The organism is Micromonospora sp. NPDC085948, assembly GCF_040686315.1.
Classification (GTDB): Bacteria; Actinomycetota; Actinomycetes; order Mycobacteriales; family Micromonosporaceae; genus Micromonospora.
On the sequence record NZ_JBFBJW010000001.1, the window covers coordinates 895,477 to 952,159 of the forward strand.

Here is a 56,683-nt window from a genome sequence, read left to right on the forward strand (position 1 = left end):
CGACATCCAGCAGCTGATCGACTTTGCCAAGGCCATTGAGAAAGAGCTGAACGAGCATTTCAAGCCCAGCTTCGAGAACGGTGTACGCCCCATGCTCACCGTGCAGGCGCCGTTCGGCGCGGGTGGGATGAAGGAGGGCGCGTTCTTCCGTGTCCGGCACGACGACAGTCGCGTGGCGGTGGGGAAGATGCTCGGTGACGCGATGAAGGGTCTGGTGTCGCTGCAGATGGCTGCCATGTCAATCGCCAGCGAATACCGCACCGGAGACGCGTTGGCCCAGGCCGACACGGACGACATCTACAACGCCTTCACCGCCGTCGATGGTCAGAAGACGCTCGACGACCTCTGGCGGCAGGGCGACGACAAGAAGACCTCGGACCCGGCGAAGGCGATCCCGCCGGAGGTCCTGGATCCGGAGGCTTACTTCGCCCCGGAAGCCAATAACAGTCAGGATCCGGAGGCGACGCCGGAAATCGACAAGTCGGAGACCATCGGCGAGGGCACCGGCGCCTATACGGTCCAGGGCGACAACGAGCAGATGTACGGCGACCAGGTGGCCCGCCCGGACCTGCGGTCCTGATGGTGGGCGGGGAACGGGACGCGGAGGAGCGGGGATGAGCGACAAATACTACGGATGGACGCCGAGCTACACCCCGGGTTACACCGGCGTCCCGGACGACTATGCCGCGGATCGGGCCGCCGGGGCCGCACCGTACGAACCCACAGCCTGGGACGGGCTCACGATCGAGACCATGTGGGAGCAGGCCCGCAAGGAGAGCGACGAGCGCACCGTCGCCCTGGCCGAGACCTGGCGGCGGACAAGCGTTCTGTTGCAGACGACACGGGAAAACCTCAAGCGGCACGCCGACTCGCTGGACGCCAAGTGGCGGTCACCGGCGGGCCGGGTCTTCATGGGCAAGGTCGGCGCTGCCCTCCACTCGCTTGACGAGTGGAAGGACGTCGCCGACAAGACGGCCAGCGGTCTGGAGCAGATCGCCAGCAAGATCCAGACGACGCAGACCGAGATGCGCAAGCTCTGGCTGGAATACAAGGCAGAGCAGGAGAACCAAGCCCGGCAGCGTAAGGAGGATGCCGAAAGCACCTCGCTGGGCGACATCTTTGGATTGAACAACCCCAAAACGGTCTCCGATGTGCAGAAAGAATTCCACGAGCGGGCGAAGAACATCGTCAAGCCGCTCGCGGACCTCTACATCGACGTCTACATCTCGAACATCTCCCGCGGCGGCACCTACAAGGGGCCGACGAACGCAGTCGTCATCAACCCGTCCCAGATCCCGCGTCCGTCTCGCCCGAAAGGACCGGTCGGGCCGGGCCCGGCGGCAGTCAACATGACCGCTGACGGGCGGATCCGCCAGGACCCGCCCAACCGGCCCGACGCGCCCAACCGGCCCGACGCGCCGAACCGGCCCGACGTGACAGCCCTGCCCACCCCAACGCCTCCGCCGGACGGCCTGCCCGACGGTGTGGGGCTCGCCGGCACCATTACCGCCCCTCCCCCGCCGCCGGGGCCGCCGCCCGTGGCGCCGCCGGTCACCGGCACGCCAGGAGTTCCGCCCCCTCCGACGCCGGTGCTGCCGGGCGGCCTGGGCGGTCCGCGTCCGAACGCGCCGAACACCGGCGGTCGGCCCGGCACCCCCCGCACCACGCTGCCGGGAGCCGGCGGTCCCACCCCGGGCACCCGTGGCCCGGCACCGAGCCGACCCACCCTGCCCGGCGCGAGCAACCCCGGCGGAAGCCCGCCCAGGCGCGGTGCCGCGCCTGGGCGGCCCACCCTGCCCGGCGGTGGTGGCAGCCCGGGCGGGAGCCCGGGGAAGGGCGCCGCGCCGAACCGACCCACCCTGCCTGGCAACACCGGTGCCGGCCGGCCGGGCGGATCCCGTCCCGGCGCGCCGGGGCTCGGTAACCGGTCGGCCCCGCCGGCCAGTCCGCGCCTGCCGGGCAGCACCGCCGGTCCCCAGCGCACAGGAGGCACTCCGGGCCGACCGGCGTCGCCACCGCCGAGCCTCGGCGGCCAGCGCGGCGGCTCTCCGGGTGCGGCTCGTCCGGCCACGCCGAGCACCGGCGGCACTCGTGCCGGTGGTGGCCCGCTCACCCCCGGCAAGGGCGCCCGTCCGGATCTCACCGGTCGCGGCGCGGCGCGTCCGGCTCCCACCACCGGGCCGGCGCCGTCGCTCGGCGGTCGCCGGGGCGGCCCGGCTGTCCCCGGCCCCCGCCCCGGAGCGCGCCGGGCGGAGGACGAGCAGGAGACCTGGGAGTACGGCGAGGGCGACGACGAGCTCTGGACCACCGACTCGGCCGCGGTTGGCACCATCGAGGCACCAACGGAGCACCGACCGCAGCAGCAGGGTAAGGCGCTCGGTCAGGGTTGACACACGGACGGGCCGGTCACCACACCATGGGTGGCCGGCCCGTACCATGCGGTGACCGTCCAACCGGCCGCTCGACGGCCCACAGAGGAAGGTACGCGCAGATGCGCCTCGTTCCCCGTCCGGCGTCCGCAGTGGCCGCACTGACGCTGAGCGTCCTGGCTGCCCTGGTCGTCCCGGTCGCGCCGGCACACGCCATCGACCGCAAGGACGCCTGGTACATCGACGCCCTTGAGCTGACCGAGATGCACAAGATCACCCAGGGTGAGGGCATCACGGTCGCCGTCGTCGACACCGGTGTGGACGCCAGCCACCCGGACCTGAAGAACAACGTGCTTCCCGGCGTGGACTTCTACGACGACAAGAGCAAGGGACATGAGGACCGGCACGGGCACGGCACCGCGATGGCGTCCCTGATCGCCGGGCACGGGCACGGCTCGGGTGGCAGCGAAGGCGTGCTCGGCGTCGCACCGAAGGCCAAGATCCTGCCGGTGACCGTGCAGGGTCGCGAGGGTGTGTCGATCATCGAGCCGGTCGCGATCGCAGCCGGGATCGACTGGGCGGTGGATCACGGCGCCGACGTCATCAACGTCTCGCTGAGCAGCTCCAACAACGTCGACCTCGACAGAGCGGTCAAGCGGGCGTACCAGAAGAGGGTGATCGTCGTCGCCGGCGTCGGCAACGAGAAGGACGTGATCATCGGCAGCCCGGCCAACCACCCCGGCGCGATCGCGGTGACCGGCACCGACCGCAACGGGCAACTGAGCAAAATCGCCCACATCCCGGCCGAGGAGACCGACCTCGCCGCGCCCGCTGACGACCTGTACGCCGCGGAGCGCAACGGGGGGTACAAGATGGCCGGCGGGAGCAGTTCCGCCACCGCGCTCGTCTCCGGCGCGGTCGCCCTGGTCAAGGCGAAGTACCCGGACCTCAAGTCGTACGACCTGTTCAAGCGGATGATGGAGACAAGCAAGGACGCCGGCAAGCCGGGTCATGACCCCGACTACGGTTGGGGGCTGCTCAACCTGCGCCAGGCGCTGACCGGTGAGCCGGACGGCCGTAACAGTCGTAGCCAGGCGGCCGAGGAGCCCGAGGCCGACCCGGACCTGGCCCGCGCGCGCGAGCAGAACTCAGGCGAACGGGACAACGAAGTCCTCACCTGGGTGCTCTCGTTCGCATTCATATTCGTCGTCCTCGCCCTCGTGGCGACGCCGGTCGTGCTGATCCTGCGACGGCGACGCCGCAAGCGGACCGCGGCATCCTCGGCGGAGGTTCCCACGCCGGTCGGGGCACCGACCGCGGCCGGAACGCCGTACCCGCCCGCACCGCACCTGCCATCCAGCGGAACGCCGTACCCGCCCCCGCCGCACCTGCCATCCAGCGGGACGCCGTACCCGCCCGCACCACAGCCCCCGGCACCAGCCCCGGGCGTGCCGCCGCAGGGCGGGCAACCGACCCACCCGACGGAGCCGACCGGCGAGGCCGGCTGGCGTCGGCCGGGCACCTGACGACGGACGGAGACGAGATGTCGACCCTCCCCCCCGGTGCCGTGCCGCCTCCCGGTGCCGTGCCGCCTCCCGGTGCCGTGCCGCCTCCCGGTGCTGTGCCGCCTCCCACCCCCGTACCGCCGCCGCAGTTGGGGGCCGTACCCCCGCCTGCCGGACCGTCCGGTGTGCCGGTGCCGGCGGCCGGGCGGCGGCCGGCGGCGGTGATCGCGGCGATCCTGCTGATGGTCCCCGTGGCCGTCACCTGGCTCGTCGCGGGCATCGCCTTCTTCGTGGCGATGATGAGGGCCGAGGGCGACGGCGTGTTCTTGATCATCATCCTCGGCGTGGTGGTCCTCGCGCTCTGCCTGCTGCTGGTGTTCATGACGGTGGTGGGGATGGTCTTCACCTGGCGCGGGCTGGGTCCCGAGGGTCTGCGGGTGCCGGCCAGTTTCACTTTCGGGCTCTTCGCCGTCTTCCTGGTCGGCCTACTCGTGACGGGCAAACTCGACTTCCAGCCGACGATGGTCACGCCCCTGGTCGTGGGTGGGCTCGCCGGGGTGGCGCTCGTCCTGCTGAAGAGTCGGCAGGCCAAGGACTGGTTCGCCGGCAATCGACGCTGACAACCAGCGTGGGAGCCGCTCCGCGGTCAGGTCGGCAGCCAGCGCCCGGTGGCCGCGTCGAAGCGGGCCAGCAACTCGTCCCGGCCGTCGTGGTGGAGGCAGTGCAGGCCCGTCCCGTCCGGCACGACAAGCGACTCCATTCGCGGCTGGCCGCGCCCCCAGTCCTCGGGCGTGTCCTGGTTGGGCTCCCACCGCAGCACGGCCGTCCACTCGTCGGACTCCGCGAACGGCGAGCCCTCGCCGAGCAGGCCGAGGCGCCGGTAGAGCCGGGCGGGGGTGTCCCGGCCCGGGCCGGCCCAGGCGTGCACCAGCCCGGCGGCCCGCTGGTAACCGTCGTCAAGGTAGGACGGCAGGTACCGGTGCGGGATCACCAGTTGCAGCCGGATCGGCAGGTCCGGGTCCGGATCGGGCTCGTCGTCCTCGTCCGGCGGCGTCCGCTGCGCCGGTACGCCCACCGTGGCCGGCTCGGCGTACGCGGCCGTCTCCAGGTGCTGGCGCTCCCCCTCGGCGGCGTCGGTGACCACCCGCCGTAGCTGACCAAGCCAGTCCCGGAGGGTTCGGACGGCCTCGCCGGGCAGCGTCGCCGCCAGCGGGGTGTCGGGGTTGAGCAGGAGCTGCCACGACGGGTCCGGCCACTGCTCGGCCAGGTGGAGGCTGCTGACCGCGACCAGGTCGAGGTCGCCGAGGGCCTGTCGCAGCCGCACCTCGGCGGTGAAGACCGGCAGGCAGGGCTGCCCCTGCTCGTCGGGGAGGCACAGCCACGGAAAGTCCGGATCGGACAGGTCCCTCGACTCGGACCCCCCGGGCCGCAGCGGCACCAGCAGCTCCGTGCGGAGCAGCGCCGCCATCAGGGCGTCCGGTTCCTGCCCGGCGATCGCGTCGCGCAGGTCTCGCTCGGCCTCGAGAGCGGGACCGGCGATCACGTGCAGCTCACCGGCGGTGACCTGCACGCCGATCGGCAGCCCGGCGTCGACCGCGAGCAGCCAGTCGTCGTCCGGCCAGCCGCTTGCCAGGTCCTGGACGCTGAGGGCGCGGTAGCTGACCGACTGGCCGGGCAGGCAGGCGGCGATCGCCTCGGGTGAGGTGAACGCGATGACGTGGGTCCGCCCGTCGTGCCGGCCCGTCGGCCAGGCCATCGGCGCGCGACCGGCCGCCGCCTCCGGTGACACCGGCAGCAGCAGCGGAGCGCCGGCCAGCGTCGCCAGGAGCGTGTCCCGGTCCGCGGCCTCGGCGGCGGCCAGCAGCGCACCCTCCGTCGGCGTCGCCGGCCGCCAGTCGATCACCACGTGCCGTCCTGGCGTACCCGGCGGGGTTGCCGGCCCAGCACCAGCGCGGTGATCGCCTCGTCGACGTGCTCGCCGAGGAACCAGTCACCGCCGTGGTCCAGCACGAACACCCGACCCTGATCGTCGATCGCGAGGATGCCGGTGCCGTCGCCCTCCTCGCCGATCGGTGTGAGCGGCGCCCCGATTGCCGCGGCGAGCGCGGCGAGGGTGTCCACCGACTGGCCTACCAGGAACGGATCCAGGTGGAAGGGGCTGGGCGCGATCTGTTCGCCGTCGCCCTGCGGGCGCACCAGCAGGCCGCCGAACTCGGCGTACGTCTCCACCGCGGCCCGGACGACGGTGTGCTGCCGTCCGTCCGGCGCGGCGCTGGCCGCCAGCCGCAGCGCCCACTGTCGCGCCCGGTCGTCGTCGCGGCGGCCCGGAACCCAGCCGGCAACCTCAAGCGTCTCGGCCACCAGGGATGGGAAGCGGTCGTTCATCCCAGCGCCTCCACGCCACACCAGTCCAGCAGCGCCGCGCACGAGCGGCAGGGCGGCTGCACCTCACCGTGGCGGGGGTCGCCCTCCTCCCGGACCCGGGTCACCCGCACCTTCGCCCCCCACAACAGCGCGCGGGCCCGGGCCGAGCTGATCGGCCCGCCGTCGGCCTCGGCCGCGTAGAGGCGGTCGGAGAGCAGCACGACCTCGGCGCACCAGCCGGCGAACCGCTCCCGCTGCCCGGTCGGCAGTTCGTGCAGGAACCGCCGGATCACCGGGTGCAGGTCGGGTGCCAGGTCACCGCGGACCGACGTGTGCGTGTGGACGGTTCCGTCGACCAGCAACGCACCCGCGGCGAGCGGCAACATCCGGGTTTCCGCCATCCGTCCTCCCGCTCCTGGTTCCGGCACTGCGTGTGAACCCGAGCCTAACGGCCCACCGCCGCATCGATCGGCCCCGCCATCGTGCACGATCGCCGGTCGCGACCACGGGGGCTCCCCCCGTGTCGACCGCCTGGGATATCGTCGGCCTAACCCTTCCGCTGCCGTATGAAGCCGGAGCCATGACGCGCACCCTTCTCGTCTCCCCGGACCAGCCCGGCGCGTACCCCACCATCGGTGACGCGCTCACGGTGGCGGACGACGACGCCGTCGTCTCGGTCAACCCCGGCACCTACTACGAGGCGTTGTTCGTCAACGACCGCGCGATAACCATCGTCGCCGCACAGGGCGCCGGCACCGTCACCATCGACGCCTCGTCCGGGGCGTACCCCACGGTGTCCTGCAACTCGGGCCGCCTGGAGCTGCGTGATCTGGTCCTCAAGGCCGGCGACGCACCTGTCGTGGCCGTGGACCGGGCGACGCTCAGCATGACCGGGTGCGAGCTGAGCGCCGGCTTCGGCCCGGCCGTCTCGGTGGCCAGCCGGTCTGAGTTCACGTTGACCCGCTGCCGGGTCACCGGCGCCCGCTACGGGCTCGTCGTCGAGGATTCCGACGGCACCGTGGACGGGTGCGAGTTCAGCGACCTCAGCGAGGACGGCATCATCCTCCGGATCGGCGCCGCCCCGACGATCCGCACCAGCACGATCACCCGTTGCGGCAGCCGGGGCATCTACATCTACCAGTACGCTCGGCCCACCATCGAGGCCTGCGACATCTCCCATACCGGGCACGCTGGCGTCGCGGTGGTGCAGCAGAGCGCCCCGGTGCTGCGTCGGTGCCGGATCCGCGACACCCGCGGCCCGGCCGTCTCCTTTGCCCGTGGCTGCCACGGCACGGTCGAGGAGTGCACCACCGAGAACACCGCGCAGCCGGCGATCGACGTGGCCGAGGGCGCCACACCGACCATCGTGGAGGGCACCACCAGCCGGCGGGCCACCTTCGGGGCCGAGGCGGCCCAGGCCAGCACCCAGCAGGACACCAAACGCACCGAGAAGCTGCTCGCCGACCTTGCGGCCATGGTCGGCCTCGAGTCGGTGAAGGAGGAGGTGCGTGGGGTCATCGACGAGATCCAGGTGAACGAGTGGCGGCGCAGCGCCGGCCTGCCGGTCGGCACGGTCAGCCATCACCTGATCTTCGCGGGTGCCCCCGGCACCGGTAAGACCACAGTGGCCCGCATCTACGGCGAGCTGCTCGCGGCGCTCGGTGCGCTGCCCGGCGGGGCCTTCCGGGAGGTGTCCCGGCGCGACCTCGTCGGCCAGTATCTCGGCCACACGGCGGAGAAGACGGCCGCGGCGTTCGACACGGCCCGAGGTGGGGTGCTCTTCATCGACGAGGCGTACACCCTCTCCCGCTCCTTCGGCAGTGGCGGCGACTTCGGCCAGGAGGCCATCGACACGCTTGTCAAGCTGATGGAGGACCATCGCGACGAGATCGCGGTCATCGCCGCCGGCTACACCGGGGAGATGCTCCAGTTCCTCGACGCGAACCCGGGTCTCGCCTCCCGCTTCGCCAAGACCATCGAGTTCGGCAACTACAGCCCCGAGCAGCTGGTCATCATCGTGGAGCGGATGGCCGGCGGCGACGAGTACCTGCTCGGCGACGGGGTCTCCGATCTGCTTCAGGCGCATTTCGCCACCATCGAACGGGACCAGAACTTCGGCAACGCCCGTGAGGCCCGCAAGCTCTTCGAGGGTGTACGTAAGGCGCAGGCGCAGCGGCTGCGCCAGTCCGGTCAGCGCCCCAGCCTCGACGAGCTGCGGACCGTGACGGCGGCCGACATCCGTGCCGCGATCGGTCGCTGAGCGGTGCCGGCCCAGGTGAGGAGGGACGTGCGGTGACGCATCCGGGTGCGGCACGGCCGGGTGAACCGGGTTGGCAGCACCATCCGGGTGCCCCACCGGCGCAGCAGATGCCACCCGGGCAACGGGTGGCAGCACCGCAGCAGACCGGCGTACCAGCGCCCCCGCCGACGGTGAGCTGGGCGGGCGGCGGCCCGGGGCAGACCCAGGCTGCGCAGCGCGGGCAGGGCCGGGCGGCGAGCGGGACCACGTACACCACTCAGGTGGCCGCCGGCGCACGGGCCGCGACGGCCGCGCAGACGACGAGCGTCGCGCCGGCCGCGAGGACTGCCGCGGCTCCCTCCGCCGCCGCTGACGTCCCGGCCACCGCCGCGGGCGAAGCCACGGCCGAAGCCGCAGCCACCCGGAGGGTGCGACCGTTCCAGCGCGGGCTCCGGGTCGGTGGCGTGAACGTCGCCCAACTGCTGTCGTGGCAGGTGGGGGCGGCGGCGGTGCTCACCGCCACCCCGCACGGCGTGCCGCTCACCGCCGCGGTGGCCGTCGTGGCGGTGCTGCTGCTCGCTCCGACGGTGATCCGGTTCCGGGGCCGGTGGCTGCACGAGTGGATTCCGATCTGGTGGGGCTTCCGGGGGCGGCGCCGGCAGCTCACCGGCACCGACGCGGAGCCGGCCCTGCGCCTGTTGACCCACCTGGAGCGTGGTGTCGAGTTGGAGATCGTCGAGATCGACGACCAGCCGGCCGTGCTGCTGACCCACGGGGGTGGGCTGAGCGCGATCTTCGAGGTCGACCCGACCGAGGGTGCCCTGCTGATGAGCGCTCCGCAGGCGCTGCCGTCTCCCGCGGCACTCCTACCGGCGGTCGACGAGAAGGCACCGCCGGTGGTGGTGCAGTTGCTGATCCAGGTGACGCCGGCACCACGTGCCCGCTCCGGCGCGGCGGCGGTCAACCGGGCGTACCGGGAACTGACGAACGGTGAGGTGCCCGCCAGCCGGCAGGCGTGGGTGGTGCTCCAGGCCGCGCGGACCCCCGATTTCCACGCCGACCACGACCTGCGCCCGACGCTCCTCGCGGTGATCCGGCGGACCCGGCGGCAGTTGCGGCAGGAGCGGGTGGCCGCGCGGATGCTGAACCGGGACGAGGTGCTCGTCGCCGTCACCACCCTCACCCACCTGACCGGTGGGGCGACCGGCGGGACGGGTGACCAGATGCTGGCCCGGGAGACCTGGCGGGCCTGGTCGACCCGGGGCGCGCAGCAGAGCTGCCACCGACTGCTGGACTGGCCCCGCGAGCCGTGGGAGGTCGATTCCTTGCTGCGGGGGCTCCCCGCCGCCGCCAGCGTGGTGTCGATCGCCGCCACCCGGCCCGACGGCGACGACCTCGCCGTGGAGGTGGCCTTCCGCCTGCTGGGCGCCGATCCGGCCGCACTGGCCGCCGCCGACCAGGCCCTGCACGAGGCGATCCGCCGCCATGGCGGCCGTCTGCAACGACTTGATGGCGAGCACGCGCACGGCGTGGCCGCCACGCTACCGCTCGGAGGTTTCCTGCGGTGAAGAGCGTCGCCTTCCCCGGCAGCCGGATGGGGTTGCACCGCACGGACACCGCCTCGGTCGGTGGCCTGCACGTGGTCGCCGGGGGCGGCGGCCTCGTCGTCGGTCGCAACCGGCAGCAGGAGCCGGTGGGGCTGCGTCTGTTCCGCGCCGAACCGACGCGGTTGATGCTGACCGGCGGCGTACGCTGCGCCGAGCTGCTCGCCTTCCGTGCCCTCGGGATCGGCGCCCGGCTGTTCATCCAGACCGCCCGCGAGCAGGAGTGGGACGCCTTCCTGCGGCGCTGCGTCATCGGCCGGGAGATCGCCTCGTTCCTTCCGCCGGGGGTCCCTCCGCCGACCGCGGCCACGCCGACCGAGCCGCAGCTCGTCGTGATCGACACCGGCCCGGTGACCGCCACCGACACGGGCCTCAGCGCGCCGTGGCGGGCCACCCTGGTGGTGCGCGACGATCTGAGTGGCTACGACGTCGATGTGCTGGTCCGCAGTGACATCGTGGTGCTCCAGCGGCTGACGGGGGCGGAGGCAGCGACGGCGGCGAACGCGTTGGGGCTGGTGAGTGTGCAGAGCTGGTTCACCCAGCTGCACCCGGAGATGATCGGCCTGATCACCAAGGGCAAGGTGCAGTGGGTCATGCTCAGCATGACTCCCACCGAACACCAGTTGATCGGTCCCGTCGCCCGCACCGGCTGATCGTCCGGCCGCCACCCTCAGCCGTCGGCCGGCCCCTGGTGTCGTTCCCGCAGCGGTCGGGCCGCCCACTCGGCGGCCAGTTTCTGCGGGTCACCGGTACGGAACAGCGGTGGCTCGTGCAGCAGGAAGTCGCGGTGGCTGATGTTCCAGGCGTACGCCCCGGCCATGGCGAAGGCCAACACGTCACCCACGCCGATCGGCCCGGCGGTGGCCGACCGGGACAGCACGTCCTTCGGGGTGCAGAGCTGCCCGACCACGGTGACCGGTCCTCCGTCGGTGCGCGGGCCGTCGAGGCCGTGCCGCGAGTGCACGGTGAAGGGCTGCGAGTGCCCCTTCGCCGCCGGTGTCCGCAGGTGGTGGGTGCCCCCGGCCACCACCACGAACCACTCGCCGTAGGAGCGCTTCACGTCGATGACCTCGGTGAGGTACGCCCCGCAGTACGCGGTGACCGACCGGCCCGGCTCGATGCGCAACCGCACCCCCGGGTACGCGTCGAGGACGTCGGTCAGTGCCCGGCCGTAACCCACCCAGTCGAATCGCGTCGCCGGGTCGGTGTAGTCGACGGCCATGCCCCCGCCGACGTCGACCTCGGCGGCACCGACCTCGGTGACCGCCCACTCGACCACGGCGGCGGCGACCGCACCGGCGAGGGACGCGTCCAACCCGCTGGCCAGGTGGGCGTGGATCCCGCGTACGTCGATGCCGGCGGGCGGGTGGCGGGCGCACTCGACCGCGTCGGCCGGGTCCATGCCGAACGGGCTGGGTCCGCCGCCCATCACCAGGCTCGCGCCGGGCGCGTCGACCGGCAGGTTCACCCGCAGCAGCACCGGGGCCGTGGTGCCCGAGGCGGTGGCCAGCGCGCCGAGTCGCCGAAGCTCGGCGGGCGATTCGACGTGGATGCGGTGCACCCCGGCGGCGAGGGCGGCGACCAGGTCCGCGTCGGTCTTGCCCGGCCCGGCGTACGCGGCGGGCGCCCGTCCCGGCAGCACCTCGGCCAGTCTGCGCAGCTCGCCGCGGCTCGCGGCCTCGAACCCGTCGACGACCGGGGCGAGGGTACGCAGCACACCGGGGTCCGGGTTGGCCTTGACCGCGTAGAGCAGCTCCACCGGCCGGGGCAGCGCCGCCCGGATGGCCCGGGCCTGCGTGGCCAGCGCGTCGAGGTCGTGGACGTAGACGGGTCGGGTCACCGTGGCCCGCCCAGCGGGTTGGGCACCGGCACGAACGGCGCGGCCCGGTCCGCGTCGCGCCGCCACCGGACCAGCAGGTTCGCCTTGGCCAGCAGCGGCTCACCGTTCAGCAGCGCGCGCAGTTCGGGTGGATCGTCGAGGTCGGCGGCGACGGCCTCGACGACGGCCCGCAGCTCCTGCCACAGCCGCCGTTCGATGCCCGGTCGCGCGTCGGCGAGCGCCCCGCAGATGCCACCGAGGTGATTGACGAACAGGCAGTAGACGATCCGTCGGCGGGCGTCCACCCGACCGTAGCGGACCTGCGCGGGAACGCCGTCCGGCCAGGTCGCCCACCGGTCGGCGTCGAGTTTCACCCCCTCCAGGTCGCGCAGCAGCATGCGTACCGGGTGGCGGTCGCGGTCGAGCACGACGACCACGTTCTGCAGGTGTGCCTCGTGCACGACGCCGTGGTTGAGCCAGCAGCGCAGCACCGCCGGCACCAACAGCCCGAGGTACGCCCGCCACCAGGCCACCGGATCGGGTGTCACCAGTGGCGTGGCGGCCAGCGCCGCCGCCAGCACCGGGGTGTCCCCCGGACGCAGGTGCGGGCGCAGGCCGGTGCGCAGGATCGTCCCGTACGCCTCGTCCGGACCGGGTACGTCGACCGTGCGGTAGGCGGGTTCGGTGAGCAGCCCCACCCCGTCCGGCATCGGCACCCGCGCCAGCAGGTCGGTCAGGGCCACCGCGCCGGTGAGTTCGTAGCGGGCGTTCTTGCGCAGGCAGTTGGTAATCCGTACGTGCAGGCTGGTCTTGACGAACAGGTCGGCCGCCGGGGCGTAGAGGGTTCGCACGCTCGCCGTCGGCCGCACCGGCACGCCGGCCTCGCCCAGGTCGCGCAGCCGTGGGTGGGTCGGCGGGAGCAGTGCGAGCTGCCAGGGATGCACCGGCAGGACGCGGTGCCCGCGCGGGGGTCGGGGCGGGTCGAGGGCGGCCACGAGCGCGTCGAACGGCCCGGCGCCGACGGCCAAATCATCCGGTACGGCGAGCCAGTGCAGCCGGAACGAGGTGCGCAGCTCCGGGGCGTACGCCCGCCAGCTCTCCGGGTCACCGCTGCGCCACTTCGGGGTGGGATGGTGCGGGTGGCCGAAGACCAGTGACTGTTCGGAGTCGACGTACGCGTCGATGGCCGGGTCGCCGGTCGGCGTGGGGTTCTCGGCCGGGCGGTCGGCCAGCAGCCGGGCCACGGTGTCCCGGCTGGCCTGGACCTGCTCGACGAACTCGTCGTTGGTCAGGCCGGTGCGGGTGGTGAGTTCGGCGGCGACCAGGCTGGCGAGCCCGTCCGCGTCCAGGTCGACCCACCGTCCGCTGTCGGTGCGCCGCTGCACCGGACCGGCGTAGCGGTGCGCCCCGAGCGGCGAGTGTCGCGCGACCCCGCAGCGCAGCGTGACGTCGAGGTGCCGCAGCAGCTGATGCGCGGCACCGTCGACAATTGTCGGGCCACCGTCCGGCGTGGCGAGTTCGCGGACCAGACAACCGAAGACGGCATGGGCGGTGGCCAGGTCGGCGAGCTGACCGGTCTCGGTGGCCGGGCGGGAGCGCAACTGGGCGCTCGTCATCGTGTCTCCCGGAGGTAGTTCGGGCCGGTACGCCGGTAGTACTTGTTGATGTCGGCGCAGCCCAGCCGCTGTTTGGGCAGCAGGGTGCCGGCGGTCAGCATCGCCTTGATGGGCAGGTGGGCGGCCCGCAGGACCCGGTCGGTGAAGGTTCGCGCCGCTGGTCCGTCACCCCACCGGTCGCGGGCGGCGGCGAGCCGGGGTGCCAGCGCCTCGGCGGGTGACGGCACGGGCAGCCCGCGCGCGGCCAGCGCGAGCAGGGGTGCGGCGGCGGCCAGGTGCAGGGTGATGGTGATGAACACGTCCGCCAGTTCCTGCGGGTCGCGCGCCCACATCCGGTCGTCGTCGAGGGTCAGCCCACCCGGGCCGCCGTGCCGCGCGTCGAGGCGGGCACCGTCGTTGTCCTTGTAGAGCAGGCCGACCGTGCCGTCGGGGTGCACCAGCAGGTGGATGTTCTGCGGGTGCGCCTCCAGCGCGATTCCGTGCCGGAGCCAGAGGAAGACGTGCCAGTCGAGCAGCAGGTCCAGGTAGGACTCCAGCAGTGCCCCGGGCCGATCGGGGCTGATCCGTTCGAGGACCGTGCCCGCGCTCGGGTCGGGTGCGGCGAGGGCCGCGACCGGCACCACGTAGACGCCGGCCAGGTCACCCGGGAATCTGCGGAGCAGGAAGCTGCGCCGCTCGTCGCCCCCGACGTGCGCCCAGGTGCTCTCGTCGACGTGCCGGATCCGTCCGGCGAAGGTGGGTTCGGCGTTGGCGATCCGGCCGAGTAACGCGGCGACGGCCGCGCCGTCGGCGAGTGAGTCCGGGCGCAGCGTACGGCGGTTGCGGGCGCCGAGGCTCGCGGTCGGCAGCGGCAGCTTGAGGTGCAGGTACGGGTCGAGGTCGAGCGCCACCGTCCGCATGGAGAGGGTGGGCCGTACGGTGATCGCCGGCAGGTCCGTGACCGGTAACGCGTCGCGTTCCGCGGTGATCGGGTGCGCCGGCAGCAACAGCTGGTCCGGTCGTCGGGCGCGCGGCCACCAGGACGGGAGTTCACCGGTGAGCCGGACGTCCTCGGTGGGGACGGCGTACCAGCGCAGCGCGAAACGCGGGGCGTGCTCCGGGGCGTACCGGAGAAGGTCGTCGTCGCCGAGGCCGTGCCGGCACCGGTCCGTGGGGTAGACGGGGTGCCCGTGGTGGGCGGCGAGTACGTCGTCCAGGAGGGCCGCCGGCAGACCGGTGGGGGTGCTCGGGCGCGCGGCGGCCACCTCGGCGAAGACCCGTGGTCGGTGCCGGGCCGCGAGCCGGCGGGCCCGCAGGTCGGCGCGGCACTCGGCGCTGAAGTCCCGCCAGCCGGTCGCCGCCTCGGCGTCGTCCCGGGGGGCGAGCAACGTCAACAGCCCGGCCAGGGTGTCCGTCCGGTGGGTGGTGCCGTCGGCCAGCACCAGCACGGTCGGAGCGGCGCTGCGCAGGGCCTGCTGGAAGCCGTCCACCCGCACCGGGATGCGCAGCAGGCCGGCGGGGTGCGGCACCTGCCACCAGTCCGGCCCGTCCGGGCTGCCGGTGCTGAGCAGGCCGAGGTGGTCCTCGCGCAGCAGGGCGTCGAGCACCCGGGTGAACACCTCCCGCTCGCAGTCGTCGCTCACTCGACGATGGTCCACTGGAGCTCGCTGCGGAAGGCGGCCAACGACGTCTGGACGCTGTCCCGGTCCGGGCCGATCGCGTGCAGCACGGCCAGGTAGTCGCGATTTGTGCCGGTGTGCTCGGCGAAGCGGCCCACCGGGCGCAGCGGTCGGCAGCCCAGCCGGACCTCGCCGTCGCCGGTGTCCAGCGGGCCCGGTGCGGCGGTGAGCCGGCCCGTCCGGGCCGCGCAGACGTACTCGACCTGGGCGTACCTGTCGACGGTGGCGGGCAGACCCAGGGCGGCCACCGGCTCGCCGAGGTGCAGCCGGATGACCTGTTCGAACAGCGGCACGCCGAGCAGTTCGGCGAGGATCAGGTCCATCCGGTCGCCGATGAGGCGGTAGTTCACCTCGATGAGGCGGACCCGGCCGTCGCCGGAGACGACGTACTCGGTGTGGCAGGCGCCGAAGCCGACCCCGAGCGCGTCGAGGCACGCCCGCAGTTGGGTGCTCGCCGGCTCGGTCGGGGGTGACCAGGCGAGGTTCTCCTCGGTGAAGGTCGGCGGCGGGCCGAGGCCGGTCGCCCACCCGCCGAGGGAGGCGAGATCCGTGTCGTCACCGAGGGTTTCGAATGTCCGCAGTTCCCCGGCGAGATACTCCTCCACCACCAGGGCCACCTCCGGCCGCCGGCCCCGGATCTCGGCGACCCGGGCGACCAGCTCGGTCCGGTCGGCCACCAGGTACGCGTCCTCGCTGGCCACCCCCTCGCGGGGTTTGACCACCGCGGGGAACATCCCGGCCGGCACCTCCGGCGCGGATCCGGGGTCGACGGTGACGGTACGGACCAGATCAAGGCCGGCGGCCGCGATCGCCCGTCGGGCCGCGGCCTTGTCCTTGCAGAGACGGGCGGCGTCCGGGTCCTTGCCGGGCAGGCCGAGCTTTCGGGCGGCGATCGCGGTGGCCTCCTGGAGATGGTCGCTGTTGGACAGTAGCGCCACCGGCCGGATCGGTGCCGTCGCCGCGACCACCGCTGCCGCGTCCCGGACCGCACAGCGCGTCACCGGCGCGTCCGCGGGCCATTCCGCGGGCCGGTCGGTCAGCACCGTGGCCGACAGCCCCAGCGACGCCGCCGCCGGGAGGAACCCTTCCAGGACGGCGTCGGTGGGGTTGAGCGCGGTCAGACAGATCCTCATACCGCCTCCGTCGACTACCCGATGCCATGATTAGGGTAGCCTACCCTTATTAGACGGATATGGTGCGGTCTGTACAACCTGGTCGAGATGCACCACGAACTGCGGTCACGCCACCGCCCGCACCGCCTCCGCCGCCGGCTGCTCCGCCGCCGGGTCGGCGACGGGACCCGGCTGCTGCGGGAAGCGCCGCTGGTGCGCGAGGCCCAGGGCGACGCCGGCGGCCACCAGCACGATGGCCGCGACCGCGACCGCCGGGTAGCCGACCCGCGCGGCGGCCGCGAGACCGACGGACCCCGCCACGAACGAGCAGACCAGGCCGAACGACGACAGGACGGTGAAGTCGGTGCCGCCGGTGTCGGGTCGCGAGTAGTCCATGTTGACCGTGTAGAGCACGACGTTGGCGACGGTGTAGGCCACCATGAAGCAGCAGAGCGCGGCCACCGTGCCCACCAACGGCGCACGGCCGTTCATCAGCGGCAACAGCAGCAACGTCGACACCGTGAGGGTCACACCGCCGACCACCAGCACCCCGCTGCGCCCGAAGCGACTGACCCCGAACCCCGCGACCAGGCCCGCCACGATGGCCGGAGCGCTCGTCACCACGCCCGTGACGACGCCGATCCGACCCAACGACCAGCCCGCGTCGACCAGGGCCGGCGTCACCAGGGAGTACGCCATTCCCGCGCCGACGTAGACCAGCGGCACCACGCCGAAGGTCCACCACCGGCAGCCCGGCTGGCTGAACACCGACAGCAACGCCCGGTAGGCCGTGCCCACCCGGGCCACCCGGTCCGTCCGCGGCGGCTCCCGGAACCGCCACACCACCAGCAGGCCGACCGCCGTCATCGCGACCAGCAGGCCGATCGCCGGCGCCCAGCCGAACTGGTCGTAGACCAGGACGCAGGCGCCGCCGCCGAGCAGGTTGCCGAGGTAGCTGGCCGCGACCTGGATGCCGTTGCCGGTGCCCCGAGCCGACTCGGCGAGCATCCGGACGGCCACGGCATCCACCGCGATGTCCTGTGTGGCGGAGAAGAAGACGTACGCGGCGCAGATCGCGACGATCGGCCCGAGCGCGTCGGCCGGATCGGTGAACGGCAGCAGCGCCAGCAGGGCGAGCACCAGGGCGCTCTGGAGCACCAGCAACCAGGACCGGTAGTGGCCACGGTGCCGCGAACCGTACCGGTCGAGGATCGGCGCCCAGAGGAACTTGATGGGCCAGATCAGACCGACGATCTGCAACAGCGCCAGGGTGTCCAGTGAGGTGCCGCCGTCGCGCAGGATGGCGGTCAGGCCGACGGTGATGAAGCCGACGCCGAGGTACTGGGTGACGTACAGCGCGGTCAGCGTGCCGAGCCGGCCCTTCATGCGGCTTTCCAGTAGCCGAGGGAGGTCAACCGGTCCTTGTCGACGCCCAGCGTCCGCCGGATGTGCCGGGTGATGCCACGGGTGCTGGCGGCTTCGCAGGCCACCCAGTAGTGCGCCGCGCCGCTGGCCGGCAGAGCCGCGCACACCGTTTCGACGAGGTGTTGACCATCGTCGCGCCGCGGCACCCAGGTGACGTCGTGGTGCTCGCGGGTCCGCAGCGCGAGCGCCTTCTCGCCCTCGTGGGCGTACTCGAGCCAGACCGTGGCCGGGATGTCGGCGCCGGCGTCGAGCAGGCTGTTCACCGCGGGCAGCGACGCGGCGTCGCCGACCAGGTAGAGGTGGTCCGGCGCGGGGTCGGGCAGTTCGAACGCGCTGCCCTGGACGGTCGCGGTGATGGTGTCGCCGACCTGGGCCGTGGTGGCCCAGCGGGCGGCGCAGCCGTCGTGGATGGCGAATTCGAGCGTGAACCGACCGGTGGCCGGGTCGGGGTCGACAAGCGTGTACGCACGCTGGTGAGCCCGCCCGTCGTTGTCGAACCACAGCCGGACCCACATCGTGGGGTGCACCCCGCACGCCTCCAGCAGGCCACCCCCGTCGAGGAGCAGCCGCTGATAGTGCCCGTCGACCGACTCGGTGCCCAGCACGGTCAACCGAAAGTCCCGGCCGCCCATGGCCTTGAGGACCAGGGCCTCCCAGTTCCGTTTCACGCACCCCTCCAGGTAAGGTCATCCTTGGTTAGGGGAGGTTAACCTAAGTCGCGCCCCGGATGGAACAGAGGACAGCGCCCGATGACACACCTGGGAAAAGTCGCCGGTCTTGGTGAGTTGTCGTTGCTGGCCGTGGACCCCGACCGGCACGCCCCTCTTCTGCACGACTGGGTCACCCGACCCCGCAACTCCTTCTGGGGCATGGGCTCACACACCCTCGACGAGGTCCGCGACATCTACGCCTTCGTGGACAGCCTGCCGACGCACCACGCGTACCTGATCACGGTCGACGCGGAGCCGGTCGGTCTCTTCCAGACCTACCAGCCCGAGGCGGACCCGGTCGGCGAGCGCTACCGCGTGCAGCCCGGTGACATCGGCATGCACCTGCTGCTCAGTCCCGATCGGCGGATCGTCCGGGGCCTCACCAATGCCGTCGGGCCGGCCCTTGCCCGCTTCCTGTTCCGCGACCCGGCCGCCCAGCGGATCGTCGTCGAGCCGGACGTCCGTAACCACCTCGCCCTGCGCCGGCTGGAGATCGAGGGCTTCACCTTCGACTCGGAGATCGACATGCCGGACAAGCGTGCCCAGCTCGCGTTCCTGACCCGCGACCGGTTCGCGGCGAGGCACCCGACGCCGGCCTGATCACCACGCCGGCGGCGGCGTCAGCTGTTGGCGTTCCAGAAGCCGACGAGGGTAGCGGTCCACCAGCCGATCTGGGAGAGGGTGGCGGCGACGACGCCGGGGAGCAGGGCGGACCAGGGTGGGCGACCGTCCACGGCGGCGAGCCGGTCCCGGACCCGGCCGAGGAACAGCCCGTTGACGCTGACCACCAGCACCGCGAGCAGCTTGACCCAGACCAGCCCGGACGACGTGTCCGGACCCAGGGCGGCGCCGCTGGCGAGCAGACCCACCAGGCCCAGCCAGATGAGCAGGTGCGCGCCGCGTGCGGCGGTCAGCACGGTGCCGAGCGGTTCCCGGCGCAGCAGCCACCGGAGGCTGAACCAGTCCACCGTCAGCACCGCCCCGAAGCCCACCACGAGACAGGACAGGTGGCAGAAGAGGGCAACCATCCGCCAACCCGGGGAGAGGGTGACGTGTGGCGCGGCGAGGATCGCGAGCAGCCACCCGACGCTCACCGTCAGGATCGACGCGGTGACGGCGGCGCGCCCGGCCGCGCGACGATGGCCACCGCGCCAACCCGCCGTCGGTGTCGAGGCGGACGCGACGGGCGGCGACGTTCTCCGGGTACGGTGCGTCGCACGCCGGGCCGGGTGGGAGATGTCCGACGTGCCGGCCCGGTGAGCGGGACGGGACGCCCGCGACGAGGGGATGTCGGCCCGAAGGTCAGCTGCCGGCATCGGCCGGCCCGGTGGGCGTCACTCAGTCGACCGGTGCGGCCTGGGCCGCACCGGGCCGACCGTCCAGGGCGGTCAGCTCGGCGGCCCGCGCCTGCTGGATCCGGCCGGCGAGCGCCTTCAACTCGGGGCTCCCCCCGGCCGTCTGTTCACCCCGGCACAGCACCACGGTCTGCGCGAGGTGCGCCCGGAGCAGAGCAGCCGCCCGGGACGACACCTCGGCGTCGGGCGCGCCGCGCATCTCGGCGAGACTGACGTCGGTGACCATGCCGGGCATCTGATGCCCCTCGTGGATGTTCAGCTCCGGAACGTTGCCCGCGGCCAGCAGCCCCCGGAGGTCCCGCAACTCCGCCCGATGCGCCTCCCGGACGTCGTCGAGGAGTGCCCGCAGCGACGGGTCCGCGTCCGCCGGCCGGCTGTCGAGGTGGTCGATCAACGCGAGCGCGCCCTCGTTCATCGGGATCAGCAGCTGGATGAAGGCGTCATCGGTGCCGTTGAGCAGCACGGGCGCGGTCGCCACCGGAGCGGCCGACGGGGTGGTGGGAGGGTGGTCGGCGCTGCCCCAGCCACGGGTCAGACCGACGGCCAGCGCCGTCGCGACCAGAGCCACGGCGACGCCGACGATCCGCCAGGCGGGGACGGTGGGCCGGGGGCGGTCGCTGCCGATCTGGTGCTCGTCCATCCGTTCGCCCTCGCTCACCGGGCGGCTTGGAACGCGCGGCCGACGACTGTCGCCTGGGTGCCGTCGCTGAACAACCCGGATCGGTCCTGGTCGGTGGCGGGCAGGCCGAACCAGGCGTACCGCTGCACGTAGGACAGTCGACCGAGCATGGCGGTGGCCGCGGTGAGGAAGGCCGCCTGCTGCTCCTGACTCGGGAACTGTTGACGGCCCCCGTCGAAGCGGATCAGGGCGAACTCGGTCAGCCAGATCGGTTTCTGGTACCGCTGGTGGACAGCCTGCAGATACTGCCGGAGTTGGTCGACCGCGGTGGCGCTCGCGAAGTCGGCGCCGAACCAGTGCAGCGTGATGAAATCAACCCGGTGGCCCCGGGCCTCGGCGCCGGTCATGAACCGGTCCAGCCAACCCTGCGGATCCGGCGCGCCCCACGCCACCGCCGGGCTGCCCAGCCTGCTGCCCGTCGCCATCAGCTGCGGCCACAGGTCCAGCGCCTGCTCGACTGTCATGTTCGCCTGCTCGGGCAGGTCCGGTTCGTTGAAGGTGAGCAGATCCGGCCCCGCCGCCTTCGCCCGAGCCAACTCGGCGGCGGTGACGTTCTCCGCGCCACGGATCATGGGCACGAACGTCACGCCGCGCGGCGTACTGATCCCCGGGTGCTGGGTGCCCCACGTGTAGTACCAGCCGGCCTTCGAGTTCGCCAGCGCCTGACTGGCCCCGGCGAAGTTCCACACCCCGACGCCCTTGCGGGCGGAGCTGACCGCCGGGACGACCGGGGCCTTCGACGGCGGTCGGACGCTCGGCGACGGCGCGGCGCTCGGCGAGGCGACGGCGGTGGGCGCCGCGGACGGCGGCGCGGCCCACGAGGGTGCGGGTGGATCCTCCGGCAGGATCACCACCACCGTGGTGATGGCGAGAACCGCCGCGGCCACCCCGGCGGCGAGGGAGGGCAGCAGGCCACGGGGCCGGTTCACCGCGAGGTCGACGGCGCTCGGGCCGCCGCCCGCATCGGTGGGCACACCACCGGCTGGACCCGGCCCAGCCGTCGGCGGGTGGGGCGGCACGGCCGGCGCGCCGGCCGACGGCACCGCCGCGCTCGGCAGATGGGCGCTGAGACCCGTCGGCAACGGCAGCATCGGCAGTCCGGCGAGCAGCCGGTCGATCGGCAGCAGGGTGGATCCCAGCCGCCCGCAGAACGCGCAGTCGCGGACGTGTCGGGCCAGGCGCTTGCGCCACAACGGGCTGGGGGTGCCGTCCCAGTCGACGGTCACGGCCTCCAGGTCCGGACAACCAGGGCGGGCACGCAGTGCGCGGACGACGGCGCGGGCGCTCTGGATCTGCTCCTTCATCCGGTGGATCCGCACGGCGACGTGTCCGGGCGACAGGCTGAGCGCGTCGGCGACCTCGTTCCGGGTGATCTCGCCGGTCTCCTCCAGCCACCAGAGCGAGAGCAACTCCTGGTCGTCCGGGTCGAGCCAGCGGGTCGCCTCGGCGACCTCGCGTCGTTGGTCGGTGAGACCGAGCCGGAGGATGGTCATGCCGGCGAAGTCGGAAGCGGGGTCGGGCACGTTGTGGATCACGTCGAGCCCGGCGTCACGGTTGAGCGCGACACGTCGGCGCTGTTCCCAGTCGCGCACCTGGCGAATGGCGATCGCCACCAACCAGGACCGGTACGCCGCCGGGTCGTTGAGCGCGGGCAGGTGCCGGATCACCCGTACCAACGTCTCCTGGACCACGTCGTCGACGTCGGCGTGACCGCGCAGCGCACGCCCGACGATGTTGTAGACCAACGGGAGCGAGGCCGCGACGACGTCGTCGAGGGCGCGCTGGTCGCCCTGTCGGGCCGCGACGACCAACCCGACATCGGGTAGCGCTCGACCGGCTGACGGCATGGCTGTCACTCCTCAGGTGCTGATCCGCGCGGACCGCGCTGTGTGCGCTGACCGCCCTCACGTTCGGAGACTGCCACCGGCAGGTGGGATTACAGAATTTCCCGCCGTCGGCGAGCTGGCCCGACCGGGGTCCGTCGGCGGCGCGTGCGGATCGACAGCGCCGGGTATGGTGCGGGGTGTCGGTGTCGCCGGGCGTTTGCCCGTGCACGAGACACCCTGATCGGGCGCCGCTGCGAAGCGCCGAACCGTCACGAGGTCACCGGACGACACGTCCCGTGGCCCGGACGCCCCTCCTTCACCGAAGACAGGATCCTGCATGACATCGAACGACAACGCCCGACCGGCCCTGTTTCTCGCCACGTCGAACGCCGACGCGGCCGACGGGTCGGCGGTGACCGTCGACGGCAGCGCGGAGGCCATGCGCCGGCTGCGCCATCCGTTCGCGGTGCAGCCCGCCCCGCAGAGCCCGATCGCCGGCGACGAGCACGACCCGCGCGGCTGATCCGGCGGTTCGGTCCACCACGCCCACTCATACTTTCGGCTAGTAATAGCTACCCCTTTCGGGTAGCGTACGAGTCATCAAGTGCACGACATGACGCGGTGGCGAGGCCCGTGCTCGTGGCCTTGCGACAGCGCATCTTCGCCCGTACGTGCGCTCCGGCGGCAAGCCGGTTCGGAGATCTTCCGGTCGATCCGATCGACGGGCAGGTTTGGGAAGGACCACCCCCATGGCCAGCATCGTCGGAACGGCCCCCAGCACCCGCGTCGACCAGCGCAGCAGCGACCAGACCCCCGAGGAACTCCTGGTCGCCCTGGCGGAGACCGGGGCGGACGACCCACACCGCCACGCACTGCGGGATCGCGCGATCGAGGCGTGGCTGCCGCTGGCCCGGCATCTGGCGCGCCGCTACTCGGGACGCGGCGCACCCGACGAGGACCTGACCCAGACCGCCTCGGTCGGGCTCATCAAGGCCGTGGACAACTTCGACCACACCCGGGGTGTCGACTTCAGCGGGTACGCCATTCCCACGATCATCGGCGAGATCAAGAGGTACTTCCGGGATCGCACCTGGTCGGTGCGCGTGCCCCGTCGCCTCCAGGAGTTGCGCCTGTCGATCAGCGCGGCGAACAGCGCGCTGACCCAGACCCTCGGTCGCTCGCCGACGGTGGCGGACATCGCGTCCCACCTCGACCTGTCCGAGGAGACCGTCCTGGAAGGGCTGGAGGGCGCACGCGCCTACCGGGCCACGTCGCTGTCCACGCCGGCCGGGGCCGACGGCAGTCGGGAACTCGGGGACACCCTCGGCGGCGACGACCACGAATTCGACCTCGTCGAGATCCGCGTCGCACTGGAGCCGGCCCTCGCCACGCTGCCGGAGCGCGAACGTCAGATCCTGACCCTGCGCTTCTACGGCAACCTGACCCAGGCGCAGATCGCCGACCGGGTCGGCGTCTCGCAGATGCACGTCTCCCGACTGATCTCCCGGTCGTTGGCGGCGCTGCGTCATCACCTCGTCGACCTCGACCACAGCGCGTTCTGAGGCTGGCACCGCCGACCCACGGCCGGCAGCACCCCGACGGCTCAGAGTTGGACGACGTGCCCCACCCGTGGCGGCGTACGACCGCCGAGGACGTCGAGCCAGGCGCGTTGGAGGGCCTCCGGCCCGGCGCCCACCTGGACGTCGAGCCACCCGCCGACGATGGCGGTGAAGCGTTGCCAGGCCTCGGTGAACCGCTGGTCGAGCCCCGCACGACCCCAGTCCTGGCCGCGCTTGCGCATCTGGACCGGCGCGAAGAACACCTCTTCGGCGGCGTCGGCGTTCGGCGTCTGGTTGGTGAGGCCGACCGCGATGTCCCGGACCAGCCGGTCGCCGAGGTGCCGACGCAGGGCGGCCCGGGTCGAGGGTGCGCCGGACAGGTCGAGGTAGACGGACGCGACGGCGTCCAGAGCGTCGATGTCGTCGTACGAGACGACCTCGTCGTAGCAGCCGAGTGCGCGGGTGAAGGCGAGGTTGCCGGGCGAGGTGAGGCCGACCAGGCGTGGCCCGCGACCGTGCAGCTCGAACGCGGCGGCGTACGCGGTCTTGCTCGACGCCGACGACAGCAGCAGCGACTCGGCACCGTAGAAGTCGTTGTCGGCGACCTGGTCGGCCAGCATGAACGAGGTGAAGAACAGCGGCCGGAACAGGATCAGCAGGTCCTCCTGGTCGGGCCGGTACGCCGGGTCGCCGGTGGTCGACCGGTACGCGTTGTACGGTGACGGCAACTCGGCCCGGTGCGGGCTCGCGTCCCGGAACCCGGACGCGTCCACCCGGTCCGGGCGCACCAGCAGGTGACCCGCGGGTGGGAGATAGCCGTAGACCCGCTGTCCCGTCTCGACGCCGGCGACCGTCGAGGTGACCACCTCGGCGAAGCCCCAGAGCGGCGGCAGGCCCCACTGCGGCCCGAGCCCGGCCGGTGGGAAGAACTCCCAGTAGCGCATCGCGTCGCCGAGCACCGCGTAGGTCACGTTGTTGGCGGTGAGGCCGACCCGGTCCACCCGCAGCAGCACCTCGCCGTCGGCCACAGCGGGCGGGGCGCCCTCGACGAGCGTGGTCTTTCCGAGGTCGTCACGCGCCACGGCGAAGGTCCATGAGTCGGCCATGAGGTGACGCTAGACACCCCTCCCGACCCAGACAAGTGCACTGGGAGTGCAAAATCCCACTGTCTCCGGTCAGGGGCGGGGCGCGGCGAGGTCGCGGAGGTGCGCGAGCGGCAGGTGCGGCGGTCGCCACTCCAGGAAGAGGGCCGTGGCGTCGTCCTCAAGCCGGTCGTCCTGGTAGCCGACGACGGCGCGCACCAGGCGACGCATCGTCTCCGGGCTGGGCAACCCGTCGTTGAGGGCGCGGTTGACGAAGTCGACGAGCCGGTCCAAGCCGAACTGTTCCCCGTCCGCGCTCCGCGCGTCGGTGATGCCGTCGGTGTAGGCGAGGATGCGGTCGCCCGGGTGCAACTCCTCCACGTGCACCCTCGGGCGGCGGGCCGACAGGTGGCCCAGCCCGAGCGGCAACGCGGTCGGCCCGGGCAGCTCCCGGATGGCCTTGCCGTCGCGCAGCAACATCGCACCCGGGTGACCCGCGTTGATCATGCTCAGTCGGCCGGTGCGATGGTCCAACTCCATGAGCAGCCCGGTCGCGAAGAAGTTCGGGTGCTCGGAACGCACCCACCTGTCGATGCTGATCGCCGTGTCGACCAGGTCGAGGCCACACCGGCGTGCGTTGCGGTACGCGCTGACCACGAGCGAGGCCAGCGTGCTCGCCTTGATGCCGTGCCCACAGGTGTCGAAGAGCCCGACACTGAGCACGTCGCCGTTCAACGCGTAGTCGAAGATGTCGCCGCCGACGTCGTAACAGGGTTCGAGGATGGCGGTGATCACCAGGTCGTCGGTGGCGAAGGTCAGCGGCGGCAGCAGCCCCCACACGATCTCGGCCGCGACCTGCATCGGCAGTCGCCGCCGCATCCGCTCGACCACGTCACCGTAGAGCCGCCGGTTGACCAGGATCTGGGCGATGTTGACCGCCACCTCCCAGGCTGGCCCGTCCATGGTCGCGTCGGCGGCCGCCGGCGAGACGATCTCCAGCACGCCCATCCGTTCGCACCCGAGCAGCAGCGGCACCCAGACCCGGTCCGGGTTGTCGGGCGCGCGCTGGATGTCGAGGTTGGTGAAGGCCCGGCCGGCGAGGGTCGTCTCGATCGACAACTCGTCCCGGACCAGACCCGCCCCGAGCAGCGGCACGAGCAGGGACTGCGTGTAGTCGGCCAGGTAGATCACGATCTCGGTGGCGTCGATGGCGGGCGCCGCCCGGGCGACGAGCTGCGACAGCTCGTCCGGGCCGCTCCGGGGTGCGTTGAGCTGCAACCACCGCACCATCTCGCCGACGTCGCCCACGACCCACCTCCCCCCGATCCTCCCCGAACCGTACGGCCACGGCAGGACGTGCGGTGACGCTACCTTGCCCCGCCCGCGTTCCTCACCTGCCGATCACCAACACCGGCCGCTCGCGTGCCCCTGCACCCCGCCGGCCCCACCTATCCCTGGGGTTTTACTACTTTTGTGAATTAGGTGTGAAAAAGTCCGTTTAAGCAACCCCTGTGGTCCGGTGCGGCACCCAACCACCGCACCGCTGGCGTCTGGTGAGACGCCTTCGCGAAAGGGCACGTCGTGACAACCAAGCTATTGAGCCATCCGCGCCGCGCGGCCATGTCCGCGCTGGCGGCCGTCGCCGCCGGCGGCACAGCCGTCGCCATACTCATCTTCAGCGGCACCGGCGCGAGCGCCGCCGAGGCACCTGTCGACCTCGGCACGGCGGCGAGCTTCTCCGTGCTGGCCGGCGCAAGGGTCACCAACACCGGGCCGACCTTCCTCGCCCAGAACCTCGGCGTCAGCCCCGGCAGCGCCGCGACCGGCTTCCCGCCCGGCCTCGTGGGCGGCGAGACGCACCTCGCCGACGCCGTCGCGCTACAGGCACAGAACGACCTGACCACCGCCTACAACGACGCGGCCGGTCGGACCCCGTTCACCATCCTGCCCGCGGAACTGGGTGGCAGCACGCTGGTCCCCGGGGTGTACCGGATCGGCGCCGCCCAACTGACCGGAGCCCTGACCCTCAACAGCCAGGCCGACCCGGGAGCCGTGTTCATCTTCCAGATCGACTCCACCCTCGTCACCGCGTCGGGCAGCAGCGTCGTCTTCATCAACGGCTCCTCGCCCTGCAACGTCTACTGGCAGGTGGGCAGCTCGGCCACCATCGGCACGGGCAGCCAGTTCGTGGGCAACATCCTGGCCCAGGAATCGGTCACCATGACCACCGGCGCCACCCTCCAGGGCCGCGCCATGGCCCGAACCGGCGCCGTCACCCTCGACACCAACACCATCAACGCCCCCGTCTGCCTCCAGCCGACGGGTACGCCCACCCAGCCGACCGGAACACCGACCGGTACGCCCACGGGCACGCCGACCGGGACGCCGACTGGGACCCCGACCGGCACACCCACCGGTCAGCCCACGGGTACGCCCACCGGCCAGCCCACGGGTAACCCCACCGGCCAGCCCACGGCAACGCCCACCCGCACGAGGCTGCCCGTCACCGGCGGCAGCGGCGGCAGCGCCCTGGTGCCCGTCCTGACCGGGATCGGCGGCGTCGCCGTCGCCAGCGGCGCAGCCCTGCTGCTCCTCTACCGGCGTCGGACGACGAACTCCTGACCGAGATGCCCCGGCGGCCGGTGACCAACCGGCCGCCGGGGCAGCACCACCAACGATCAGCCGTTCCGCCCGGCCGGTGGTGGGGAGTCCACCATCGCGGCCCGGAGCGCGGCCACCGGCACGGTGGCGAAACCCACCCGGGCGTCACTCGCCCCGTACGGCAGCCACACCTCGCCGTCGTGGATGAGCGCCCCACAGGAGTAGATGACGTTGGGTACGTACCCGTCCCGGTCGTCCTCGTCGGGTGACATGAGCGCACCCGGAAGGTGCGCGATGACCCGCTCCGGTCGGTCCAGGTCGAGCAGGAGCGCGCCGATCGCGTACCGGCGCATCGGTCCGACGCCGTGGGTGAGCACGAGCCAGCCGGCGTCGGTCTCGATCGGGGATCCGCAGTTACCGACCTGGATCAACTCCCAACTGTCCCGCGGCGCGTGCAGCTGGATCGGGGCCTGCCAGCGGTTGTCAGCGTCCAGGCCGGTCAGGCCGATGGTCTCGCCGTCGGCCCGACACAGCGCCAGGTGCCGGCCGCCGACGGTACGCGGAAACAGCGCGATCCCCTTGTTCCGGGCACCCGGCCCGCGCATCGGGGTCATCTCGAAGCGGCGCAGGTCGCTGCTGACCAGCGCACGCGTGGCGATGCTCCGGCCGTCGTAGGCGGTGTAGGTGGCCCGGTACACCGGCCCGGACTCGTCGACGAACCGGACGAACCGCGCGTCCTCCATGCCGTTGCTCTCCGCCGGGGTGGCCGGCCAGAGCACCCGTTGGTGCAGGGCCGTGTCGGCGGGAAAGGCCGTGGCGTAGCTGCCGGCGTTGGTGCGACGCAGTTGTTCGAGGGTGCTCAACCCGGTGCTGCGGGAGAGCAGATCGGGTGGCAGGTTGGCGAGCGCCCGCTCGAAGGTGGCCTCGTCGTACCACTCGGGCAGGGCGTCCAGCACCGTGGCGGCGACCTCGTTGTCGCAGCCCTCCTCGGCCAGGCCGGCGACGAGCAGGTCCCGGCGGTGCCGTACGCCCACCCGCTGCCCGACGGCCAGCGGGCCGGTCCGATCGGCGACGGTGAGCTGACGTCCCGGTCCGAGGACGGCGGTGGCGAACCCGATGGACGACAGGTGACCCTCGCCGATCTGACGCAGGCTGACCGCGACGCGCAACTGCCCGGCGCCCAGACCGGTCTGGTCCGGGTGGGCCACCATGGACGGATTGCAGAGGGCAGCGGCCTCCACGGCGTACTCGTGGCTGAAGTACGCGCCGACCAGCAGCCGGCTGGTCGGGGAGAGATCCCGCGCCCGGGCGGCCCGGTGCCGGACGAGGTCGTAGTGGTGGTGGAACGTGCCGGCCAGGTCACGGTGCCGGGCGCCGAAGCGGTCGAAGGTGTCCCGCAGCAGCCGGCCGGTCTCCTCGTCGTCGAGGCGCGCGACCCGGTCGATGAGTGCCCGCGCGCGGGTGCGTACCACCGCGGCGTCCTCCCCCGGGACGAAGAGCTTGACGATGACCCGCCGTGGATCCGGGGCGAGAGTGGCGTCCTGCCGGACGGCCAGACTCCGGGTCACGACCACCGCCGGGCGTGCTGGAGGGTGGCGAGGAGCGAGAGGGTGGATTCCGCGCCCTGGTTGAGGTTGGGTCCGTGTGCGGTCAGCCCGTCGAAGCCGCCACCGGTCGCCGGATCCCACATCGGCGCACCGAGGTCGTTGTCGCCGAGGAACCACCCCACCGCCTGTCGTACCCCGGTGTCCCACTCGGGATCACCGGTGACCGTGGCCGCCGTGGCACAGGCGTCCGCGAACGCGGCGACCTCGATCGGCTGCTGGTCGTGGCGCAACCGCACGGCGCCGTGCCGCCAACCCCCGACCGGTACGACCGACAGCCGTCCGTCGCGCAGCTGGACGTCCCGCAACCAGGCCAACATCCGCAGGCCGTCGTCCAGGGGTGGACCGCCCTCGCGCAGTTGGCTGGCGACGATGACCACCTCGGCGAGGGCGGCGTTGGCGTAGGTCAGCTCCTGCCGGGGCCACGACCAGCGCGGGTCGGCGCCCGGCGGTCCGACAGTGCTGGCCGCGTCCGCCAGCAGGGACGCCGCGGCGACGTGACCGGGGTGGCGGCGCAGGACCTCGGCCGCGCCCAGGCCGGCGAAGGCCATCGCGTGTGGTGCCCGGGTACGCCGGCCGGCGCCCCGGCTGAAGGCGACGAGCGCCTCCTCCCGTACCCAGGGTGCGGGGCTGCGGGCGACGGCCGTGCCCAGACCCCACAGCGCCCGACCCCACCAGTCGCCGAGCCCTGGTTCGTCGGCCCAGCGCCGGTCGTGCCCGAGCCGGTTGTGGAAGGCCCCGTCGGCGCCCTGCGCATGGGTCAGGAACGCGAGGTACCGCTCCGCGAGCCGCAGCAACTCCTCGCCCGGGTCCGGCTCGCGACTGACGACGACCAGACCACGGGCCACGTCGTCGGTGCAGTAGCCGTGTTCCCGACGGACGATGGCGTGCCGGGCGTGCTCGAAGAGACCGGTGTCGTCGCTCATCCGGATCAGGTGCGCGAAGCTCGGCGCGGGCGCCGTCGCCCAGCGCCCCCGCGGGGAGGTCCGGGGTCGGCCGGTGGTCGCGGTCACGCCGGCACCGCGCTGACCGCCGGCGGGCGGGCCTCGCTGAGCTGGTCGGCGAGCGTCTCGTAGCGGGCCGCCACCGCCGGCCAGCGCAGGTGCGCGGCCAGCGGTCGGACCCGGCCGGCGAGCCGCGCGGTCAGGCCCGGCTCGGTCAGGACCCGCCGGATCGCCGCGGCGAGCGCCGCCGGGTTCTGATGGGGTACGACCAGACCCGGCCCACCGGTCAGCAGCTCCACCGCGTGCGGGAACGCCGTGGCCACGACGGGCACCCCGGCGGCCACCGCCTCGATGAGTACGCCGGAGGTGACCTGTTCGCGCGAGTCGTAGGGCAGGACGACCACGTCGGCGGAACGGATCAACCGGCCCAGCGCCTCCTGGTCGTGGTAGACGTCCTGGTAGTCGACGGCGTGCGCGACGCCCAACTGGGCGCCGAGCTGGTGCAGCCCCGCCCGGTACGCCTCACCCTGGTGCTCGACCACCTTCGGGTGGGTCCGTCCGGCCACCGTGTAGGTAGGTGTCGGTTCCAGATCCTGCAACCGCGCGAGGGCACGCAACGACCACTCGACTCCCTTGCCGGGGCCGAGCAGCCCCCAGGTCAGCAGGTGCGGGCGGGTACGCCGCTCGACGGGTACGTCGGCGAGCTCGGCGGCGCCGTGCGGGATGACCGTCACCTTGTCGGCGGGGACGGCGTACCCGACGAGCAGCCGGTCCCGAGCGGTGTCGGTCATCGTGACCACCGCGCCGGCGGTGGCCACGATCCGCTCCAACAGGGACTTCTGCCGGGCGGTGGGCTGGCGGAGCACGGTGTGCAGGACCACGATGCTCGGCACGGTGAGCCGCCGCAGCAGCGGCAGGACGTCCTCGCCGTCGGCGCCGGGGTAGATGCCGTACTCGTGCTGGACGATCGCCACGTCGAAGGTGTTCAGGACGGCCGCCGCGTCCCGCCAGCCGGCCGGGGTGAGCGCCGACCAGGTGTGCACGACCCCGGGCACCGGGCGCTGGTCGTCGCCGTGATCGGTGACCCGGACGATGCCCCCGCGAGTGCCGTCGGCGGTCAACTGGGCGGCGAGTGCGGAGTTGAAGGTGGCCAGTCCACACCGGGTCGGTGGGTGGGTGCTGAGGAATCCGTAGCTGGGCATGAACGTCGAGCCTTTCCGGTTGTCGGCCCCGCCTGGAGTACGGGCGGGGCCTCACGCGGGAACGGCGTACGCAGGTCAGCGTGTGTGACCGGCGGAACGGAGAGGTGTGTGGTCCAGTCAGGTACGAACGAGCTGGTCGTAGACGACGAGATAGTCGTCGACCATCCGCTCCGCGCTGAAGCGCCGCAGAGCCTGCGCCCGACACTCGACCCGATCGAGGTCGGCGGCCCGGGTGATCGCCTCGACGGCCTGGTCGACGGTGTGGACGAGGAGTCCGGTCACCCCATCGTCGACGACCTCGGACATGGACCCCCGCTGGTACGCGACGACAGGCGTGCCACAGACCATCGACTCCACCACCGACAGTCCGAATGGCTCGTCGAAGGCGATCGGGTGCAGCAGTGCGGTGCTGTCTCCCAGCACCTCGGCTCGCCGTTGCGGACCCACCGACCCGAGGAACACGACCTGGTCACCGTCGATGTGCGGGGCCACCTGTTCGGCGAAGTACCGCTCGTCCTGCACGATGCCGCAGATGGTCAGGGGTCGGCCGGCGCGGCGGGCGATCTCGATCGCGGTGTGGGTGCCCTTGTCCGGGTGGATCCGGCCGAAGGCGGCCAGCCCGGGGCCGGCCTTGTCGGTGAACGGCAGGCCGCCGACGTCGACGCCGTGGTACACCGTGGCGACGTAGTCGAGCTCCGGCGCCCGGTCGGCGTCGGAGATCGACACGTACGACGAGCGGGCTCGGCCGTAGGCGGGCAGGATTCCCGCGCCGGAGAAGCCGTGCACCGTGGTCAGCAGCGGAGCGTGGCAGTGCTCCGCGAACGCCAACGGAAGCCAGTCGAGGTGACTGTGCACCAGATCGAACTCGGCCGAGCGGGCCAGCGCGTGCGAGACGTGCATCGCCTCCCACACCCGGCCGTCCAGGTCCGGGTCGTCCGCGTACCCCCGGGGGCAGACTCCGTCGAGTTGGGCGGAGGTGACGGAGTCCAGTGTCGCGAAGAGGGTCACGTCGACGCCGCGGCTGACCAGCCCCTCCGCGAGCAGGCCGGTCACCTGCTCCCACGGGCCGTAGTGCTGTGGAGGCGTACGCCAGGCGACCGGTCCGAGCAGCGCAACCCTCAAGGGGAGGACGCGTCGGCGAGATCAGCTGGGTTGAGGTGCAGGGTGGCGAGCAGCCCGGAGTGCTTCGCCGGGTCGACCAGCTCCGGCAGCTCGCGCTCGACCCAGTCGGCCCGGGCCTGCTGACCCCGGTCGCGAAGTGCGGTGACGATCCGATCCCTGGCGATCCTCATCTGGTGCTCCCCTGTTAGGCGTTCGGAACGATCATTCGCACGGAGGACGATGGTCCGGACACCGCCGTCCCGGCGGTGCTGACCAGCGAACCGGACAGCCGGGACGGGGTCGGCGATCAACAACACGACCAGCCGTCGCGGCGATGGGGATGACGATCGGTTACGCCCTGTCTGGGCTGGTGGCGGACGGCGTCCGGCGGCCACCGGGATCCCGGGCGACATGTTCACCGTACGCCCTCGCGGTGCGCGACCGCACCTTCACCGACCGGCGGGCCGCCGGGACGCGCCACCGGCGCACCGGTGATCAGGGCTCCAACACCACCTTGCCCGCCCGGCTGCGCGCCTCGGCGAACACCAGCGCGGTGGAGACCTCGCTGAGCGGGTAACGGGCGGCGATCTGCGGCACGATCACCCCTTGTCGCAGGAGGTCGAGCACGGTGCCCAGGTCGGTGCGCAGGCGACGCCGGAACGCGGCCCGGCGGGTGAGGTTTCCGGCCCAGAAGTTGTAGAAGCCGGCCCGGTGGCCGTTGGGCAGCGTGTTCCAGGTGTAGAGGCGGGACAGCAGCTTCACGAAGACCCACGCGACCGACTGGCCGGAGTCCACGGCGCCGGCGTTGCCGTAGACGACGAGCGTGCCGCCGGGGGCGAGCAGGCCGTACGAGGTGCGCACTCCCGGGCCGCCCACCGGGTCGAAGACGGCGTCGACACCGTTCGGCGACAGCTCACGGACGCGGGCGGCCAGGTCCGGGTCACGGTAGTCGAGCGGTTCGACGCCGAGTTCGCGCAGAGCGGCGTGATGACGTGCGGCGGCGGTGCCGATGACCCGCAGGCCGAGGTGGCGTCCGAGTTGGACGAGCACTGTTCCGACGCCACCGTTCGCGCCGTGCACGAGGATGGTCTGCCCGGCCCGCAGGCCGGCACTTCGCAGCATCTGCCAGGCCGTCACACCGTTGACGACGACGGTCTCGGCGGCGGCGGGGTCCAGCTCGGCGGGTACGGGGGTCAGGGCGTCGATGTCGACAAGCGCGTGGGTGGCCCAGCCGCCGGTCTTGGTGACCGCCGCGACCCGGGTGCCGACAAGCGAGTCGTCCGCGCCGGGACCGACCGCCCGGACCGTGCCGACGAGGTCGTAGCCGGGCACGAACGGGAACTTCGGCTGGCCGGGGTAGCGGTCGTGGCGCATCTGCTGCTCGGCGAACGAGATGCCGGTGGCCTCGACCTGAACGAGCGCCTGGCCCCGGGCGGGGACGGGCATGGCACGTCGGTGCAGTTGGAGTCCGTCGGGCTCCACCACGCCGGGCAGCACCACTTCGGTGATCATCGCATTGCTGGTCATCGGATCCTCCTCGTTTGTAAGTGGGCACTCACACACTTGTCGGGGTGAAAAAGTGGGCCACTGTCGCGGCCCAGGGGTCGGTGGTCGGGTCAGGGGTGCCGGATGCCGGCGGTCAGGGCACGGGCCCACGGCTCCGGAACCTGCTCCAGGCCGACGGTGACGATCAGGTGGCAGAGCTGGCCGTACGCGAAGAACCGCTGCACCTGCGCGTCGTCGGCGCCGGCCCGGTCCTGCACGAGGGTCGCGATCCGCCGGTAGCCGGCCCGTACCGCGTCGGCGATCTCGGGGATGTCCGTGACGGCCTGCGCCTGCACCTGGAAGAGGAGCAGATCGCGGTCGGCGATCAGCTCCGCGTAGGCACCACCCATCGCGTCGAGGACCTCCTCCGGGCTGCCGCCGGCGGCACGCTCGCCCCCGGCCTCGATCGCCACGGCGATCCGCTCGAAACACGTCTCGGCGGCCGCCACGAACAACCCGAGCTTGCCGGCGAAGAGCCGGAAGACGTACGCCTCGGAGATGCCGGCGGCGGCGGCCACGGCGGTGACCGGGGTGGCGTGGAAGCCGGTGCGGGCGAACGCCGAGACCGCGCCGTTCAGCACGGTGACCCGACGGGCTTCGGCAGTGGATCGCATGTTTGTAAGTGTGCACTCACAAACAACGACTGTCAAACCCGCCGGGCACGGGCTCACTCCAGGGGGTAGAGCCGGGCCGGGTCACCGGGTCGGAGGCTGTCCGGGATGTCGTCGCGGGTACTGGCGGCGATCGAGCCGAGCAGCCCCAGGGAACGCGCGGACTCCGTACCCGGCTCGGCGTGGTAGATCACCAACAACTGCCCGTCGGCGCCCGCGACCGCGAGCTTGTCGCAGTACAGGTCGAGGTCACCCACCTCCGGATGATGCAGCCGGCTGACCACGCCCTCCCGCCGACGCACCTCGTGCCGCGCCCACAACTGGCGGAAGCAGTCGCTCTTGAGCGACAACTCCCCCACCAGCGCCGTCAACCGGGGATCGTCGGTGGCTCCGCCCGAGTCGGCACGCATCTGCCCCACCACGCTCTGCATCGCCTGCCGCCAGTCGCGGAACAGCTCCCGTTCGGCCGGGTCGAGGAACACCGCGCGGAGTCGGTTCGCGCCCGGGGCGAGATTCGGCGACAGCGCCCTCGCCATCGGGTTCGAGGCCAGGATGTCGAGGTAGCGGTTCTGCACGAAGGCCGGCATGTCGAGCTGCCGCAGCAGGTGCAGGATGCTGGCCGGCACCCGCTCGACGGCAGGTCGGACCGCCCGTCGCGACCGCGTGCGGCTCAGCCCGATCAGGTACGCGGTCGCCTCCGGATCCAACCGCAGCACCCCGGCGAGGGCATCGAGGACCTGCACCGAGGGATGCCGCTCGCGACCCTGCTCCAGCCGCAGGTAGTAGTCGGCGCTGATGCCGGCCAGCATCGCCACCTCCTCACGCCGCAGCCCCGGCACCCGGCGCAGGCCCACGCCCGGACCGAGCCCGACGTCCTCGGGCCGGGTCTGCTCCCGACGGGCACGCAGAAAGTCGCCGAGTGGGTTCGTCGCGTCCATGCCACCGACGGTAGATCGCCCGAGCGCCCGGTGACTGGCTGTGTCACTACCAGGAACAGCTCGCCCTGCCGGCCGGCCGGCTGTCGGCGCACAGTCGACGCATACCCACTCCGATTACGGATAGAGGACGACATGAGCGAGAACCTTCCCGGCGGGTCCCTGACCCTGGCTGACGGCCTCACCCTCAGCCGGATGGGCTACGGGGCGATGCAGTTGGCCGGCCCCGGTGTCTTCGGCCCGCCCCGCGACCGCGAGCAGGCACTCGCCGTGCTCCGCGAGGCCGTCGACAGCGGTGTCCGGCACATCGACACCAGCGACTTCTACGGCCCGGTGGTGGTGAACGAGCTGATCCGCGAGGCGCTGCACCCGTACCCCGATGATCTGCACCTGGTCACCAAGGTCGGCGCGCGACGCGGCGCCGACCGCTCCTGGATCCCGGCCCTCGAGCCGGACGAGCTGAAGGCCCAGGTCCGGGACAACCTCCAGCACCTCGGCCTGGACGTGCTCGACGTGGTCAACCTGCGGGTCGGTGTGGCGGAGGGCACCGGCGACGATCCCCTCTCCGAGCAGTTCGGCGCCCTCGCCGACCTGCGGCAGGAGGGGCTGATCCGGCATCTCGGGCTCAGCAACGTGACGCTCACCCAGCTCACCGAGGCCCAGGCCATCGCCCCGGTGGTCACCGTCCAGAACCTCTACAACGTCGCGAACCGGCAGGACGACGCCCTGGTGGACAGGTGCGCGGCGGAGAACATCGCGTTCGCCGCGTTCTTCCCGCTCGGCGGGTTCACGCCGTTGCAGTCGGACACGCTCAACGACGTGGCCACCCGGGTGGGGTCGTCGCCGCAGCAGGTCGCCCTCGCCTGGCTCCTCCAGCGCTCCCCCACCACCGTGCTGATCCCGGGCACCTCGACGCTGGCACACCTGCGGGAGAACCTCGCGGCGGCAGATCTGAAGCTGCCGGCCGACGCGATCGAGGAACTCGACGCCATCGCCGGGTGACGCCCGGATGCGGACCGCCGCACGGCGGTCCGCGTCACCCGTCCGCTTCGCTCAGGCCCGCCGCCCGGTCCAGGTGGGTGAGGAACCGCCGTACCGCCGGTGGTCGGCTCCGCCCGGCGACGGTCGCGGCGAAGATCCGCCGGACGGAGGCGTCGTCGGGGTGCAGGCGGAGCAGGGTCAGGTCGGATGGAGCGGCACGTACGGCCAGGGCCGGCACCAGCGCGACGCCCAGACCGGCCGCGACACAGCCCAGCTTGCCGGTCCACTCGGCCGCGACGATGTCGATCCGCGGGCGAAAGCCCGCCGGTTGGGTCGCTCGCAGCAGAGTCTCCTCGGCGGTCGCCGAGCCGGCGATGAACGACTCGTCGGCCAGGTCACGCAGGCGGATGGTCCGCCGGTCCGCGAGCCGATGCGTCCGGGGTACGGCCACCAGAAGCGTCTCGTCGACGAGGTGGTGCAGGTCGAACTGGTCGGCGTCGAGCGGCTGGTCCGCGGCGGCGCTCACCACGGCGACGTCGGCGTCGCCGTGGACCAGGCGCTCCAGCAGCCCCGGCGTGAGCCCTTCGACAAGCGACAGGGCAACCTCGGGATGCGCGGACTTGAAGCTGGCCAGAGCACGTGGCACAAGCGCGGCGACCGCCGTGGGGAACGCGCCGACCCGCAGCCGGCCGGCGGACAGGTCGCGCAGCGCCGCCAGGTCCCGCCGGGCGGTGTCCAGCCGGTCGAGCACCGCCTCGGCGTGCCCGAGCAGGCAACGGCCCTGCTCGGTCAGGGCGACGCCGCGCGGCAGCCGGTCCAGCAACGGCGACCCGGTCTCGGCTTCCAGCGCGGCGATCTGTCGGGACACCGCCGACTGGGTGTAGCGCAGGCTGCGGGCCGCAGCCGTGAGGGAGCCGTGCTCGGCGACGGCACGGAAGACCTGGAGCGCGTTCAGCTGCATCGTGACATGCTCCCGCAGCATGGCAGTGATGCGGAACAGTCGCTGGTGGCATGGCTTCCCGCACCCTAGCGTTGGCGAGATGAACGAGATCGCCCTCTTGGGTACGGGCACGATGGGCACCGCGATCGGCCGTCGGCTGCTGGCCACCGAGCATCGGCTCACCGTCTGGAATCGCACGTCCGCCCGCACCGCGCCGCTCGTCGACGCCGGGGCGCGAGCCGCCGGCAGCCCGGCCGAGGCGGTCCGCGACGCCGACGTGGTGATCACCATGCTCACCGATGCGGTCGCCGTCCGGCACACGCTTGTCGACTCCGGTGCGGCACTGGCGCTGCGGCCGGGCACCCCCGTGATCGAGATGTCCACCATCGGTCCCCGGGCCGTGGCCGAACTGGCCACGCTGCTGCCGGCGGGCGTACCGCTTGTCGACGCTCCGGTCGCCGGCAGCGCCGGAGCTGCCGAGACAGGCCGACTCGTGGTGTTGGTCGGCGGGGAGGAGGCGGTCGTCGAGCGGGTCGCCCCGCTGCTGGGGACGTTGGGCACCGTCCGTCGCTGCGGCGGCTCCGGCCGGGGCGCCGCGTTGAAGCTGGTGCTCAACACCGCGCTGGTCACCGCGGTCACCGCGGTCGCGGACGCGCTCACCGTCGCGGACGCCGTCGGCGTCGACAGACGTACCGCGATCGACGCACTTGGCACCGGGCCGCTCGGCGGCGCGGTCGCCCGGGCGACCGCCACGGACGCCGCGTTCGCCGCCGCCCTGGCCGCGAAGGACGCCCGGCTCGCCCTCGACGTGCTCGGCGACGCGCCGGCACCCCTGCTGCGCGCCGCCGCGTCGGCGTTGGCGGCCGCGCGCCATCCGCAGGACGACATCGCCCGTCTCACCGACCCCGCCGCAGCCGAGGAGAAGTCGTGAACGTGACCCTGGACAACCCCGCGACCGTCGCCGCGCCGTTCGGCGACCGGTTCGCGCACGTCGCCCGCCTCGACCTGCCCGGGGGCGCACTGCTGATGCTCTCCGGCCAGGTCGGGGTGGACGACACCGGCGCGGTCGTCGCACCCGGCGACGTGCGGACGCAGTCCGAACGGATCTTCGAGTTGATCGGCGCGCTACTCGCGGCGCACGGCGCCACCTTCTCCGACGTGCTGCACGTCCGGACGTTCCTGACCGACCTCGGCGACCTGGCCGGCTATGCGGACGTCCGCAACCGCTTCTTCGGGCAGACCAGGCCCGCCAGCACCACCGTCGAGGTGAGCCGGCTCTTTCTCGACGGCGCGGTGCTGGAGGTCGAGGTCACCGCGGCCGTGACCACTGGTTGACCGCCATCGGCTGATCGTCGTGGTGATCGGCGCAGCGCTGGCTTCAGTGCTGGTGCGGCCGGTTGCGGACGAGGGCGAGGGTGAGCACGGCGGTGACGAGGAAGACGATGCCGTTGATTCGTAGCCCGGCCTGGACGCCGGAGGTCATGGCTTCGGCGATCGCCGCCCGGACCGGGTCGGGCAGCGGCTGGTCGCCGGTGACACCGGTGGCCACCGCCGCCTGCACGGCGCCACGGGTGGGTTCACCGACCTGGTGCGCGGCCAACCGGCCGGGCAGGTCGGCCAGCATCGTGGTGGTCAAGAGCGTGCCCAGCAGGGACGTGCCGAGCACGGAGCCGACCTGTCGGGCAGCGTTCACCGCGCCGGAGGCCATCCCGGCCTGTGCGGGCGCGACGCTGGCCAGCGCGGCGGCGGTCGCCGGGGCCACCACCAGGCCGCCCGCGGCACCGAACAAGGCGAACAGCGGCCACCGGTGACCGAAGGACGCGGTGGGACCCTGGGCCGCCAGACCGAAGCTCGCCGCCGCACCGAAGACCAGGCCGAGGGTGAGTGGCGCCTTGAAGCCGGTACGACGGATCGCCCGCCCGGCGCCGAAGGCGACGACCACGTAGGCGCCGAAGAGCACGAGCATCCGCCAGCCGGTGTCCAGCGGGCTGAGGGCCTGGACACGTTCGTGGAAGAGGACCAGCAGGATCGCCACGCCGGTGAAGCCGAACAGCGACACCGCGGCGACGACCATGACGGCGCTGAACGACGCGGACCGGAACAGCCGCAGGTCGAGCATCGGCGCATCGGAACGCAGCTCGACCAGGACGAACACGACGAGTGCGGCAGCCGCGGCGATCCAGGCCACCGTCACCACCGGGCTGGTGTAGCCGTCCTTGCCGCCCTGGATCAGGGCGTAGACGGCCGCGGCGATGGCGACGGTGCCGAGCAGCAGGCCGGGTACGTCGAGTCGGCCCGCGCTCGGCCGGGACTCGGCCACTCCGATGGCGGCGACGAGGGTGACCACGCCCAGCACGATCGTCGACAGGTAGACGCTGTGCCACGCGTGGTGCTTCAGCAGCGTGCCGGCGATCAGTGGGCCGATCGCGAGCCCGATGCCGGAGGCCGCCGACCACGCGGTGATTACCTCGGTACGTCGGTGCGGGTCGGTGAACGTCGCGCCGAGGATCGCCAGGCTGTTCGGCAGGATCAGGGCTCCGCCGAGGCCGGCGACCAACTGCCCGACGATCACCCAGGCCACGGTCGGGGCACCGGCCACGACGGCGGCGCCAACGATCATCGCGAGGACCCCGGCACCGAACATGCGCTTGCGTCCGTAGCGGTTGCCGAGGGTGGCGGCGGACAGCACCACGCTCGCCACCATCAGCGTGTAGGCGCTCGGAACCCAGATCAGGGTGGTCGGGTCGACCCGCAGATCCTGCTGAATCGTGGTCAGCGCGGAGACCGTAGCGGTGATCTGGAGGAACGTGATCATCGCGCCCAGGCACATGGCGACCAGGGTCACCGGGCGGGAACCGCGAACGGACCTGGCGGTGGCCGGCCCGGGTGCGGCTGCGGTCGGGGCCGTGGTGTTGGTGGTCACTGGTGTCCTCGATGCTGGTCGGTCTGACTTATGTCCGCATAAGCCAGCGACGGCCAAGTGAACCACCTGGCTAGCTTTTACGCAAGTCAGGTACGCTGGACGGCATGGAGGACCTCCGAGAAGATCGCGACTCCTGGTCGAGCGAGAACTGCTCGGTAGCCCGGGCGATGGACATCGTCGGCAGCAGGTCGACGGTCCTGATCATGCGCGAGGCGCTACTCGGCACGCGCCGCTTCGACGACTTCGTCCGCCGGGTCGGCGTCGGCGAACCCGCCATGGCCGCCCGGCTCAAGGAAATGGTCGCCGCCGATCTGCTCGAACGCATCCCCTATCGGGAGCCGGGTCAGCGCACCCGCCACGAGTACCAGCTCACCCGCAAGGGCCACGAACTGCTGCCAGTGATCACCGCTCTGCGCAACTGGGGCGACACCTGGGCCGCCGACGACGCCGGCCCGTCCATCGTCGCCACCCACCACGACTGCGGCCAACCGGTCCGCGCGGTGCTCCGCTGCGCGGCCGGCCACGAGGTGGAGGACGGCGACATCGACATCGCCCCCGGCCCAGGCCTCATCCGCCACAACTAACCCCCCACCCCACCTCTCCCCGCCGCCCGCCCCGCCCCGCCGAGCCTGCCCCGCCCCGCCCCGCCCCCCTCTCCCCGTCGATCATGGAGTTGTGGTGGGGGACAAACGCCATTAAACCCCCTGAACCAGGCACCACAACTCCATGATCGACGTTGGCTCGGCGACAGCAACCGCACGATTGGCGTGACCTTGACCAGGCCGCAGCACCGTGATCAGAGGACGATCTGGTGCACCCGGTCGTCGACGCCGCGTACCGCCAGCCAGGCGCTGCCGTTGGCGCCGGCGGCGGCCCCCGGTGCGCCTCGGAAGGCGTCGGTGGCGAACTCACCACGTTGGAACCAGCCGCCCCAGGCACCATCGCTCAGGTTGCGCTGCCAGAGGCGGTTGTCGGCGGCCAACGAGAACAGGTAGACCCGGCCAGCCGTGGCGAGCAACGTGGGGCTGCCGCTGGTGGTGCCGCCCAGGCTGGTCCAGGCCGACCAGGTGGTGCCGGTCCGGCTGGTCCACCACACCTCGTCGGTGCGGCTGCGGACCGCCACGTGCAGCACGCCCGCGTCGTCGACGACCGCGCTCGGCCGACCGTAGAACGGCCGGTTCTCCGGCGCGCCGACGCCGACCCAGCCGGTGCTCGGCGTACGCGACCAGATCTTGCCGTCGGCTCCGCGCGCCACGAGGGTCCACTGGGTCGGGCTGGTCCAGGCCACCGTGGGCGCGTCGGTGAGCGTGCCACCGAGGCTGCGCCACGGTCCCCACGTCCCGGCGGTGAAAGTGCGCTGCCAGGCCGCGTTGTCGGTGCCCCGGACGAAGACGTCGAGCCGCCCGCCAGTGGAGGCGTACGCGGCCGGTTGGCCGAGGATCCGTCCGCCGACCGGGCCGCCGAGTGACGTCCAGTGCGTGCCCCACGTCGTACCGGTGCGGGTGTTGACCGCCAGTGCGCCGGAAGCGTCGCGGACGAAGGCGGTGGCGTGGGTGTCATCCACTCGGACCAGCGCGGGGCTGGCGCTGGCGGTCCCGCCGAGGTTGGCACCGGCGACCTGGTCGGTGCCGGTCAGACCGAGCATGGCCACCCCGTGCGCCGGCACCTCGACGGTGTACGAGCCGGTGAACGGCTGCACGCCCGGGGTGTTCGGCTGGGCGTCCACGTCGGCACGGGTCCACAGGTCACGGACGCGCACCGACCCGCCGAGCGCGACGTCGGCGAATTTCACGGTGATCTGCTGCGCGGTGTCGTGCCGGTTCAGCAGGGCGACGGCCCGCTTGCCGGAGCCGGTGAGCACCTTGCTCCAGACCTGCGCGTCGGTGCCGGTGTCGGCTACCTTGACGCCCTGCCGGACCAGCGGGTCCTGGTCGACCGCGACGATCTCCGGGTTGGTCAGCGCCGAGATCATCTCCTTCGGCAGGCCACGCGGGTCGGAGCCGATCACCAGCGGCGCGGCCATGATGGCCCACATGCCGAGCTGCGTCTTGGACTCCTCCAGGCTCAGCTCGTACCCGCCGTCGGGCAGCGGGCGCATCGGCAGCAGGTAGTCCGGGTCGTTGTAGTGCCCCGGTCCGGTGGCCGCCGGGTGGTACGCGTTGACGTCCATGTTGCGCAGCACCCACGGGTACGCCCACTGCGGGCTCGGGTCGGTGAGCCCCACGTCGGTGTACGTCCGCCAGGAGTCGGCGATGGTGGGCGCGTACGTGTAGCTCCAGGTGGAGAGCTGTTCCGGGGTGTACGGGCCGCCACCCCAGTCGGAGCTGACCGGGTTGCAGATGTTGAGCAACATCGGCCGCGGCGACTGGCGTACCGCCTCGGCCAGCTCACGGAAGGTGGCCTCCGGGTCGAGACCGGCGGCCCGGCCGCAGAGCCAGTCGGCCTTGAGCGCGTCGAAGCCCCAGCCCGCGAACTGGGCGATGTCGGCCTGGTAGTGGCCGTTGCTGCCCAGCCCACACTGCCCGGGCAGGTACGGCCCGGCGTCGGTGTAGATGCCGGCCTTCATGCCCAAGCTGTGGATGTACGCGGCAAGCGCGGCCATCCCGCCCGGGAAGCGGGCCGGGTCGGCGACGAGTTGGCCGGCCTCGTTACGCGGGGTGGGCGCGGCCCAGTTGCCGTCGATCCAGACGTAGGTGTAGCCGGCGTCGCGCAGGCCACTGCGGACCATGTGGTCGGTGACCGACCTGACTTCGGCCTCGGTGGGATCGCCACCGAGGCCGAAGTAGGTGTTCCAGCCCTGGTAGGGCGTCGGGGCGAGCCCACTGTCGAAGAAGGTGGGCGCGCCCTGGTCCTCGGCCCCGGCGCTGGCCGGCGGGTGGCCGGGACGACCGGGACCGTGACCAGCCTGCGGAGGGCCGGCCTGCGAGGGGCCAGCCTGTGGGGGGCCGGCCTGTGGGGGGCCGGCCATGGCCGGTGTGGGGCTGGCCAGGCCCAGGCCGAGTACGGCCAGGGCGGCGGTCAGCTGTCGGTTCAGGCGCATGGAGGTACTCCTGTCCCTCGGGGGTGGGGGTGGTGGTGCTCCGGCCTCAGTCGCGGGTCAGCACGATGAGGTCGGCGTCGTGGGTCGCGCTCCACTGCACGGGCAGGCCGACGGCGGTCAGGTGACTGCCGGAGTAGTGCCGGTCGCCGTGCGAGTAACGGGCCTTCGGGTCGAGGCCGCGCAGGGGCAACCGGACCGGGCGGGACGGGAGCAGGCCGGTCCCGTCGAGGCGGCCGGTGTGCCAGGCCAGGACGACGATTCGGCGCTGGTCCGGGGAGGTGTACTGCACCGCGCAGCGGGCCTGGTCGGGGCCGCCGATCAGGTGCACCTCGCCGTACGTGACGACGTCCCGGATCTCCTTGTAGCGGGCGATCCAGCCGGCGGCCTCGGCCCGCTCGGCGGGGGTCCAGGCCCGGATGTCCGCGCCGACGCCGAGCACGCCGGCCATCGCGAGGACGAACCGGAAGGCAAGCGTTCGCGGTCGCGGATCGAACAAGCCGGGCGCGTCGGTGACCCAGGAGCTGAGCAGGTGCGGGGCGTTGGCGTGCAGGAAGCCGTACTGGATGGCCAACCGGTCCATCGGGCCGGTGTTGTCGCTGGGCCAGAAGACGTCGGCGCGGGCGGCCATCGCCAGGTCGGTGCGCCCGCCGCCACCGGCACACGCCTCGATCAGCACGCCGGGGTGGTCCCGGCGCAGTCGCTCGTAGATCCGGTGCAGGTTGGCGACGTGCGCGCCGTCCAGGTCGAGCGGGCCGACCTCACCGGGCCGGCCCGGTTCGGTACGTGGGCGGTTGAAGTCCCACTTCAGGTAGTCGATGTCGTACCGGCGCAGCAGACCGTCCACCGTGGAGTGGACGAACTCGGCGACCTCCGGCCGACCCAGGTCGAGCAGGTACTGGTTGCGCACCGGGGTGAGCGGCCGACCGTCGACGGAGTAGACCCACTCGGGGTGCTCGGCGTAGAGGGTCGACTTCGGGTTGACGCACTCCGGCTCGACCCAGAGCCCGAAGTTCAGCCCGAGCGCCCGGACGTCGGCGATGAACGTGTCGAACCCGGCCGGGAACTTCGCCGGGTCGGGTGTCCAGTCACCCAGCCCGGCGGTGTCGTCGTTCCGACCGACGAACCAGCCGTCGTCCACCACGAACGTCTCCACGCCCAACTCGGCGGCGATCCGGGCGAGCGCCAACTGGCTCTGCGCCTCGACGGCGAAGTAGGTGGCCTCCCAGGAGTTGTAGAGCACCGGGCGCGGGGTGAGCCGGTCGGCGGCCAGCAACCGCTGGTGGGTGTGCCAGACGCGGGCCAGCCCGTCCAGGCCGTCCGGGCTGTACGCGCCGGTGACCACGGGCAGGGTCAGCACCTCGCCGGGGTCCAGGTCCAGCGGGCCGTCGACCAGCTGACGGCCGATTCGTACCCGGGTCAGGCCGCCGGTGTCCCGCTCGGCGCTGATCTCCCACGAGCCGGTCCACGCCAACCCCATCCCCCACGCCGGACCGGCCGGGTCGGCGGTGTCCCGCACGGCCAGCCAGGGCACGTGCAGATGCCCGGGTACGCCCTGGGAGCTGCCGATGCTGAACGCGCCGTGGCCCAGCTCGACGTGGGAGAGCTGGAACTCCTGCGCCCACTGCCCCCACTGGTGGCTGAGCAGTGCGCCGTGCGGCGTGGGTACGCAGAACCCGCCCGATCCGGCCCGGACCACCCGCAGCGCGTCGGTGCCGTCGTTGGTCAGCTCGACCCAGCGCTGCACCACGTCGGTGCCGGCGGGCACCCGGTAGTGCACGGTGGCACGCAGCCCGGTGACCGGGTCGGCGAACTCGACGGCCAGCTCCCGCTGGTCGTCGTCGATCCGCGCCTCGGTGTGCACGAAGCCCACCCGGCGCTGCCCGTCCACGGTCTCGATCACCAGGTCGGCCCCGGTGAACGGGCGGTCGGCGTCGGTGGCGTACTCGATGGGGGCCGCGTCCCCGGCGGTGAGGAACGGCACCGGGCCGTCGTAGGCGACCGGCGACGGCCCGTCGGAGACGCCGTGCGGCCCCCAGGCGACAAGTTCCAGCCAGCGGCCGTGCGCGGGCACGGTGACGGTGTACTCGGTGTGCGTGCCGCGCAGCGTCCAGCGCCACCCGGTAGCGGCGGTCACTTGACCGCTCCGAGCGCCAGGCCGGAGACGAAGTGCCGTTGGAAGCGGAGGAACACCGCGACGGTGGGGACGGCCGCGATGACCGTGCCGGCGGCAATGACGTTCCAGGACGAGACGAACTGCCCCTGGAGGGCCAGCAGCGCCGGGGTGACCGGCATGTGGTCATCGGTACGTAGCACGGTGATCGCCCAGAGCAGGTCGTTGAAGATCCAGGTGAAGGACAACGCGCCGAGGGCGGCCAGCGCGGGGCGGGTCAGCGGCAGCATCACCTTCGTGAAGATCTGCGCCGTGCCGGCGCCGTCGATGGTGGCCGCCTCCTGGATCTCGCCCGGCAGGTCCCGCATGAAGCCGTGCAGGACGAAGGTGTAGAAGCCGAGCCCGAAGCCGACCTGCACCGCGATCAGTGCCCAGAGCGTGTCGTACAGGCCGGTCAGCTCGCTGAACTTGGCCACCGGGATGAGCAGGATCTGCGGTGGCAGCAGGTTGCCGGCGAGCATCAGCAGCAGGATCGTGCGCCGGCCCGGGATCCGGAACCGGCTCAGCGCGAACGCGGCCATCGCCGCGAGGGCGAGACTCAACGCCACCGACGGGACGGTGACCAGCATGCTGTTGATCAACGCGCGTAACTCACCGCCGTCGGTCCAGGCCTGCCGGTAGGTGTCCAGCGTGAACGAGCGGGGCAGGCTGCCCACGCCGTGCGCGGCGATGTCGTCGAACGACCGGGTGGACATCACCACGACCCAGATCACCGGCCCGAGCCACAGCAGCGAGAGCAGGATCATGCCGGTGTGGAAGGCCCCGGTACGGAGCTTGTTCATCAGGCTTCCTCCCGGAACGCGCGGACCAGGTAGCCGAGGATGACGGCCAGCGCGAGCACGAAGATCACGACGGCGATGGCCGAGGCGTAGCCCAGCCGCAGGCTCTGGAACGCGGTCGAGTACATGTAGGTGCTGAGCAGCTCCGACGAGTGGTACGGGCCGCCCTTGGTCAGCGACCAGACGATGTCGAACGAGCGCAGCGAGTCGATCACGATGACCGACAGCACCACGGCGTTGACCCCCTTGAGCTGGGGAATCGTGACGTGTCGCAGCCGCTGCCAGGAGTTGGCACCGTCCATCCGGGCCGCCTCGTGCAGCGCCGGGTCGATGGCCTTCAGGCCGGCCAGGAACAGCACCATGACGTACCCGATCTGCCGCCACAGCGCGGGCAGGATCACCGCGTACAGGGCGGTCTGCGGGTCGGCGAGCCAGGGCCGGATCAGGCTCTCCAGCCCGACGGCCCGCAGGATCGTGTCGGCGATGCCGTCGGGCTGGTAGAACACCCGCCAGACCAGCGCGGTCACCACCAGCGAGAACACGACCGGGGTGAACAGCGCGGCCCGGTAGAAGCCGACGCCGCGTCGCTCCTTCTGCAACACCAGCGCCATGCCGAAGCCGCCGAGCACGGAGAGGCCGCCGAAGAGCACCAGCCAGATCACCGTGTTGATCAGCGCGCCGCGGAAGGTGGCGTCACCGGCCAGCTCGACGTAGTTGTCGGTGCCGACGAAGGCCGGCGACGACATTCCGTCCCAGCGGGTGAGCGAGAACCAGAAGCCTTGGAGCGCCGGCCAGAACACCCAGATGCTCTCGACCGCGAACGGCACCAGGACGAACGCCACCAGCAGCGGCGACAGTCGCGCCGATCGTCGCCGCCGCCGGGTGGGGGTGACCGAGGTCGTGGAGATCGTTGCTGTCACGTCAGCCCTTGAAGACCTTCTCGGCGCCGGCCTGCCACTCCCGCAGGATCGCGTCGATCTGGTCCGGCTTGTCGATGAACTTGGTGAGCGCGGTGTCCGCGGTCGGCTGGAGTGCGTCGCTGGAGTCGCGGTTGAAGAACTGGGTCAGTTCCTTGGCCTCGTCGAGCATCGCCTTGCCCTTGACCACGAGCGGCGAGTCGGACGCCTTGGCCTTCGGGTTGGCCGGCAGGACGATCCCGGAGCTGGCCTTGACGTACGCCTCCTGGGCCTCGACCCCGGAGAGGTAGCTGAGCAGCGCCCTGGTGCCGGTCGGGTTGGCGGTCTTCGCGCTGGCGAAGAAGCCGTCCGTGGGGGCCTCCTCGGCCAGTGGCACCGCCGGGTCGATGATCGGGAACCGGAAGAAGTCCAGGTCACCGAGGGCATCCTTGGGTGCGGCGTCGGCGAAGAACGTGCCGATCAGGAACATGCCGGTCTTGCCCGCCAGAAGCGCGGTGGTCGCCTCCTGGAACGGGTACGCCTTGCCCTTGGGGTCGAAGTAGGGCAGCGCCTCGCGCCAACGGGTGAAGACCGCCTTGACCTTCGGGTCGTCGAAGCGCTGCTTGCCGGCGAGCAGTTCACGGTGGAACGGCGCGCCGTTGATCCGGATGTTGAGGTAGTCGAACCAGGCCGAGGCCACCCACGGGGTGTCGCCGAGACCGATGCCGATCGGCGGGACGCCCTTGCTCTTCAACGTCTCGCACAGCGCCAGGAACTCGGTCCAGGTCTTCGGCTCCTGCACGCCCCACTTGGCGAAGTTGGACTTGCGGTAGAAGAAGCCCCACCAGTAGTTGTTCATCGGCACGAAGACCTGCTTGCCGCTGGCGTCGGTGGAGAGGGTGCGCAGCGACTGGGGGTAGTCGCCGAGCGACTTCCACACGTCGGAGACGTCCAGCAGCAGGTTCTTGCTGGCGTAGTCGTTGGCGACCGAGCCCGCGTACCAGGTGTAGAGGTCCGGCGGGTTCGCCGAGGTCAGGTACGTCGGCAGTTGGGTCCGGAAGGTCTCCGAGGCAATCGTGTTGAGGCTGGCCGTGCCCTTGCCCTGCGCGTTGAACGTCTCGATCAGCTTCTCCATCGCGGCCTTGGCCTGCGGCGAGGAGAGGTTGGACTGGATGGTGACCGCGCCCGAGCCGTTGCTCGTCGTCGGTCCGCTGGCGGAGCTGGCGCACGCGCTGAGGAACGAGCTGGCGCCGAGGGCACCCAGGCCAGCGAGCCCGAGATGGCCAAGGAATCGCCGGCGACCGGGGTCGAAGTCGCTCACGGAGGTGTCCCTTCCTCTACGACACGCAGCGTCACCGCGCAGTGTGTCGTCCATGTGAATGCTGTGTCGAGAAGGTTGCATCGGACGTCGCCGGCTGTCAAGATATCTTCGTAATTAATGATTAGATGAGATCAGGGCGAGGGGCAGGTAGATCAGCTTATGCGCCGACTTGAAGGCATGAACGCGCTGGTCACCGGCGCTATGGGCGGGATCGGCGCCGCCACGGCCCGGCGGCTCGCCGCCGAGGGTGCGGCGGTCGCGCTGCTCGACGTGCACGACCCGACCCCGCTGGCCGACGAACTGACCGCTCGCGGCGGACGAGCACTGTCCGTAGTGGCCGATGTCAGCGACGAGCACGACTGGGCGGCTGCGGTGACGGCCGTACACGCCGGCCTCGGCCCGATCGACATCCTGGTCAGCACCGCGTACGCCGTGCGGGTCGCCCCGGCCCACGAGACCAGTCGGCAGTCCTGGGACCAGCAGCTCGGCGTCAGCCTCACCGGCGCGTTCCTCGGTGTGCGCGCCTGCCTGGACGACCTGCGGACCCGCTCCGGCGCGGTGGTGCTCATCTCCTCGGTGCACGCGCTCGTCGGGCTGCCCGGCCGCCCCGCGTACGCCGCGGCCAAGGGTGGCCTGGTCGCGCTCGGCCGCCAACTCGCCGTGGAGTACGGCCCACAGGTGCGGGTCAACACCGTGCTGCCCGGCCCGATCCTCACCGCGGCCTGGGCCGACGTGTCCGAAGAGGACCGCGAGCGCAGCGTCGCCGAGACGGTGGCGAAACGCTTCGGCACCCCGGACGAGGTGGCCGCGACCGTCGCCTTCCTCGCCTCACCGGACGCCGCCTACGTCACCGGCGCGAGCCTCGTGGTGGACGGTGGCTGGACAGCGGTGAAAGCCTCGGCCTGAGAGATCGATACCGACCAGCGAAAAGGCCAGGAGCATTGGCACAGTACGCACGCCGCGGCGTCCACGGGCAGACCGTCGAAGCGATCGCCCGTCGCATCCTCACCGGTGAGATCCCCGCCGGCGCGACCCTGAACATCGTCGCCCTTCAGGAGGAGTTCGACGTCAGCCTCACGGCCCTGCGCGAGGCGCTGAAGGTCCTCTCGGCCAAGGGCATCGTCGACGCCCGGCAGAAACGCGGCACCTTCGTCCGGCCCCGCGCCGACTGGAACCTGCTCGACGGCGACGTGATCCGCTGGCAGTTCGCCGAGGGCCCCGACGAGCGTCTGCTCGAAAAGCTGCACGAGGTACGCGCGATCATCGAGCCGGCCGCCGCGCGGCTGGCCGCCACCCGGGCGACCGAGGACGACCTGGCCGCCCTCGACCGAGCGCTGGCCGAGATGGCCGAGGCCAACGGTGATCCCGCCGCCGCCGTCGCCGCCGACCTCGCCTTCCACCGCGCGCTGCTCACCGCCACGCACAACGAGCTGCTGGAACGGATGGAGGTGGTGATGGAGACCGGGCTCGCCGAACGCGACCGCCTGGTGCACGGCGGCGCCGCGCACGACGACCCCGTGCCCAGCCACCGTGCCGTCGTCGACGCGCTACGCGAGCGCGACGAGACGGCGGCCGAGACCGCCATGCGTGAGTTGCTGGACAAGGCCGTCCGCGACGTCGAGAAGGCACGGGGACGAAGGGGCAGTCAGTGAAGATCGAGCGCATCGAGACCTTCCTGGTCGCGCCACGGTGGTTGTTCTGCCGGGTGGAGACCGACGACGGGCTGGTCGGGTGGGGTGAACCGGTGGTGGAGGGGCGCGCCGAAGTGGTGCGCAGTGCCGTCGAGGTGCTCGCCGAATACCTGATCGGCGCCGACCCGCTGCGGATCGAGCAGCACTGGCAGGTGCTCACCAAGGGCGGCTTCTACCGGGGCGGCCCGATCCTCTCCAGCGCGGTCGCCGGCCTCGACCAGGCGCTCTGGGACATCGCCGGGCAGGCGTACGGCGCGCCGGTGCACGCGCTCCTCGGCGGCCCGGTGCGGGAGAAGGTGCGGATCTACTCCTGGATCGGCGGGGACGAGCCCGACGAGGTGGCCGACGCCGCCGCCGCGCAGGTCGCCGCCGGTCTCACCGGCGTCAAGATGAACGCGTGCGGGCGGCTCTCCCCCATCCCCACCTCCGCCGAGGTGGACGAGGTCGTCGGCCGCGTCGCCGCCGCCCGCGAGGTGCTCGGCGGAGACCGGGACATCGCGCTGGACTTCCACGGCCGGGCCGGGCTGGCCGCCGTACGCCGGATCCTGCCCGAGCTGGCTCCCCTGCGCCCGTTCTTCGTGGAGGAGCCGGTCCTGCCCGACCAGGCCCACCACCTGCGCGACATCGTCGCCAGCACACCGATCCCGGTGGCCACCGGCGAACGCCTCTACGGCCGCTCCGAGTTCCTCGGCCCGTTGCAGGCCGGAGTCGCCGTGGTCCAGCCCGACCTGTCGCACGCCGGCGGGATCTCCGAGGTCCGCCGGATCGCCGCGCTGGCCGAGACGTACGGCGCGCTGCTCGCCCCGCACTGTCCGCTCGGCCCGATCTCGCTGGCGGCCAGCCTCCAGGTGGCCTTCGCGACGCCGAACTTCCTGATCCAGGAGCAGAGCATCGGGATCCACTACAACGTCGGCTCCGAGTTGTTGGACTACCTGGTCGACCCGGAACCGTTCCGGTTCGTGGACGGGCACATCGCCCGCCTCGACCGGCCCGGCCTGGGCATCACCGTGGACGAGGCGGCGGTCCGCAAGGCCGCGCAGACACCGCACACCTGGCGCAACCCGGTCTGGCAGCACGCCGACGGGTCGTTCGCGGAATGGTGACCGGCGCGACTCCGGTGCCGCTGCGCGTGGCGTACGACGTGGCGCACGGCGGCCGGTGGACCAGCCTGCACGGTGGCGGCCGGGAGTGGCTCTGGCGCGGCCCCGGCCCCGGCCGAGACGAGGTACGCGCCGACGACGCGTTCGTTGACGCCGGCGGGCTGGAGGAGTGCCTGCCCACCGTGCGCGGCGAGCCCGACCACGGCGAGGTCTGGTCGCGGCCCTGGCGCCGGGCCGGCCCCGACACGCTGGTGATCCAGCGGCGGACGTTCACCCTGAGCCGCCGGATCACCGACGAAGGCGGCGTGGTGGTGGCCGACTACCGGCTGGCCGCCGACCCCGGTCACCGGTTCGTCTGGGCCGCGCACGCCCTGCTCGACCTGTCCCCCGCGGCCCGCCTCGACGCGCCCGCCGGCACACCGACCCGGCTGTACCCGGAGGCCGCCGCGCTCCTGCCGCCGGGCACCTGGCCCGCCGACTCACCGTGGCTCACCGGGGAGTGGCCGTCCCCCGCCGGGCTGACGCTCGACACCCTCGGCCCGGACGACGGGACCGCGCTCGGCGCGGTACTGCTCGACTGCCCACGGGTCCAGGTGATCGACGGCGACGACCGGCTGACGCTGGAACTGGAGTGCGCGGGCCAGCCCCGCAGCACCGCCCTCTGGCGCAACCTGGGCGGCTGGCCGACCGACGGCCCCTACCGCAGCGTCGGTGTCGAACCGATGCTCGGCGCGGCCTTCGACCTGGCCGAAGCCGGCCCCGCCGACGCCGTGGTCGTTCCGCCCGCCGGTGAGGTCACCTGGCGACTCACCATCTCCGCCCACCGCATCCACTGAGGACACCGCGATGAACCTGCTCGACGAGCTGCGTACCCACCGGCTGCTGGCCATCGTGCGCGGCCCGGACCCGGCTGCCGCGCTGGCCGCCGTACTCACCCTGGCCGAGAGCGGCGTCGCCCTGGTCGAGGTCTCCCTGACAAGTGCCGACGCGCTGGGCATCATCCGTCGCGCCCGGACCGCCCTCGGGGCGGACTACGCCCTGGGCGCGGGCACCGTGCTCAGCGCCGAGGACGCCCGCGCCGCGGCCGACGCGGGCGCCGGTTTCCTGGTCACCCCGGCGCTCGCGCCGAGCCTCGCCGAGGGCGGCCGGCTCGGGCTGCCGGTGCTCGCCGGAGCGCTCACCCCCACCGAGGTGGTGCAGGCCGGCAGTGCCGGGGCCACCGCCGTCAAGCTCTTCCCGGCCTCCCTCGGCGGACCCGACTACCTCGGCGCGCTGCGGGATCCGTTCCCCGGCACCGCGTTCGTACCGGTCGGCGGGGTCGACGCGGACGGCGCGCGACGGTACCTCGACCGGGGCGCGGTGGCGGTGGGTGTCGGCTCCCCGTTGCTGGGTGACGCCGTCCGGGGCGGCGACCTGTCGGCGCTGCGCGAGCGCGCGGACACCTTCCGCACGGCGGTCCAGCGGTGACCGACCTGCTCACGCTCGGCGAGACGATGGCGGCCTTCCGCAGCAGCGGCCCGCTGCGGCTGGGCGGCACCGCCGGGATCTCCGTCGCCGGGGCCGAGTCGACGGTGGCCATCGGGCTGGCCCGGCTCGGCCACCGGGCCGCCTGGGTCGGGGTCACCGGCGCCGACGAGCCCGGCGAGCTGGTCCGCCGTACGCTGCGCGCCGAGGGTGTCGACCTGACCTGGTCCCGGATCGACCCAACCGCGCCCACCGGGCTGATCCTCGTCGAGAACCGGGTCGCCGACATCAACCGGGTCACCTACCACCGCGCGGGTTCCGCGGGCTCCCGGCTGCGCCCGGCCGACGTGACACGTGCCTTCGACGCGCCGGGGTCGCCGCCCCGGCTGCTGCACGTCACCGGCATCACCTGCGCGCTGGGCGTCGAGCCGTACCAGGCGGTGGTGGCGGCCGTGCGGCGCGCCCGTGCCGCCGGCACCACCGTCTGCCTGGACGTCAACCACCGGCAACGGCTCTGGTCGGTCGCCGACGCCGCCGACGCGCTGCGCCCGCTGCTGCCCTCGATCGATCTGGTGGTCGCCTCCGACGACGAGTTGGCCGTGCTGACCGACGCGTCCGACCCGGTCGCGGCGCTGCTGTCGGCCGGCGTGACCGAGGTCGTGGTCAAGCACGGCGCCGACGGGGCGACCAGCCACCGCGCCACCGGCCGGGTGCACCGTCCAGCCCGGGCGGTGCCGGTGGTGGACACCGTCGGCGCGGGCGACGCGTTCGTGGCCGGGCTGCTCTCCGGGTGGCTCGACGGTGCCGACGCGTCGACCCGGCTGGACCGGGCGGTCACCACCGGCGCGTTCGCGGTCGCCACCCGGGGTGACTGGGAGGGCCTGCCCGACCGAGCCGAGCTGTCGCTGCTCGACCACGGGCCGGGCGGTACGGTCCGCTGACGGGTGCGGCGGCCGGCGCAGGCTGGTGCACCGACGACCGAAGCGGACCGGCCGCCGCCGACCGGAGATCTCTTGGAGGAGCACCATGGAGCTGACCGAGCCGACCGTCTGGAGCACCGACCGGCTGGAGCTGGGCGAGGGGCTGCGCTGGGTCGACGACCGGCTGGTCCTCGTCGACCTGCTGGCCGGGCGGCTGTTGGAGACCGACGGCGACGCCCCGGCCCCACTGCGGGAGGTGCGCCGCCTCGACGTTCCGCTCGGCGCGGTCGCCCCGGTAGCCGACCGTCCCGGCGACTGGCTGGCCGCCGCCGGGACCGGCGTCACCGTGCTGCCCGCCGGCGGCGACCCCCGACCGGTCGCCGACCTGGTCGGCGACGCGCCCGAGCCGACCCGGATGAACGACGCGGTCGCCGACCCGCACGGCCGATTCTGGGCCGGCAGCATGACGTACGCCGCGGTCCCCGGCGAAGGCACGCTGTACCGGCTGGCCCCGGGCCAAGCACCGGTGCCCGCGGTGACCGGGCTGACCATTCCGAACGGGCCGGCGTTCGACGCCACCGGCACCACCATGTACCTGGCCGACACACCGCGCGGCGAGATCGACAGGTTCACCGTCGACCCGGGCACCGGTGACCTGCACGGGCGGGAGCCGTTCCTGCGGCTCTCCCCCAACGACGGCGGCCCGGACGGGATGACCGTCGACGCGGCGGGCCACCTCTGGGTCGCGTTCTGGGGTGGCTCGGCGGTCCGCCGCTACCGGCCCGACGGCACCCTGGACCGGGAGATCCGGCTGCCGGCGAAGCAGCCCGCCGGCATCTGCCTGGGCGGCCCCGACCTGCGCCGACTCTTCATCGGCACCGCCCGGGTCGGGTTGAGCGCCGCGGGTCCGCAGGACGGCGCGCTGCTCGCGGTGGACGTCGAGGTCCCCGGCCTGCCCGCCGCGTACGCCGCCGCGCCGGTGAGCTGACCGAGGAATATCGGACGGCAGGGCGGGAACAACCGCACCGGAGCGCGCTACCGACCGAGCAGGAGGCGAGACGATGGGCATCGTGAGGTGGGCGTCATGAACGGGCCGGTGGGCGACGAGCCGGTGGGCGAGCTGGAGTTGGTGCACACCTTCACCGGCCCGATGCCGACCGGGGTGAGCGTCTCGCACCAGGGCCGGATCTTCGTCAACTTCCCGAAATGGGGCGACGAGGTGCCGGCCACCGTCGTGGAGCTGCGCGACGGCCGGGAGGTGCCCTACCCCGACCAGGCGTGGAACGACCCGTCGGGCGACGACGACGCGGGCGCGTTCGTGTCGGTGCAGAGCATCGTGGTGGACCCGGCCGACCGGCTCTGGGTGCTGGACACCGGGAGCCCGATGTTCCAGCCCACGAAGCCGGGCGGCCCGAAGCTGGTCCGGATCGACCTGGACACCGACACGGCCGCCCAGGTGATCACCTTTCCGGCGGACGTGGCGCTGCCGACGACGTACCTCAACGACGTCCGGTTCGACCTGCGGCGCGGTGAGGCGGGGGTCGCGTACATCACCGACTCGGCGGACTCCGGGCCGAACGGGATCATCGTCGTCGACCTGGCCAGTGGCGCTTCCTGGCGGCGGCTGCACGACCACCCGTCCACGAAGGCGGAGCCGCTGGCGACGTTCCGGCCGGTGGTCGAGGGCCGACCGTTCCTCGAACGGCCGGCGGACGGCCCGCCGAAACCGGTGAGCATGGGCTCCGACGGCATCGCCATCTCGGCCGACGGCAGTCGGCTCTACTACTGCCCGCTGGCTTCGCGCCGACTGCACAGCGTCTCCACCGAGGCGCTGGCCGACCCGGGCGTCACCCAGGAGGCGGTCGCCGCGACAGTCGTCGACGAGGGGGACCGGGGCACCGCCTCGGACGGGTTGGAGAGCGACGACGCGGGGCGGCTCTACCTCACCGCGTACGAGCACAACGCGGTGTTGCGCCGGCTGCCGGACGGCGAGTACGAGACCCTGGTCCACGACCCTCGGCTGCTCTGGCCGGACACCATGTCGGTGGCCACCGACGGGTACCTCTACGTCACCGCCAACCAGCTGCACCGGCAGGCGCAGTACCAGCGGGGCAAGGACCTGCGGCGCAAGCCGTACGCGCTGTTCCGCACCCGCATCGACGCCGGCCCGGTGCTGCTGCGCCGCTGACCGGACCGGCGCGCTCGTCAGTCAGCTCGCGGGCAGGGCGCGGTCCAGCAGGTCGAAGAGGGCGGCCCAGTGGCGCTCGGTGGCCTGCTCGTCGTACATCGGGGTGTCGGCCATGGTGAAGCCGTGGTGCGCGCCCTCGTAGACCTCGGAGCGGTAGCGCACGCCGGCCGCGTCGAGTGCCTTCTCCAGCGCGGCGATCTGGTCGGGCGTCATCGACCGGTCGGCGTCGGCGTGCCCGAAGTACACCTCGCCGGTGATCGCGCCGACGGCCAGGTGGGGGCTGTCCGGCGCGTCGGTGACGAGGTACCCGCCGTGGAAGCTGGCGATCGCGGTGATGCGGTCCGGGTGCGCCTCGATGGCCCGCAGCGCGTTCGTGCCGCCCAGGCAGTAGCCGGTGATGGCGACCGGACCCGGCCGGACGTCGTCGCGGGCGGCCAGGAAGTCGAGGTACGCGGTGGTGTCCCGGTCGAACACCTCCGGGGTCAACGCGCCGACCAGCGGCATGATCTGCTCGAAGAGCGCGCCGCGCTGATCCGGCTCACCGAGTCGGGACAGGTCGAACAGGGGTGCCCGGCCGGCCCGGTAGAACAGGTGGGGCGTCACCACCAGGTAACCGCGTGCGGCGATCCGTTCCGCCATCTCGACCAGTCGCGGGCGCGGCCCGAAGGCGTCCATGAAGAGCAGCACCGCCGGGAAGGGGCCGTTGCCGTCCGGCCGGGTCAGGGACGCGTCCGCCACTCCGTCGCTGGTCGGGATGTCCACCGTCGTCGTCTGCACCGCGCCTCCTCGTCCGAAAGTCCTTGAT

At 72.5% G+C, this 56,683-nt stretch carries 53 protein-coding genes (1 of these 53 cut by a window edge); 23 read left to right on the forward strand and 30 right to left on the reverse strand.

Annotated features, from left to right (window positions below; genetic code table 11):
• The 4 genes from AB0O48_RS04280 to AB0O48_RS04295 form a co-directional block, all read left to right on the forward strand.
• A protein-coding gene (locus AB0O48_RS04280; protein ID WP_357240923.1) for a hypothetical protein crosses the window boundary here: on the forward strand, nt 1-580 show its 3' portion. 38 nt of this gene lie to the left of the window's left edge; 580 of the gene's 618 nt are visible here — the last part of the coding sequence; the start codon falls outside the window, past its left edge; its stop codon occupies nt 578-580.
• A gap of 34 nt (nt 581-614) precedes the next feature.
• A complete protein-coding gene (locus tag AB0O48_RS04285) occupies nt 615-2,390 on the forward strand; it encodes a hypothetical protein (RefSeq protein WP_357240920.1) in 1,776 nt (591 codons plus the stop codon).
• 101 nt (nt 2,391-2,491) lie between these two features.
• Nucleotides 2,492-3,895: a type VII secretion-associated serine protease mycosin gene (gene mycP / locus AB0O48_RS04290; RefSeq protein ID WP_365062859.1), complete on the forward strand. Its 1,404-nt coding sequence runs from the start codon at nt 2,492-2,494 to the stop codon at nt 3,893-3,895.
• A gap of 17 nt (nt 3,896-3,912) precedes the next feature.
• Complete coding sequence (locus AB0O48_RS04295; RefSeq protein WP_365062861.1) at nt 3,913-4,494, forward strand: hypothetical protein; 582 nt, start codon at nt 3,913-3,915, stop codon at nt 4,492-4,494.
• Between the two features lie 26 nt (nt 4,495-4,520).
• Here the strand turns inward: AB0O48_RS04295 and AB0O48_RS04300 are convergent, their stop codons facing one another.
• The 3 genes from AB0O48_RS04300 to AB0O48_RS04310 are packed head-to-tail and all read right to left on the reverse strand — an operon-like array spanning nt 4,521 to nt 6,666.
• Nucleotides 4,521-5,780 (reverse strand): SseB family protein, encoded by a 1,260-nt coding sequence (locus tag AB0O48_RS04300; protein WP_365062863.1) that lies wholly within the window; start codon nt 5,778-5,780, stop codon nt 4,521-4,523.
• Complete coding sequence (locus AB0O48_RS04305; protein WP_357572050.1) at nt 5,774-6,259, reverse strand: SUKH-3 domain-containing protein; 486 nt, start codon at nt 6,257-6,259, stop codon at nt 5,774-5,776. The genes AB0O48_RS04300 and AB0O48_RS04305 overlap by 7 nt, the downstream gene beginning before the upstream one ends.
• Entirely contained in the window at nt 6,256-6,666 is a 411-nt protein-coding gene (locus tag AB0O48_RS04310) for a YwqJ-related putative deaminase (protein ID WP_357240908.1), read from the reverse strand. Before AB0O48_RS04310 ends, AB0O48_RS04305 begins: the two co-directional genes overlap by 4 nt.
• Before the next feature lie 152 nt (nt 6,667-6,818).
• Between AB0O48_RS04310 and AB0O48_RS04315 the strand changes: the two genes are divergently transcribed.
• From AB0O48_RS04315 to AB0O48_RS04325, 3 genes are read left to right on the forward strand one after another with little or no spacing between them, the layout of a single operon-like run.
• Nucleotides 6,819-8,498, forward strand: a complete 1,680-nt coding sequence (locus AB0O48_RS04315) for a right-handed parallel beta-helix repeat-containing protein (RefSeq protein ID WP_357240905.1) — start codon at nt 6,819-6,821, stop codon at nt 8,496-8,498.
• A 32-nt stretch (nt 8,499-8,530) separates the two neighbouring features.
• Complete coding sequence (eccE, locus tag AB0O48_RS04320; protein ID WP_365062867.1) at nt 8,531-10,045, forward strand: type VII secretion protein EccE; 1,515 nt, start codon at nt 8,531-8,533, stop codon at nt 10,043-10,045.
• Nucleotides 10,042-10,734 (forward strand): hypothetical protein, encoded by a 693-nt coding sequence (locus tag AB0O48_RS04325; RefSeq protein ID WP_365062869.1) that lies wholly within the window; start codon nt 10,042-10,044, stop codon nt 10,732-10,734. Before eccE ends, AB0O48_RS04325 begins: the two co-directional genes overlap by 4 nt.
• 17 nt (nt 10,735-10,751) lie before the next feature.
• On the opposite strand, the gene AB0O48_RS04330 is transcribed toward AB0O48_RS04325, so the two are convergent.
• From AB0O48_RS04330 to AB0O48_RS04355, 6 genes are all read right to left on the reverse strand, one after another.
• Complete coding sequence (locus AB0O48_RS04330; protein WP_365062871.1) at nt 10,752-11,921, reverse strand: alanine racemase; 1,170 nt, start codon at nt 11,919-11,921, stop codon at nt 10,752-10,754.
• Nucleotides 11,918-13,516, reverse strand: coding sequence for an IucA/IucC family protein (locus AB0O48_RS04335; protein ID WP_357240893.1), 1,599 nt, complete (start codon nt 13,514-13,516; stop codon nt 11,918-11,920). Before AB0O48_RS04335 ends, AB0O48_RS04330 begins: the two co-directional genes overlap by 4 nt.
• The gene (locus tag AB0O48_RS04340; protein ID WP_357572046.1) at nt 13,513-15,138 is read right to left on the reverse strand and encodes an IucA/IucC family siderophore biosynthesis protein; all 1,626 of its coding nucleotides are present in this window, start codon (nt 15,136-15,138) and stop codon (nt 13,513-13,515) included. Before AB0O48_RS04340 ends, AB0O48_RS04335 begins: the two co-directional genes overlap by 4 nt.
• Nucleotides 15,135-16,307: a siderophore biosynthesis protein gene (locus AB0O48_RS04345; protein WP_365062873.1), complete on the reverse strand. Its 1,173-nt coding sequence runs from the start codon at nt 16,305-16,307 to the stop codon at nt 15,135-15,137. The genes AB0O48_RS04340 and AB0O48_RS04345 overlap by 4 nt, the downstream gene beginning before the upstream one ends.
• A gap of 105 nt (nt 16,308-16,412) precedes the next feature.
• A complete protein-coding gene (locus AB0O48_RS04350; RefSeq protein WP_365062875.1) occupies nt 16,413-17,672 on the reverse strand; it encodes an MFS transporter in 1,260 nt (419 codons plus the stop codon).
• Entirely contained in the window at nt 17,669-18,379 is a 711-nt protein-coding gene (locus AB0O48_RS04355; protein WP_357572043.1) for a siderophore-interacting protein, read from the reverse strand. The genes AB0O48_RS04350 and AB0O48_RS04355 overlap by 4 nt, the downstream gene beginning before the upstream one ends.
• Before the next feature lie 81 nt (nt 18,380-18,460).
• Here AB0O48_RS04355 and AB0O48_RS04360 point away from each other — a divergent pair, with 81 nt between their 5' ends.
• Entirely contained in the window at nt 18,461-19,021 is a 561-nt protein-coding gene (locus tag AB0O48_RS04360) for a GNAT family N-acetyltransferase (protein ID WP_365062879.1), read from the forward strand.
• Nucleotides 19,022-19,041: 20 nt separating this feature from the next.
• Here the strand turns inward: AB0O48_RS04360 and AB0O48_RS04365 are convergent, their stop codons facing one another.
• The 3 genes from AB0O48_RS04365 to AB0O48_RS04375 form a co-directional block, all read right to left on the reverse strand.
• Nucleotides 19,042-19,515, reverse strand: coding sequence for a hypothetical protein (locus tag AB0O48_RS04365; protein WP_357240874.1), 474 nt, complete (start codon nt 19,513-19,515; stop codon nt 19,042-19,044).
• Between the two features lie 244 nt (nt 19,516-19,759).
• Nucleotides 19,760-20,416, reverse strand: a complete 657-nt coding sequence (locus AB0O48_RS04370; RefSeq protein WP_365062882.1) for a DUF305 domain-containing protein — start codon at nt 20,414-20,416, stop codon at nt 19,760-19,762.
• Nucleotides 20,417-20,430: 14 nt separating this feature from the next.
• On the reverse strand, nt 20,431-22,302 hold the full coding sequence (locus tag AB0O48_RS04375) for a sigma-70 family RNA polymerase sigma factor (RefSeq protein WP_365062885.1): 1,872 nt from the start codon (nt 22,300-22,302) through the stop codon (nt 20,431-20,433).
• 316 nt (nt 22,303-22,618) lie between these two features.
• Between AB0O48_RS04375 and AB0O48_RS04380 the strand changes: the two genes are divergently transcribed.
• Together AB0O48_RS04380 and AB0O48_RS04385 are read left to right on the forward strand one after the other, a co-directional pair.
• Nucleotides 22,619-22,804, forward strand: a complete 186-nt coding sequence (locus AB0O48_RS04380) for a hypothetical protein (protein WP_365062886.1) — start codon at nt 22,619-22,621, stop codon at nt 22,802-22,804.
• A gap of 226 nt (nt 22,805-23,030) precedes the next feature.
• Nucleotides 23,031-23,843, forward strand: coding sequence for an RNA polymerase sigma factor SigF (locus AB0O48_RS04385; RefSeq protein ID WP_365062889.1), 813 nt, complete (start codon nt 23,031-23,033; stop codon nt 23,841-23,843).
• A 41-nt stretch (nt 23,844-23,884) separates the two neighbouring features.
• On the opposite strand, the gene AB0O48_RS04390 is transcribed toward AB0O48_RS04385, so the two are convergent.
• Together AB0O48_RS04390 and AB0O48_RS04395 are read right to left on the reverse strand one after the other, a co-directional pair.
• Entirely contained in the window at nt 23,885-24,946 is a 1,062-nt protein-coding gene (locus AB0O48_RS04390; protein ID WP_357572037.1) for a DUF2855 family protein, read from the reverse strand.
• A 69-nt stretch (nt 24,947-25,015) separates the two neighbouring features.
• Nucleotides 25,016-26,230, reverse strand: a complete 1,215-nt coding sequence (locus tag AB0O48_RS04395) for a PP2C family protein-serine/threonine phosphatase (protein ID WP_357240857.1) — start codon at nt 26,228-26,230, stop codon at nt 25,016-25,018.
• 273 nt (nt 26,231-26,503) lie between these two features.
• On the opposite strand from AB0O48_RS04395, the gene AB0O48_RS04400 reads away from it, so the two are divergent.
• The gene (locus AB0O48_RS04400; protein ID WP_365062894.1) at nt 26,504-27,544 is read left to right on the forward strand and encodes an ice-binding family protein; all 1,041 of its coding nucleotides are present in this window, start codon (nt 26,504-26,506) and stop codon (nt 27,542-27,544) included.
• A 56-nt stretch (nt 27,545-27,600) separates the two neighbouring features.
• Here AB0O48_RS04400 and AB0O48_RS04405 read toward each other — a convergent pair whose 3' ends face one another.
• From AB0O48_RS04405 to AB0O48_RS04440, 8 genes are all read right to left on the reverse strand, one after another.
• Nucleotides 27,601-29,091, reverse strand: a complete 1,491-nt coding sequence (locus AB0O48_RS04405; protein WP_365062897.1) for a glycoside hydrolase family 130 protein — start codon at nt 29,089-29,091, stop codon at nt 27,601-27,603.
• Nucleotides 29,088-30,140, reverse strand: a complete 1,053-nt coding sequence (locus AB0O48_RS04410; RefSeq protein WP_357240848.1) for a glycosyltransferase — start codon at nt 30,138-30,140, stop codon at nt 29,088-29,090. The genes AB0O48_RS04405 and AB0O48_RS04410 overlap by 4 nt, the downstream gene beginning before the upstream one ends.
• Nucleotides 30,137-31,273 carry a glycosyltransferase gene (locus AB0O48_RS04415; protein WP_357240846.1) on the reverse strand — a complete coding sequence of 379 codons (1,137 nt, stop codon included), beginning with the start codon at nt 31,271-31,273 and terminating at the stop codon, nt 30,137-30,139. The genes AB0O48_RS04410 and AB0O48_RS04415 overlap by 4 nt, the downstream gene beginning before the upstream one ends.
• A gap of 117 nt (nt 31,274-31,390) precedes the next feature.
• Nucleotides 31,391-32,395 (reverse strand): glycosyltransferase family 4 protein, encoded by a 1,005-nt coding sequence (locus tag AB0O48_RS04420; RefSeq protein WP_357572034.1) that lies wholly within the window; start codon nt 32,393-32,395, stop codon nt 31,391-31,393.
• Nucleotides 32,392-32,565, reverse strand: coding sequence for a hypothetical protein (locus AB0O48_RS04425; protein WP_357240840.1), 174 nt, complete (start codon nt 32,563-32,565; stop codon nt 32,392-32,394). The genes AB0O48_RS04420 and AB0O48_RS04425 overlap by 4 nt, the downstream gene beginning before the upstream one ends.
• Before the next feature lie 304 nt (nt 32,566-32,869).
• A complete protein-coding gene (locus tag AB0O48_RS04430) occupies nt 32,870-33,901 on the reverse strand; it encodes a zinc-binding dehydrogenase (protein WP_357240837.1) in 1,032 nt (343 codons plus the stop codon).
• Nucleotides 33,902-33,990: 89 nt separating this feature from the next.
• The gene (locus tag AB0O48_RS04435) at nt 33,991-34,533 is read right to left on the reverse strand and encodes a TetR family transcriptional regulator (RefSeq protein ID WP_357240834.1); all 543 of its coding nucleotides are present in this window, start codon (nt 34,531-34,533) and stop codon (nt 33,991-33,993) included.
• 53 nt (nt 34,534-34,586) lie between these two features.
• Nucleotides 34,587-35,468: a helix-turn-helix transcriptional regulator gene (locus AB0O48_RS04440; RefSeq protein ID WP_357240831.1), complete on the reverse strand. Its 882-nt coding sequence runs from the start codon at nt 35,466-35,468 to the stop codon at nt 34,587-34,589.
• 132 nt (nt 35,469-35,600) lie between these two features.
• On the opposite strand from AB0O48_RS04440, the gene AB0O48_RS04445 reads away from it, so the two are divergent.
• On the forward strand, nt 35,601-36,467 hold the full coding sequence (locus AB0O48_RS04445; RefSeq protein WP_365062903.1) for an oxidoreductase: 867 nt from the start codon (nt 35,601-35,603) through the stop codon (nt 36,465-36,467).
• 34 nt (nt 36,468-36,501) lie between these two features.
• Here AB0O48_RS04445 and AB0O48_RS04450 read toward each other — a convergent pair whose 3' ends face one another.
• Entirely contained in the window at nt 36,502-37,407 is a 906-nt protein-coding gene (locus AB0O48_RS04450; RefSeq protein WP_365062906.1) for a LysR substrate-binding domain-containing protein, read from the reverse strand.
• A 28-nt stretch (nt 37,408-37,435) separates the two neighbouring features.
• Here AB0O48_RS04450 and AB0O48_RS04455 point away from each other — a divergent pair, with 28 nt between their 5' ends.
• Nucleotides 37,436-38,317 carry an NAD(P)-dependent oxidoreductase gene (locus tag AB0O48_RS04455; protein WP_365062909.1) on the forward strand — a complete coding sequence of 294 codons (882 nt, stop codon included), beginning with the start codon at nt 37,436-37,438 and terminating at the stop codon, nt 38,315-38,317.
• Nucleotides 38,314-38,721, forward strand: a complete 408-nt coding sequence (locus AB0O48_RS04460) for a RidA family protein (RefSeq protein ID WP_357240819.1) — start codon at nt 38,314-38,316, stop codon at nt 38,719-38,721. Before AB0O48_RS04455 ends, AB0O48_RS04460 begins: the two co-directional genes overlap by 4 nt.
• Nucleotides 38,722-38,764: 43 nt before the next feature.
• Here the strand turns inward: AB0O48_RS04460 and AB0O48_RS04465 are convergent, their stop codons facing one another.
• Entirely contained in the window at nt 38,765-40,309 is a 1,545-nt protein-coding gene (locus tag AB0O48_RS04465) for an MFS transporter (protein WP_357240814.1), read from the reverse strand.
• Between the two features lie 104 nt (nt 40,310-40,413).
• Between AB0O48_RS04465 and AB0O48_RS04470 the strand changes: the two genes are divergently transcribed.
• Nucleotides 40,414-40,893, forward strand: a complete 480-nt coding sequence (locus tag AB0O48_RS04470) for a helix-turn-helix domain-containing protein (RefSeq protein WP_357240811.1) — start codon at nt 40,414-40,416, stop codon at nt 40,891-40,893.
• A gap of 212 nt (nt 40,894-41,105) precedes the next feature.
• Here AB0O48_RS04470 and AB0O48_RS04475 read toward each other — a convergent pair whose 3' ends face one another.
• From AB0O48_RS04475 to AB0O48_RS04495, 5 genes are read right to left on the reverse strand one after another with little or no spacing between them, the layout of a single operon-like run.
• Nucleotides 41,106-43,349, reverse strand: coding sequence for a glycoside hydrolase family 27 protein (locus AB0O48_RS04475; RefSeq protein ID WP_365062914.1), 2,244 nt, complete (start codon nt 43,347-43,349; stop codon nt 41,106-41,108).
• 46 nt (nt 43,350-43,395) lie between these two features.
• A complete protein-coding gene (locus AB0O48_RS04480) occupies nt 43,396-45,483 on the reverse strand; it encodes an alpha-galactosidase (protein WP_357240805.1) in 2,088 nt (695 codons plus the stop codon).
• Nucleotides 45,480-46,301 (reverse strand): carbohydrate ABC transporter permease, encoded by an 822-nt coding sequence (locus tag AB0O48_RS04485; RefSeq protein ID WP_357240802.1) that lies wholly within the window; start codon nt 46,299-46,301, stop codon nt 45,480-45,482. Before AB0O48_RS04485 ends, AB0O48_RS04480 begins: the two co-directional genes overlap by 4 nt.
• Nucleotides 46,301-47,218, reverse strand: coding sequence for a sugar ABC transporter permease (locus AB0O48_RS04490; protein WP_357240798.1), 918 nt, complete (start codon nt 47,216-47,218; stop codon nt 46,301-46,303). Before AB0O48_RS04490 ends, AB0O48_RS04485 begins: the two co-directional genes overlap by 1 nt.
• A gap of 1 nt (nt 47,219) precedes the next feature.
• A complete protein-coding gene (locus AB0O48_RS04495) occupies nt 47,220-48,515 on the reverse strand; it encodes an extracellular solute-binding protein (protein WP_357240795.1) in 1,296 nt (431 codons plus the stop codon).
• A gap of 177 nt (nt 48,516-48,692) precedes the next feature.
• On the opposite strand from AB0O48_RS04495, the gene AB0O48_RS04500 reads away from it, so the two are divergent.
• The 8 genes from AB0O48_RS04500 (at nt 48,693) to AB0O48_RS04535 (ending at nt 55,878) form a co-directional block, all read left to right on the forward strand.
• Entirely contained in the window at nt 48,693-49,421 is a 729-nt protein-coding gene (locus AB0O48_RS04500; RefSeq protein ID WP_357240792.1) for an SDR family oxidoreductase, read from the forward strand.
• A 35-nt stretch (nt 49,422-49,456) separates the two neighbouring features.
• On the forward strand, nt 49,457-50,167 hold the full coding sequence (locus AB0O48_RS04505; protein ID WP_357240789.1) for an FCD domain-containing protein: 711 nt from the start codon (nt 49,457-49,459) through the stop codon (nt 50,165-50,167).
• Nucleotides 50,164-51,309, forward strand: coding sequence for a galactonate dehydratase (dgoD, locus tag AB0O48_RS04510; RefSeq protein ID WP_357240786.1), 1,146 nt, complete (start codon nt 50,164-50,166; stop codon nt 51,307-51,309). Before AB0O48_RS04505 ends, dgoD begins: the two co-directional genes overlap by 4 nt.
• Nucleotides 51,303-52,142, forward strand: coding sequence for a hypothetical protein (locus AB0O48_RS04515; RefSeq protein WP_357240783.1), 840 nt, complete (start codon nt 51,303-51,305; stop codon nt 52,140-52,142). The genes dgoD and AB0O48_RS04515 overlap by 7 nt, the downstream gene beginning before the upstream one ends.
• 10 nt (nt 52,143-52,152) lie before the next feature.
• The gene (locus AB0O48_RS04520; RefSeq protein WP_357240780.1) at nt 52,153-52,773 is read left to right on the forward strand and encodes a bifunctional 4-hydroxy-2-oxoglutarate aldolase/2-dehydro-3-deoxy-phosphogluconate aldolase; all 621 of its coding nucleotides are present in this window, start codon (nt 52,153-52,155) and stop codon (nt 52,771-52,773) included.
• On the forward strand, nt 52,770-53,711 hold the full coding sequence (locus AB0O48_RS04525; RefSeq protein ID WP_365062923.1) for a sugar kinase: 942 nt from the start codon (nt 52,770-52,772) through the stop codon (nt 53,709-53,711). Before AB0O48_RS04520 ends, AB0O48_RS04525 begins: the two co-directional genes overlap by 4 nt.
• A gap of 85 nt (nt 53,712-53,796) precedes the next feature.
• On the forward strand, nt 53,797-54,678 hold the full coding sequence (locus AB0O48_RS04530) for an SMP-30/gluconolactonase/LRE family protein (RefSeq protein WP_365062926.1): 882 nt from the start codon (nt 53,797-53,799) through the stop codon (nt 54,676-54,678).
• A 96-nt stretch (nt 54,679-54,774) separates the two neighbouring features.
• Nucleotides 54,775-55,878 (forward strand): L-dopachrome tautomerase-related protein, encoded by a 1,104-nt coding sequence (locus tag AB0O48_RS04535; protein ID WP_365062928.1) that lies wholly within the window; start codon nt 54,775-54,777, stop codon nt 55,876-55,878.
• Nucleotides 55,879-55,899: 21 nt separating this feature from the next.
• Here AB0O48_RS04535 and AB0O48_RS04540 read toward each other — a convergent pair whose 3' ends face one another.
• Entirely contained in the window at nt 55,900-56,655 is a 756-nt protein-coding gene (locus AB0O48_RS04540) for a dienelactone hydrolase family protein (protein ID WP_365062931.1), read from the reverse strand.
• Nucleotides 56,656-56,683 lie beyond the last annotated feature (28 nt).

Excerpts from the sequence above, each read along its gene's own strand:
- AB0O48_RS04285 (WP_357240920.1), top strand. The coding sequence starts at position 615 with ATGAGCGACAAATACTACGGATGGACGCCGAGCTACACCCCGGGTTAC.
- mycP (WP_365062859.1), top strand. The coding sequence starts at position 2,492 with ATGCGCCTCGTTCCCCGTCCGGCGTCCGCAGTGGCCGCACTGACGCTG.
- AB0O48_RS04295 (WP_365062861.1), top strand. The coding sequence starts at position 3,913 with ATGTCGACCCTCCCCCCCGGTGCCGTGCCGCCTCCCGGTGCCGTGCCG.
- AB0O48_RS04305 (WP_357572050.1), bottom strand. The coding sequence starts at position 6,259 with ATGAACGACCGCTTCCCATCCCTGGTGGCCGAGACGCTTGAGGTTGCC.
- AB0O48_RS04315 (WP_357240905.1), top strand. The coding sequence starts at position 6,819 with ATGACGCGCACCCTTCTCGTCTCCCCGGACCAGCCCGGCGCGTACCCC.
- AB0O48_RS04335 (WP_357240893.1), bottom strand. The coding sequence starts at position 13,516 with ATGACGAGCGCCCAGTTGCGCTCCCGCCCGGCCACCGAGACCGGTCAG.
- AB0O48_RS04345 (WP_365062873.1), bottom strand. The coding sequence starts at position 16,307 with ATGAGGATCTGTCTGACCGCGCTCAACCCCACCGACGCCGTCCTGGAA.
- AB0O48_RS04350 (WP_365062875.1), bottom strand. The coding sequence starts at position 17,672 with ATGAAGGGCCGGCTCGGCACGCTGACCGCGCTGTACGTCACCCAGTAC.
- AB0O48_RS04360 (WP_365062879.1), top strand. The coding sequence starts at position 18,461 with ATGACACACCTGGGAAAAGTCGCCGGTCTTGGTGAGTTGTCGTTGCTG.
- AB0O48_RS04370 (WP_365062882.1), bottom strand. The coding sequence starts at position 20,416 with ATGGACGAGCACCAGATCGGCAGCGACCGCCCCCGGCCCACCGTCCCC.
- AB0O48_RS04375 (WP_365062885.1), bottom strand. The coding sequence starts at position 22,302 with ATGCCGTCAGCCGGTCGAGCGCTACCCGATGTCGGGTTGGTCGTCGCG.
- AB0O48_RS04380 (WP_365062886.1), top strand. The coding sequence starts at position 22,619 with ATGACATCGAACGACAACGCCCGACCGGCCCTGTTTCTCGCCACGTCG.
- AB0O48_RS04385 (WP_365062889.1), top strand. The coding sequence starts at position 23,031 with ATGGCCAGCATCGTCGGAACGGCCCCCAGCACCCGCGTCGACCAGCGC.
- AB0O48_RS04390 (WP_357572037.1), bottom strand. The coding sequence starts at position 24,946 with ATGGCCGACTCATGGACCTTCGCCGTGGCGCGTGACGACCTCGGAAAG.
- AB0O48_RS04415 (WP_357240846.1), bottom strand. The coding sequence starts at position 31,273 with ATGCCCAGCTACGGATTCCTCAGCACCCACCCACCGACCCGGTGTGGA.
- AB0O48_RS04425 (WP_357240840.1), bottom strand. The coding sequence starts at position 32,565 with ATGAGGATCGCCAGGGATCGGATCGTCACCGCACTTCGCGACCGGGGT.
- AB0O48_RS04430 (WP_357240837.1), bottom strand. The coding sequence starts at position 33,901 with ATGACCAGCAATGCGATGATCACCGAAGTGGTGCTGCCCGGCGTGGTG.
- AB0O48_RS04435 (WP_357240834.1), bottom strand. The coding sequence starts at position 34,533 with ATGCGATCCACTGCCGAAGCCCGTCGGGTCACCGTGCTGAACGGCGCG.
- AB0O48_RS04440 (WP_357240831.1), bottom strand. The coding sequence starts at position 35,468 with ATGGACGCGACGAACCCACTCGGCGACTTTCTGCGTGCCCGTCGGGAG.
- AB0O48_RS04445 (WP_365062903.1), top strand. The coding sequence starts at position 35,601 with ATGAGCGAGAACCTTCCCGGCGGGTCCCTGACCCTGGCTGACGGCCTC.
- AB0O48_RS04450 (WP_365062906.1), bottom strand. The coding sequence starts at position 37,407 with ATGCAGCTGAACGCGCTCCAGGTCTTCCGTGCCGTCGCCGAGCACGGC.
- AB0O48_RS04455 (WP_365062909.1), top strand. The coding sequence starts at position 37,436 with ATGCGGAACAGTCGCTGGTGGCATGGCTTCCCGCACCCTAGCGTTGGC.
- AB0O48_RS04470 (WP_357240811.1), top strand. The coding sequence starts at position 40,414 with ATGGAGGACCTCCGAGAAGATCGCGACTCCTGGTCGAGCGAGAACTGC.
- AB0O48_RS04475 (WP_365062914.1), bottom strand. The coding sequence starts at position 43,349 with ATGCGCCTGAACCGACAGCTGACCGCCGCCCTGGCCGTACTCGGCCTG.
- AB0O48_RS04485 (WP_357240802.1), bottom strand. The coding sequence starts at position 46,301 with ATGAACAAGCTCCGTACCGGGGCCTTCCACACCGGCATGATCCTGCTC.
- AB0O48_RS04500 (WP_357240792.1), top strand. The coding sequence starts at position 48,693 with ATGAACGCGCTGGTCACCGGCGCTATGGGCGGGATCGGCGCCGCCACG.
- AB0O48_RS04515 (WP_357240783.1), top strand. The coding sequence starts at position 51,303 with ATGGTGACCGGCGCGACTCCGGTGCCGCTGCGCGTGGCGTACGACGTG.
- AB0O48_RS04520 (WP_357240780.1), top strand. The coding sequence starts at position 52,153 with ATGAACCTGCTCGACGAGCTGCGTACCCACCGGCTGCTGGCCATCGTG.
- AB0O48_RS04530 (WP_365062926.1), top strand. The coding sequence starts at position 53,797 with ATGGAGCTGACCGAGCCGACCGTCTGGAGCACCGACCGGCTGGAGCTG.
- AB0O48_RS04535 (WP_365062928.1), top strand. The coding sequence starts at position 54,775 with ATGAACGGGCCGGTGGGCGACGAGCCGGTGGGCGAGCTGGAGTTGGTG.